Source organism: Pseudomonadota bacterium, assembly GCA_026388255.1.
Lineage (GTDB): Bacteria > Desulfobacterota > Syntrophorhabdia > Syntrophorhabdales > Syntrophorhabdaceae > JAPLKB01.
In genome coordinates, this window is the sequence record JAPLKC010000101.1 from 1 (window position 1) to 41,139 (window position 41,139).

A 41,139-nucleotide genomic window follows, 5' to 3' on the forward strand; every position below is an offset into this window, starting at 1 on the left:
CCGGGCGATCTCGAAAAAATAGAAGAGGGTCTGCGCCAAGTGCTATCGCTGTGATTCGGTACTCTCATTAAAATTATACAAAAGTATATATTTTGTCTAATGTGTTTTATAATCAGAATTCTGCGGTAACCCTCTGTTACATTAGGCCTTTCCATTAAACGTGGGGGCTATATTTATTGAAGTCGAGATTTGCTATTGGTGTGTTTTTGTAGCAGCTTTTACTTGGTAATGCGCAGAAATGACCAGTGTGAAAGCTAAATTTGCAGGTTATTGGAGCCACCTACTTATCGAGCATATGGTCTTTTGACTATGATCGTGAATTACGGAAAGAAATGTACGCTATGTGGGCCACAGCGCAACGAAAACAACAACCCCCCGCAACCCCTAAAAGCGATAATATCCAATCTTTATCTGTCAAATACCCAGAGCTTGTGTATTTCTAATCGGTTTTTATCCAGAAATGACCGGGCATATTATTCAACTTAACAAATTGCCGAATCATAGTTTTCGAAGGTTTGGCGTTAGTGAACGTTCTCCATACGACAGGCCGTTGGCACTCAGGGATACTTCTGATAATATTCTTGTATGTACTTGGTTCCCAAAGTGCCGCATATTTTCGTCGTTTAAAAAAAGCATTGACTATTCTATGAAATTCCCTGTGTCCACCACAATTCATACCTGCTGCTCCAAAATCAGTTTCTAATGGGTAAAGTCTACAAGGCTCAGGGCGCATTGGGTAAATTGAGCATTTTGTTCTATCATCCAAGAAGCTACAATCAATTGACGAATCCGTATACTTCCCGTTGTAAGCTTCCTCGTGCAGTCTTTTAATCTCTTTCACACTTTTGCCAAGATGCATAGCGATGGCCGGTAAATCATTTACGTATATTTGCGGTGCAAAGCCACGGCAACAAGAACCACACTTCTGGCATACGAATGGAACAAGAACATCATAATTTCTCAATTCTACGATTCTATATTTCTGCATTTTTTACACCCAGGCTATAGTGAGGGATGTCCCATCATATCCGGCCATTGTTTGCCAGATCCTGCATCAACGCACTGTGAGTAAATCTTGTGCTGGTATTGTCTCCACATCCTCGACCATTCTCATGTCTTCTGCTGCAATTTTGTAATTAATCACCAAATCAGGGATTTTAGTAGGTTCTTGCACACTTCCACGGATTAACTGTACTGCTGTTACATCATGCACTACACCAGGATGAATCACCCTACCTGATGCACCGTATTTATGAGAAGTTGAACCTAACGATGAAGGCAAAACAGCAAGACCAAACGATCCATTTCCATCAAGACCATAATCAGCAATGTTGTAAGGGAAGTTAAGATTAATTTCGAGAAACGGTGATTTTGCTACTCCTCGTCCCATATTTTCTAACGCTACTATAACCCTAAAATTAAGATCATCCCCTACACGTGCCAGAATCTTTGTCTTAAACACCAATTTAGGTTTTTTCCTTCTTCCAAACATGTCTTCGATATCAAAGTGCTCCATAACATAGAAGCTGTCACCACTCCTCTTGAAATATCTGTTCTCTCCAAGTTTGGCCATATGAGGGCCAGAGTCACTCCATGGAATCAAGGTAACTCCAAATCCCTTATCTCCTGAAGAAGGAATTTTTTTATGAAGCACACCCTCAACTAAAGGATCAGCAGCGTCACCCGTATATGTGTTGAGCTTTGACAAAAGGAGAGATAGGTTTTCAATTTCAATCTTGCCGCACGCAACGTCTACAGCACCTTTTTTCCTTGCATCAACACCCCAAACTATAATACCCCCTTCAGAATTGGCAAAACCAGAAAGTGCAATAGCAAGATTTTTTCGGTCATCTTTTTGAGCAAACTCTTCATTTGTGAGCAACTTAAAATCAAGAAACAAATTCTCTTCTTGTCCTTCTCGTATGTAATTTTCTATTGTATTAAGGTTTATATCATTATATGTTCTGAAGATATCCATAGTTTATTACTCCTGTGATTTATCCATTTTCCTGCAACACTGATTATTTTACAAGGAAAAAAATATACTTACTAAATTACCTAATACCAATCGAAATGTTGCACACTAAAAAAGAATAACAAAAACAACATTCCAGTCAACTATATTTAATTCCTCCTTCAACAAAATATGTTTTTCTGCTAAGCATGACAAACATGATGCGTATAAGTTTATGCGCTGTTGCAAGGACCGCTTTTTTATAAGGTAGACCTTCCTTTCTCCTTTTATAGAAGTAGGTCCTGAAGAGTTCATTATTGATAATAACTTTTGTTGCCATGAGCCAGATAACTCTTCTTAAGTGCCGGTTTCCTCTTTTACTGATCCTGCTTTTCCCTTCATACTTGCCTGATTGATAGGTTGAAGGATCAAGGCCTGAGGCAGCGATCAGCTTCTTGTCATTCTCGAATATCTCTACTCTTCCTCCCATCTCAATGAGGAAGTTTACGGCGGTATTCTCTCCTATCCCCTTCATAGAGCATAGGATCTCCATATCCTGCTTCATCCTTTCGTTTAAGAGGCTCATGAGCAGTTTTGTTACTTCTTTCGTCTGTTCCTGCACATGAATAAGGAGCGAGGTTTCCTGTCTCAAGGCAAGTTCTTTTGCGGGACTTTCTACGCCAACAGATGCTGCGGCTGCTTCCATAATTGTTTTTATGGAAGCATGGGATTTCTGACCACGCGACCTGGTTATCAATATGTCGGCAACATCCGTATAGCCTGCCTTTCTTAAGGCATGGGCGGAAGGATACTCGGCCAACAAACGGAGGGCCGATTTTGTAAAGACTCCGATGATTTGTTCAAGCTCGGGGAATATGACAGAGAGAAGTCTCTTCATATCTGCCTTCAGAGAGGTTACATGATCGGCAAGTTTTTCTCTCCTCCTGGCAAGGTCCTTAAGTTCTGTTGCCAGATAATCGGGTGTCTGTGCAGATAAGGTCTCTTGTTCTCGCATGAGAAACTGGGCAATAGTAAGGGCATCCTTCTTGTCTGTCTTTGTTTTCCTCAGAAACCGTTTTGAGAACCCATTGATAAGAAGAGGATTGATAACAACAACCCTGTAGCCGTTTGCGGTAAGATAAGAAAAAAGAGCAATGTGGTAAGAAGCGGTGGATTCCATGCCCAGAAGAAGTGATTCCTTATCTGTTGGCAAACAAAGGGTAAGTTTCTCAAATCCCTCACGGTCCATTATACAGGCCAGAGAGAATACTTTTTCTCCTTGCTCTCCTACGCCGCAGGCATCAAACTTTTCTTTCGATACATCGATTCCAACAAAGCAATTCATATCACGTACCTCCTGTGGTAATATATGAAAAACAGGGTTGCCTCCGGCCAATCCTCCTGTAATGACAAGGGCTCTTAAAGGCCCAATCAACTTATCATGGCTCCAAGAGGCAGGGAACAGACTGAAAATAAGGGTTCGGCGACCCAGGAAGTTGTAAGTCCCCCTGCTTCTCTTGGGGCAAATCTTACCTGTTTACAAGATACTTATACAATAATTAATGGTAGGAGGGAGTTGTCAGTGTATTAGGCAAAAACCGCGCAGCGCGCATTTCCGGAAGTTATCGAGCGGTTATGGATGTCATCTTCCCCCATTCCGTTTCGGGTACAGCCTTCCCTGCTACCCCTAAGGGCGTGGCCATGGATTGCCTATTTCGGATATCGGATTTATGATATCATTCACAAAAACCCGCATCTTTTAAAACCCGTACCTCGTATCTCGTATCTCGTAAAACCCGTATCTCGTTTTTCCCATTTTATGGTTTTTATCTTTTAACGCTTCACGAACGACGCTTCACGTCAGTTTCCTTTGCGCCTGTCCTCGCTTGCGGGGGCTTCACGCTTCACGGGTTTTTATACTTGTGGCAGCCTTTTCTTGCCGTATGGGATCATAGGCGCTTGCTGTTGAACATAATCACAGAAAACCTGTAACTCATAGAGGAGTTTTTCAACGTCTTCCCGTACATAAGTTCCAAGACCCTTCTCAAAGATTGTTTTTATGGATAAAATTTCTTTAACCTGTTTCTTCACGGGTATGGGCTTTGTGTTGACAGGGTCAGGCTTCACTTTTTTATATGCGGTGAGCATTCTTTCCAGAGCGATATAAGTAACCGGCGTTTTCAAAATGTCGGTAAATATTTTCATACGATCAGGACATTCCATGTTAGCCGCAAAAAGATATCCCTGGGAAAGAGGGAGATTTCCTGACCTGATTTCGGCCTGAATCTCAGGAGGGAGTTTTAAAAGTGATAGCCCGTTAAACAGCGTCCGTATTGACTTTCCGGAGATTTCAAGAATTGCAGCAAATGTTGCTGCAATTTCCTCTGATACCGAGTCAGGTCTCCTCATGATATTCAAAAGCTCGTTCATAACTCCGTCCAAATCATACCCATTGCCTGCCCTCGAGTGATCTTGTCGGGGGTCCGGATTTTTCGCCTGAATATAGGCAAGAATTCCTTTCGCCTGATCTATGGGATTTAAGTCTTCACGCTGCAAGTTTTCCACTAACTGGTACGCCAGGATTTCATCTTTTTGGGTGACTGTATTGATGATACGTGCCGGAATGGATTCTGAGCCCAGCTTTTGTGTTGCCAGATAGCGGCGTTCCCCGCAGAGGAGGAGATATTTACCGTCTTTCGGTGTTACAAGGACAGGCTCCAAGACACCACGGTCTTTAATAGATTCCATAAGCGCTTTGAAAGAATCACTTTCCATATCAATGCCTGACCGAATCTGTTCTTCCACTGTAATGCTTTCTAAAGACAGGTACATGAATTCCGGACTTTCCATTGTTTTCTTTGTTGCCATCGTATCCCCCTATATTTGAATTAGTGAAGCATAAACCCATAACCTATAACCCGTAACATTGTCTTTTGAATGCCCCTTGATGTTGTTCTTTATTGTAACCAATACTATAAATCTGTCAAGTTTATTTTATATCAGGTCGCCCTCATGTTGATCAACGCTACCCTCGCGATTAAACCTTCGCGCACATCTTTGTTGTACCTGCCCTCGCTTGACAGGGGACTGCGTCCCTTGCTGGCGTCCTCCTCGCACTCAGTAAAAGCGATAATTTTTTCTTCAGCAGTGAGATGTACGGGTATTTCAGCGTATAAGGGGTTGCTTTTCTTCCTTAGGTTGCAGCACAGGTGGTAGTAGAGGGGTAAAAGAACCGGTAGGGGATATGATAAAAGATTTGATGCCGCCTTCAATGTTCACTCTTGTCCCTTGCGGATCACGGGGGTTAAACAGATAGCCTTTACCTGTTTTATCTGTAAAAAACAGGGTTTCTGTTATGCCACCCCGGATTAAGGAAACAATCATATGCTTTACAACTTCGTTAGAAGTGAACCGGTACAGTCGAGGATAAAGACTTGAGCCCGTATATCACTTATAATAAATATTCATCCTGAGTTTTCGTTTTATTTCGAAGTAGGACTTTTGATTTCTTTTATCTTACCATTCATGGTGCATTCATAGTACTTTTCAAATGCTTCAGGATTATTGTCTCTTTGTCCCCAAGCTTTAAAATACAAATTATTCTGATTGCGCCATTCAAGAATTTCAAAATAAATCTGATTTTGTCTAATGAATTTGAATTTATTTGAGGAACGGGCAAATACTTCCTGTATGTGTATGGTTCCATTCGGTCGATCAGGGAAGTAGATTGCAATATCCGTGGTATTAATGCCATTCCAATCGGTAATAGCCACTGCATTACCGTCGGGAGCCCAGAAAACATCAGCCTTTTGGTCTAAAGCCTGTAATTCTCTCTTCTCCGCAGTGCGAAGATTTTTCAAAAATAGCCGATGTAACGTGTCTCCTGAAAATGGTTTTTGCAACTCAATTGAATAACGTCCGGTAGGGTCTGTTGAATATTCGGGTCCTGGAAAACTTACCTTGTCAGCCGAAAAAGCACCTGAGGCAAAAAAAACTAATACCACAATAAAAACTGACATTTTTTTCATATCACTATCTCCTCAGTAGGGATTTAAAACTAAGCATCTGCAAGCGGATACCCGGCGGGGCCTCTGAAAGGGCAGTCGCAAGCTTTCCCGCCCTTCTCATAGTCCGATAACCGGGAGTCTGCGAACATATCCACCATTCATTCCCGCTCACAGAGCGACGCATTCCGGCGTTTTTCGTAAACCTTGTACCCGCTTGCAGGTCGCACCCATAGCTTCTTTTCAGCCAATCGAATTTGTTACTGAAAAAAACAAAAGGGGCTGGCTGCTATTACTATTTTATTGCCGTTATCGTTTTCTGCCGGCCTGTAACAGGATTTTACGGCAGCAGCCGGTAAGGCAGCGCACGCTTTGCCCATTCGCTCTCTTTGTAATCTGTGTTCAGTTTTTCATAAGCCTGCTTCAGCGGTTTTGGATCACGAGTATGTTTATAGCCGCAGACGCCTCGCAGAAAGACTGCTTCCGGGGCAGACCCGCTTTTTGCAAATCCGGAAATAATTTTTTCAAGATTGTCGAGCGCTTCAGGAAAACGGTCAAGCTCGTAGCAGGTCTTTGCAACACCAAGCAATACTGATGGAATCAATTCGTCGGAAGGCAAAAAACCGACATTTCTGTGATGTTCTTTTCCATTTTCATCGATAAAGACAAGCGTGGGCGTCCACTTTATGTTGAAATCGGTCGCATAAGGTTCTGAATCGAAGGGTATTCTAAGCGGAATAACATTCTTTGTAATACATTCTACAACATTGGCGTCAGGATACGTAACTGCATCCATTTGTTGACAGCCGATTCAGCCGGGATTAAAAAAGTCGATCAGGACAGGCTTTTTTTCGGCTTTTGCGCTTGTCAATGCCATTGAAAAATCGGTTTCCCATTGGATTGTTTTCGACATAATAACCTCCTTTAAGTTTTTTATATTATAGGCATGATTTCCAGAAATAGGAAGATGCGTTTATTTACCATAGGAGCAGCGATAATTTTTTTAGGATGACGAAGCCAACGATGATAGCGCTTTGATTTGGGATTGGAATTATTTCAGGAACAACGACAGCACTTCGGGCTTATCAAAAAGTCTGAGAAATGCCCAGGCCGGAGGAGAAAGGTCCTTGCGATTCCTGTATCCGATCCCGAATCCCAATGTTGGAGATCCTTCAAGGATACGGACCGGTTTCAATGTGCCTTGCTTAAGCTCCTCCTCTACTGCATCTCTTTCAAAGAAGCTTACCCCGTTATCCTGTTGTACAAACTCCTTGAGAAGGACAAGGCTTGATGATTCCATTGCAACCAAGGGGATCACCTTAAATTTTCGCAGATATTCAAGCACGACTTCTCTCACAGCAGAACCTTCTCGTCTCAGAATTAAAGGGATTTCCGATAGTTGCATCACTGAAATTTCCGAGCCTGGCAGGTGGACACTATTCGGCGAGGCAACGAGAATTACCTCATATTTCCATATGATTTTAACTTTCAGCCTGCTATTATTCGGTTTATATCGGATAACTGCCAGTTCGTTTCGATGATCCTCTATGCTTTTAACCATTTCTGCGTTGGATGCCTGGTCAATGATGATCCTGATACCCGGATAGGTTTTCTTAAAAGCTGCAATCAAGGGCATTAGTCGTTTCAACGGTGTTTCGGGGCACCCTATACGTAATTCTCCCGACTTGCCGGTGGACAAATCCTCGAGAAAACCTTCCAATTCGCGAATCTCTTGAAAAATCCTGCCTGCCCTTTTGAATACAATCTCTCCGGCATGTGTCAATTGAATAGAGTTTCCGTCCCGGACAAGAAGCCTTATGCCTATTGCTTCCTCAAGTTGTTTTACCTGCATGGTAATAGCAGGTGGTGTAACCATCAACTCATGGGCGGCCTTTGTAATACTTTTCAATTTTGCAGCAGTATAAAACGCCCTCAACTGGTTCATATTGAGAATCATGATAGCCCCTCATATTCCTATTCAGTTATCCTTAATTGTTATTAAATCTTTTTTGCTTGAATTGTCAATACCTAAAGACTATAAGTTTTAATGAGGGAAGAGGGCTCTTAAGCAGTCTTTTGATTACCTCAAAAAGAGGAGAGTAAAGATGAAAAAACAACTTCTCATCATCGCCACGCTTGATACAAAAGGCAGGGAAGCCGGTTATGTAAAGGACTGTGTTCTGAAGCTTGGAGTAAACCCTGTTATTATGGATATCGGGGTGGTCGGTGAACCGCAAATCCAACCTGACATAACAAATGCAGAAGTCACTGAAGCAGCAGGATATGATCTTAAAGAACTGATAAAGTTGCATGACCGACCCAGGGGCATAATGGCAATACAAGAGGGTGGCCGCATACTCGCAAACCGGCTGCTGCAGGAAGGAAAGTTGGACGGTGTCATCGGGTTGGGAGGCGGTACAGGCACCTCGGTTACATCCTTCATTATGCGATCCCTGCCCTTCGGTCTTCCAAAGATTATTGTCTCTACTATGGCATCAAGGGACGTAAGAGAATATGTGGGAACCAAAGACATTGTTATGTTTCATTCCGTAGCAGATCTTCTCGGTTTTAATGAGTTCATACGTCTTGTGCTTGATCAGGCATCCCATGCCGTCTGCGGTATGATGAAAGTAGAAAGAAGTATTGAACGGCTGAAACCGATTGTAGGGGTCACAGCATATGGACCTACTTCTCATTGTGCAGTTTTGGCCGAGAGTTTGCTGTATGAAAAAGGGTATCAAATGATGGGATTTCACACAAACGGCTGCGGCGGTATGGCAATGGAGGAGATGATCGCCGAGGGACTCATAGCCGGGGTCATGGAAATTACCCCCCACGAAATTGCCGATGAGATGATGTCAGGTTACTGCAAGGGAATCGGCCCGAGTCGCCTTGAAACGGCTGGAATCATGGGAATCCCCGTAGTGTTTGCCCCTGGTGGCCTTGATAATGTTGCCTTTGGTCCCTCCTGTCCAATGCCGGAAGAGCTTGCGGGGAGAAATATATACGGCCATGATCACAGGATATGTGTACGTCTGGATTCATCGGAGATGCAGAAGCTCGCCTCGACCATTGCAGAAAAACTTAATAAAGCGCCTGAATCAACCTATGTCCTTATACCAACAAAGGGCTGGTCGGAAGGAGACAGAGCAGGTATGCCGCTTTTTGACCTGGCAACCGACCGGATATTTACAGAGAAGCTAAAAAAGCTTTTGAATCCGCAAATCCCGGTCGAAGAGATGGACGTTCACATAAATGAGTTGTCTTTCGCTCAAAGGGCCGTAGATGTCCTGGATGGAATGATAAAAAAAAGAAGATCCTCAACTTAAATACAGGTACATGTCAATGATGGGAGCATCCTTCTGCGTTTCAGCCAAAAAAAGCTTCATCCTCCCCTCCCCCAGCATCACAAAAGATACTGAACAAACGAAGGATGTTCCCATCATTGACACACAGATATTATTGACGCTTAACAGGGAGCGCTTCCCCTGTACCCCCGCCCAACACTTTGTAGAGCGTCACCAGATTGGCGAGCCTCGATAGGCGGATGGCAATGAGTCCCTGCTGCGCACTGTATAACGAACGTTGCGCATCCAAAACCGGCAGATAACTGTCAATTCCCTTTGTATAACGGGCATTGGAAAGGCGATAAGCGTCTGACGAAGCTCGAAAGAGGGATTCTTGCGCTGTTAATTGATCCTCCACGGTTCCACGCTGGGCAAGGGCATCGGCCACTTCCCTGAAGGCCGTCTGAATAACCTTCTCATATTGAGTCAGAACAATCTCTCTTTCAACTTTAATTGCATCTAAAGCCGACCATAGACGGGCATCAAATATCGGCATAGTAATTTGCGGCACGAAGGTCCAAGTACCAGCACCGGCCCTGAACAGTCCGGATAAACCGTTACTTGTCGTTCCGATGTTGGTGGTCAGGGCAATACGGGGAAAGAGGGCTGCTCGAGCCGCTCCTATGTTGGCATAGGCAGCCTTAAGACCATGTTCTGCCTGAAGAATATCGGGTCGGCGCAACAACACTTCGGAGGGCAAACCCGGTGTAATATCTTTAGGCGGTTTAACTGCATCCAACTCGCCGGATAATAGTTCGGAAGGCACAGGTGAACCGACAAGAAGGTCCAGTGCATTTCCATCCAGAGCCACCTGACGGGTGTATCGGGCAATATCCACGCGCGCCGCATCTAAACGGGTTTGTGCCTGGCGCAGATCCAATTCAGAGGATGTACCGACTTCATAGCGACGCAGTAATAGCTTGTAAGTAGCCTGTTGTGCTTCCAAGGTTGATTGAGCAAACTTCAGGTTCTCACGGTCGGCTGCAAGGGTCAGATAAACGTTTGCAACCTCGGCCACCAGCGAGATCTGCGCGCTACGGCCAGCCTGCTCTGTAGCAAGGTATTGTTCCAGAGCACGATCTTTGAGGCTGCGGATGCGGCCGAAAAAGTCCAGCTCCCAGGAGCTGACCCCCAGGTTGACACTGTATTGTTTGAAACTCATGGCTTCACCTGACTCGGTCGAGATGTCAGCCGGCACCCTCTGTTCGGTCCAAACACCTGAAGCATTTATTGCAGGATACAATTCGGCGCGTTGAATCCGGTAAAGCGCCCTTGCCTTTTCAATATTTAATGTTGCTACCCTGAGATCACGGTTGTTGTTAAGCGCAAGCTCGATAACGTTCTGTAACTTTTCATCAACGTAGAATTCACGCCACCCTACATCAACAGCAAGCGGGCCGGTTTTTGCAGCAATAGCCTCCTTGTAGGCAGGCCCTTTCGGCCATTCGGCAGGAACCGGTGATGCAGGGCGTTTATAATCCGGCGCCATAGTTGAACACCCGGCCAGACATATGATTATAAGAATGATTGACAATACATTTCGTCTCATAATTAGTGTCCCTCCGAAGGAGTAATGGGGGCTGCGTGTTGTTCGGGTATCGGGTCCTGTTGCTTACTCTTGAACAGTCGAGATACGACGACAAAGAGCAATGGTATGTAAAAGAGGTCGATAAAAGTGGCGGAGAGCATCCCTCCGGTTACGGCAGTGCCGATGGCCTTCATGGCGCCTGCACCTGCGCCTGTTGCAATAGCAAGAGGCAGTACACCGAAGAAAAAAGCAAGCGAGGTCATAATGACCGGCCGGAATCTCACCCTCACCGCCCCAAGGGTTGCTTCGACCAATCCTTCTCCCCGTGCCATACGCTCCTTTGCAAACTGGATAATAAGGATCGCATTCTTTGTTGTAAGACCAAGGGTAGTGAGAAATCCGATCTGGAAATAGACATCATTGTGGAATCCCCGTGCCCAGGTAAATAAAGTTGCACCGAATACGCCCAGCGGCAGCATGAGCAAATTGGCGAGCGGGATCGGCCAGCTTTCATACAGAGCTGCTACACACAGGAAAATTACGATAATTGAAAATGCATACAGAAGCGGCGCCTGGGTACTTGACATCTTTTCCTGGTACGAAAGCCCGGTCCATTCAAAACCGATTCCCTGGGGCAGTTTCACAGCCATCTCTTCCATGGCCTTCATTGCCTCACCGGAACTTCTCCCTGGTGCAGGTTCTCCTTGAATGTTCAGAGAAGGAAAACCGTTGAAACGCTCGAGCCTGGGAGAACCTGAAGTCCAGTGGGCAGAGGCAAGGGAAGCAAAGGGAACCATCTTGCCCGCGGTATTACGTACATAAAGCTTATCTATGTCCTTGGGCAACATCCGGTAAGGAGTGTCCGCCTGAAGGAAAACGCGCTTGACCCTGCCGCCCTGAATGAAGTTATTGACATAGGAACTTCCGAAGGCCGCTGAGATCGTGTTGTGGATTGAGGTAATGGGAACCCCAAGGGCGCCTGCCTTTTCCCAGTCCACATCAATATAGTATTGGGGTACGTCTTCTATACCGTTGGGTCGGACTTTAGTCAGACGCTTGTCTTGAAATGCCATACCGAGGAGCTGGTTCCGGGCCTCCATCAGTTTATGGTGACCGAGTCCGCCCCGGTCCAGCAACTGGAAGTCAAATCCGGTTGCCATACCCAATTCGATCACCGAAGGCGGCGGAAAAGCAAACACCAGGCTGCTGCGCATTTTAGAAAAGGTCCTCATGGCACGTTCCGCAATGGCCTTTACCCTTAAGTCCGAGCGATTGCGAAGGTTCCAATCCTTGAGCTTGACAAATACCATACCACTGGTCTGTGCCCTCAAAGAAAACCCGGCGCCGGAAACCGTCATACAGGATTCCACCGCTTCTTTTTCGTTCTCCTGGAAATAGCGCTGTACTGCGTTCACGACTTTCTGGGTTTGCTCCAAGGTTGAACCCGTGGGCAGCATTATCTGGGCAAGCAATATCCCCTGGTCCTCATCAGGAACATAGGATGTAGGTGTGCGAAGGAAAAGAATCCCTACGGCCGCCACAATCACGACATAAATTACAGCATAGCGCATTTTTCTTGAGAAAGAACGTTCGACTGTTTTTACATACCGGCCTCTGATCAGGAAAAAGATGCTGTCAAATCTCTTAAAGAAAGGGCGCAGGAAAGAGATAGCATTTTCCGCAGATTGGTGCCCAGCCTTTACCGGCTTCAGGAGGGAAGCGCAAAGAACGGGCGTAAGAATTAAGGCTACAACCACTGACAGAAGCATGGAAGCAATAATGGTGATAGAAAACTGACGATAGATGACCCCGGTAGATCCGCCAAAGAAAGCCATAGGACCAAAAACAGCCGATAGGACAAGACCGATGCCGATCAAAGCGCTTGTGATCTGTTCCATGGACTTTCGTGTTGCTTCCTTAGGCGAAAGGCCTTCCTCGCTCATAATTCGTTCCACATTTTCCACCACCACAATGGCATCGTCCACAAGAAGACCAATGGACAACACCATGGCAAACATGGTCAACATATTGATGGAGAATCCGAATAACCCCAGAACCGCGAAAGTGCCCAGGAGTACTACCGGTACCGCGATGGTCGGGATCAGGGTAGCCCGGATGTTCCCCATGAAAAGCCACATTATCAGGAAAACCAGCAGGATCGCCTCAAAGAGGGTTTTGACTACTTCGTCGATTGCTACCTTGACAAAAGGGGTGGTATCATAGGGATAGACAACCTTCATCCCCGTTGGGAAGTAACGGCTCATCTCTTTCATTTTCGCTTTCACTGCGTCGGCCGTATCAAGAGCATTGGCGCCTGCGGCTTGCCGGATGGCCATGCCGGCGGAAGGTTTACCGTCCATGAAGACCTCAATATCATAGTAGTCGGTTCCCAGTTCCGTTCGTCCTATATCCTTGATCCGCACTGTTGAACCATCAGGATTGATGCGGACAGGAATGGCAGCAAACTCTTCAGGGGTCTTAAGCATGCTCTGGACAATGATAGAAGCGTTCAGTCGCTGGCCTGCCACTGCCGGTGCCCCGCCAAACTGACCGGCAGAGATTTCTACGTTGTAAGACTGAAGCGCTGTGATGACATCCGTGATTGTCAAACTGTAATCGGTAAGTTTGTCGGGGTTCAACCAGACACGCATGGCATACTGGGACCCGAAGTTTTCCACTTCACCCACACCGGGTACCCGTGCAAGAACCTTTTCCAGGTTGGATTGTGCATAGTCTCTCAAGTCGTTGCCGTCCATACTGCCGTCTTCCGAGATCAGGCCCACGATCATCAGGTAGTTCCTGGTGGCTTTGCCGACGGTGACACCCTGGCGCTGGACCACCTCGGGCAGGCTTGCCATTGCAAGCTGGAGTTTGTTTTGCACCTTGGCCCAGGCGAGGTCCGGATCGGTCCCGGGGGCAAATGTCAATTCAACACGGGAGGCCCCAGCCGCATCGCTGGTGGCGGATAGATAGATCATTTTGTCAAGACCGGTCATTTTTTGCTCTATGATCTGAGTCACACTGTTTTCTACGGTCTCAGCGGAAGCCCCGGGATAAGAAGACTGAATATAGATCGATGGGGGTGCAATGGGAGGGTACTGTGATATGGGCAGATTATAAATAGAGAGGGCACCTACAAGCATTATGATTATGGCAATAACCCAGGCAAATACCGGGCGCTCCAGAAAGAATTTCGATAGCATCAAGCCCTCCCTTTAATTCGCTTTTGCCGGCGTTTGGTTTGACTTCCCGGCCTCAGCACCATCCTTTGGGCCGGGATCAAAGGGAACAACCTTTACAGAGACTCCCGGGCGCACTTTTTGTATGCCCTCGACGATAACCCGATCGCCGGGCGCAAGGCCTGAGGGTACATTCCATCTGTCGCCGATAGCACGAGCAACAGTTATTATTCGCTGCTGAACCTTGCCTTCAGCGTCAACAATCAACACGACGGGATTTCCTTTTGGATCGCGGGATACCCCTTGCTGCGGGACAAGAATTGCACGATCAACGACACCTTCCTGGATGAGAGCGCGCACATACATTCCCGGAAGAAGGATATGATTCGGGTTCGGAAAGACCGTCCGGAGGATATATGATCCGGTGCTTGGGTCAACGGTGACATCGGAAAATTTCAGGGTCCCTTCCAACGGATAGGGTTTGCCGTCTTCAAGCAGCAACTTCGCCGGTGCTTGTCCGGGACCGATGCCTTTGATCGTGCCCGCAGCTATGTGACCTTTGAGCTGTAGCAGGTTGACGCTTGATTTTGTCGCGTCAACATAGATCGGATCAAGCTGTTGAATAACAGCAAGAGCAGAAGGCTGGTTTGCCGTCACAAGGGCGCCTACAGTCACGTTGGATTTACCTATACGACCCGATATTGGTGCTTTGACGTTAGTGTAAGCAAGATTGATGCGTGCCGTCTCCACTGCTGCTTTGTTTGCCTCAATCTCAGCCTCCGCTTGTTTTAGGGCAGCAACCGCATCGTCGCATTCCTGTTGGCTGACTGCGTTTATAGCAACCAGTTCATTATAACGCTGTGCCCTGTTCCTGATGGATATGACATTGGCTTCAACCCTGGCAAGGGCTGCCTTGGCACCGGCGTAAGCTGCCTCATAGGTAGCCGGGTCGATCTGGTAGAGTATGTCATCGGCTTTTACGTCGCTCCCTTCAGTAAACAGGCGTTTCTGAATGATGCCGCTTACCTGAGGCCTTACTTCTGCAACAAGAAAAGCAGAGGTTCGTCCAGGATTTTCCGTTATGATCGGAAAACGCTCTGTTTTCATTACCACTACAGCAACTTCCGGGGTGCCGCCCTGCGGCAATCCCTTCGGTTTTCCACAACAGGTCAGCATCAGGCAGAGGATGATAATTCCCATGGTAGCGATGAGTCTGGCTCTGCAAATTACTTGCATACAACACCTCTTTATTGATTGAATTTAAATAATCACTCTCAAAAGTATCAGGGGGATAAGGTTTTAAGTATGTCTATCAGCTTACTAATAACCCATATTTCTCCCTGTTTTTGTCCTCAAACGGTTTATTCCATTTTTTCGTCCGTGAGCCTCAGCAATTCTTCTACAATCTTGGTGCGCTGTTCTTCAGTAAAAGGCGATACGGACAAGATTTCCTGCAACAGGAGGCCGTCTGCTGAGAGGGCGAGTACAGCGGCCCTTTCGAATCTGACTCCCGGAGATACAATTTCAGTATAGACTTTTATAATGGCTTTGCGCACAGGTTCGGCAAGTTTGGGATCATGCGCAAGGGCCGCAAGAAGAGAAGCGCCCACACGGTCGGACTTTTTATCGCGAAGCAATGACGAGAGCATGAAGGCCTTCAGTTCCCGCGGCGGACTGTCGGGAAGCTCACTCCATATTTTTTTTCGCGATACCTCCCGGGACTTAATCAATCGGTTGATCATCGCCTCAAGGAGGGCTACCTTTGTCGGAAAGTGATGTAGAAGTCCACCTTTGCTTATACCTGCCCTGTCAGCTACTGCGCCGAGCGTCATGTGCACTGCGCCTGCCTCCATAACTACAGTCTCGGCAGCGTCAACAATGGCATCGTATGAACTGTGTCGTGGACTCATAACCCACACCCTTTTTGTATTTTAAACTATACCGGCTGGACGGTATAGCTAAAATACTATATGAGATTGTTTTTGTCAAAATGTTTTTTGATAATTATCAGGCTGCGGCGGTTCTGGCCCTTTTTCGTTCAAGGCCGTCAAGGATCATTTTGCGGAGCCTTATTGATTCAGGCGTTATCTCGACAAGTTCGTCATCATTGATATAAGAGATGTACTCCTCGAGGCTCATATTTGTATGGGGGATCAGCATCACAGCATCATCAGAGCCGGCAGCCCTCATATTAGTTAGTTTCTTGCCTTTAGCAGGGTTGACAATAATGTCTGCCTCTCTGGAATGTTCTCCTATAATCTGACCTGCATAGACCTTTTCTCCAGGACCAAGGAAGAGCCTTCCTCTTTCCTGCAGGTTAAAAAGGGCGTATGCCACAGTTGTGCATTGTTCCATGGCAATCAGTACGCCTCTTGTTCTGTTTTTGATCTCTCCTGCATACACATCAAATCCGAGGAAGATATAATTCATCACGCCCATACCACGCGTTTCAGTGAGGAATTCCGAGCGGAACCCAAGGAGTCCCCTGGTGGGTATCTTGTACTTAAGCCTTGCCATCCCATTGTCCTGGTGCATTTCAAGGATGGTACCCTTTCTGCCGCCAAGGTTTTCGATGACTTTCCCCATGTAATTCTCATCTACATCAACTGTCAGTTCTTCATAAGGCTCGAATACTTTCCCGCCCTCTTCTTTAAATATTACCTGGGGTCTCGTGACCTGAAATTCGTATCCCTCCCTTCTCATTTTTTCAATGAGGATGGAGAGGTGGAGTTCTCCCCTGCCTGAAACCTTATAGCCCTGTATATCATCAAGTTCCTCCACAACAAGGGCAACATCGGAGAGGGTTTCCCTGAAAAGTCTGTCCCTTAAATGCCTGGAGGTAACAAATCTGCCTTCTTTTCCATAGAATGGTGAGTCGTTTGGTACAAAACTCATGGATACCGTCGGCGGGTCCACCACAATGCCAACGAGGGGCACAGGGTTTAGCGGATCAGTAAGGGTTTCGCCAATGGCAATGGTTTCCATGCCTGCTACAGCCACTATCTCACCTACGCCTGCTTCTTCTGTCTCAACCATCTGCGTCCCTTTAAAACAGTAGACCTTTCTTATTCTGGCAGGACAGGGAAGTGTGCCCGGTGATGCTACTGCTACCTCTTTATCGATCCGCAACGCCCCTGAGGTGATCTTTCCTATGGCAAGCCTGCCAAGAAATGTGGAATAGCTCAGAGAGCTGACAAGCATCTGGAGTGGACCTTCCGGATCGCCGACAGGCGCCGGAATAGCATTAATGATCATGTCAAAGAGCGGGATCATGGTTACACTTTTTGTATTGTGATCAAGGGTGGCATATCCATCCTTTGCTGAAGTAAAGATGACGGGGAAATCAAGGATATTGTCCGGCGCTTCAAGTTTTACGAACAAATCGAAAACTTCGTCCACTACCCAGTCGCAACGTGCTGCCGGTTTGTCAACTTTGTTCACCACCACAATCACGGGCAAATCTAAAGCAAGTGCCTTTTTCAGTACAAAGTAGGTCTGCGGCATAGGTCCTTCGGCTGCATCTACGAGCAGAAGAACGCCGTCTGCCATTTTCAGGACACGTTCTACCTGGCCTCCGAAATCGGCATGACCCGGGGTGTCTATAATATTGATGAGGTACCCCTTATAGAGGAAAGAACCATTTTTAGAAGCAATGGTAATACCCCTCTCTCGCTCAAGGTCCATTGAGTCCATAAGCCGTTCTTCCACTACCTGGTTGTCGCGGAAAAGTCCGCTCTGTCTGAACAACTGGTCGACAAGCGTGGTCTTGCCGTGGTCAACGTGCGCAATAATCGCAATATTTCTTATCCTGCTCTGTTCCATGCTCCCTCTAAATGTGCTGATTATACAGCGGCGATAGGGTTTGAAATGAAGTAGTAGTATACATCAAAAACGCCGTTAAATCAACAACAGTTTCCTGTTGAGTACCTTCAATAACAAAACGGTCCCGATTTTTAGACAATCAGTAATTGAGTACAACCGCTTGCATCAGGCTTTTTAGCCCCCAAGAAACCGACTGTTTACCTGTCTGTACACTTTTTTATTGACTTTAGTATAGAAGAAAAGAAATAATAATCACTTAATACGTATGAAATATATTTTTAAATGGTTATTAACAAATAAAGAAATGGTTTCCGTAAGCCACTTTTCTGCCACACTTCATATCGATTGTCTTGCAACACGTCAAACACAATTATTCTGCAAGGCTGTATAGGGGGGCATGGCAATCGCTGTGAAACAACCTTCCCGTTGGTCCCCCTGTCATGTATGACCCGATGTGGCAATAGCAGCAAGAAAGTTTTTATTATTTAAGCTACACACATTCAAGGTACAAAATACCTATTTACCTTGACACAATATAAGGAGGATTAAGATGAGTGAATTAGTTAAAAAGTGGGTTGAAGAACAGGCGGCTCTCACCAAACCTGATAAGGTTTATTGGGTCCAGGGCAATAAACAGGAATTGAGTGACCTTGTCAGAACAGGCATAGAAAAAGAGAAAACATATATTCATCATACATTCCGGGAGCTTAACCATAATGTTTTTCCCAACTCATATCATCATATGAGTCACCCTAATGATGTAGCCAGGACAGAACAACTAACCTTTGTTTGTACACCAACGAAAGAAGAAGCAGGTCCGAACAACAACTGGATGGAACCTGCCGAAGCCAAGAAGACCGTTTCTGCAATCTTTGACGGATGTATGAAAGGCAGAACGCTCTATGTTATCCCTTATACGATGGGTCACCCTGATTCTCCTTATGCAAAATCGTGCATACAAATAACCGATTCAATATATGTTGTAGTCAGTATGTGCATCATGACAAGGGTAGGACAAAGAGCAATCGACAGGATCGGCGCTTCAGGAAAGTTTGTAAAGGGCCTTCATTCAATAGCTGACCTTAACCCCGATAGACGATATATAATGCACTTTCCCCAGGAAGACCTTGTTATGAGCGTCGGTTCCGGTTATGGAGGGAACGCCCTTCTGGGCAAGAAATGCTTCTCCTTGAGAATAGCCTCTTATCAAGGCCATCAGGAAGGCTGGCTCGCCGAGCATATGATTGTCATGGGCGTAGAGGATAAAAAAACCGGAGAAACCATGTATGTTCTCGGTTCCTTTCCTTCTGCCTGTGGAAAAACAAACCTTGCCATGATCCAACCCTCCCTGGAAGGCTACAATGTAACTACATTGGGCGACGATATTGCCTGGATCAATGTGGGGCCTGACGGCAGGCTCTATGCAATCAATCCTGAAGCAGGTTTTTTTGGTGTTGCCCCCGGCACTTCTGATAAGACAAATCCTCAGATGATGAATACCTTGAGGGCAAGCAAGTTTTATCCTACCCTTTTTACAAACACCGGTATCGATACTGATACCAATTCACCGTGGTGGGAAGGACTCACAGATGAACCACCGGCAAATCTTATGGACTGGCAGGGCAATCCCTGGGATAAGACTGCCGGAAAGGTTGTTGCCCACCCCAATTCCCGTTTCACTGTGTCGGCGCAAAACTGCCCTACCCTTTCACCTGAATTTGATAACCCGAAAGGCGTGCCCATCTCTGCCATCCTTTTCGGGGGACGACGTTCGGATACCGTTCCTCTTGTATGCGAAAGTTTCAACTGGAATCACGGCGTTTTTAAAGCTTCCTCACTCGGTTCAGAAACCACCACAGCAGCAGCGGGTCAGGTAGGCGTGGTAAGACGCGATCCCATGGCAATGCTCCCATTCTGCGGGTATAATATGGCCGACTATTTTCAGCATTGGATGAATATAGGCGCAAAACTTACTAATCCACCGAAAATATTCTTTGTCAACTGGTTCAAGAAAAATGATCAGGGCAAGTTCATATGGCCGGGATTCGGAGATAATTTCCGTATAATCAAATGGATGCTGGACAGGGCCAAAGGTAGAATTCAGGCAACTGAAACGCCTATCGGTTTTATACCGGAGAAAAAAGACATAGACCTCACCGGTCTTAACATATCCAGGGAGACTCTTGAGAAACTTTTTGAAATAAATAAAGATGACTGGAAGAAAGAGATTGAAGGCATAGAAACATTCTACGGACAGTTTGGCGAAAAGCTCCCCAAGGAACTTACAGAACAATTGGCCCAACTGAAAAAGAGTTTTGCATAAATTAGCGACATACGCCCTCAACGGGGACGATTTGTTATGAAGCAAATCCCGTTTAAAGAATACGAATAACATAACCTCCGGTTCTGCCGGAGGTTATGACAATTTTTTTCGTAATTACATTATATCTTCAATATAGTTTGTCTTTTTATTGATGGGGGTGTATGCAGTCAAAGAGGATGATTTTCTTTTTTGTAGCCTGGATCGGAGGACTCCTCTACTTCGCTCAACGTTGGATATTCGGTCCCCTTATCCCTTCCCTTATGGAAGAGTTTCGCACTGACAGGACCGGTCTTGGCATTATAGGATCAGCTTCTCTCTGGGGCTATATGCTTACCCCTATTATTGCCGGTTTAATATCCGATCGTTTTGGAAGAAAATATACCATCCTTTTTGGTATTTTCGGCTTCTCTACCCTCACAATAATATGCGGATTAGTAAACAGCCAGGGTCATATGCTGCTTGTCCGTTTTTTTACAGGCATGGTTGAACCTTTTTATTTTATTATACTTCTTGCTTTTACGCTCGAGCTCTTTCCCGAACGGCCGGGGTTCTTTTTGACTGCCATATCCTCCGGCTCTTCTTTGGGCTGGTTTGTAGGCCCGGCACTGGCAGGCTGGCTGCTGGATTTCACCGGAAGCTGGCGGGCGCCGTTTATATTAACCGGGGCCGCGGGACTCGTTGTTGCGGTTCTATTGATCCTTGTCTGGCCTCATGAGGGAAATAAGACCCGGGTTGGCGCTTTCTTCGACAAAAGTATCCTCAAACCTGCCAACCTGATTATGCTTTTTCTCCTGAGCCTGACTGCAATGTTCCAGATCTCTGCCGAGTTTGGTTTCACCATGTGGTATCCTGTCTTTCTTAAAACAGAGATAGGGACAAGTGCAACAGTTGCCGGTCTTATTGCCGGTTTATATGGAATAGGACAGTTCATTGGCCGGCCATTTCTGGGATGGGTATCCGATAAACTTGGCTACCGGCGGGTTGGGATAAGCGGCGGAATTCTTATGGGAATATCTCTCATACTTATACTCTGGGTAAGCAGCCCTCTCCTGAGGGGTATCTTCACCTTTCAGATGGGCTTTACCGGCGCTGCTGTTATGGGTGCGCTCTGGACATTTACCGGTCTTGTTTTTCCATCCTTTAAGGGTCTGGCTCTCGGGGTCATCACCACATTCGCTTATGCAACAGCATCTGCCGCACCTATATCAATAGGATACATCGGGGATCATTATTCGGTATTAACAGGGCTTTTATCAATACCCGTGCCGTGCGCCTTCCTTGCAGTCCTTTCATTCCTGGCCACATATCTCCTTATACCCAAAATGAAACGATAGAAAATCTCACGTTTTTCAAACATATTGCTTCAAACAAAAACAAATCATATAATATGATCACCTTGCACGTAATAAATCCTTTAGACACTAACTAAATAAGGAGCTATCATGTTCATCCAGTCTGATTGCATTCCCTGCATTTTGAAGATGTCTCTGGAGATTAGCCGCCTTGCAATCAAAGAAGAACATCTAATGAAAGATTTCATGTATAAAGTTTTGAAGTTAAAGCCTTTACGTGGAGAGAACTGGCATATATTCGCAGGTGAGATAATAAGAGATATCTGGTATTTACTGGAGGAAATTACAGCCGAGGCCGATCCCATGAAAGAAGCAAAGGCTGATCAAAACAAAAAGGCAATGCAAATATATCCTTTCGCAAAACAACTTGTCTCAAACAGTATCGACCCCTTCAGCACAGCCCTTAAGTTCTCAATTGCAGGCAATGCGCTCGACAATTTGGTGGGTGATCATCATGAGGTCATAGAACAGCTAATCCCGGAACTGGAGAAATTCACAATAAACGAGGAGAATATTCTAAATTTCAGAAAGCGTATGCAAAAAGCGAAAAAACTTGTATATTTCATCGACAATTGTGGTGAAATCGTCTTTGACAAACTTTTCCTTGAAGCCATTCGCCAAATGCATAACATTGATATAGTGATTGTAACAAGAACACTCCCTGTCCTCAACGATGCCACATTACAGGACGCCCGCTCTGTGGGACTTGCAGAAATAGCAGAAGTCATAGAAAACGGCACTCAGGAACCACTTGCCGGCACCATGCTTGCAAAAGTCTCGCCCCAGGTAAAATCGCTTGTTGAAAAAGCAGACTTGTTGATTTCTAAAGGAGGGGCGAACTATGATTGCCTCACCGAAGAACCCACAGTAGAAGGTAAAGTTACATACCTCCTTCACGGTAAATGTTATCCCTATTGCTCCGACAACAATGTTTCCTTGGGTTCGCTTATTATACGGAACAGCTAAAAGAAACCTGAACATCAACGTGTCTGTCCGAGTACGTGCTTTATGACTCATACCAGGTACGACCCAGTCTTATACCGTAATGCTTCTGATCAACTTGCGCCTGAATATGCCAACCCTTGTATAGCCGGGTAGCCCCGGCTAAGACATCCTGCACATAGTGCTCTTTTGACTCAACCCGACTGACAGCCACAAACGTTGCGGCAACATAGGCTGGTATACCGTATTTCCAACCATAACGTTTGCGCATAGCTTGCTTTTTTACTTTTCAGCACAAAAAAAAGGATGTTATAATTAATAAATAAGGAGGAAACAATTATGATTCATGTAATTGCTTCAGTACGTGTGAAGGCGGGCAGGATTAACGAGTTTCTTGAAATATTTAAATCCAACGCACCGAAGGTCATAGAAGAGAAGGGATGTATCCAGTATCTGCCTGCAATAGATATAGACTCCGGTTTGCCTCCGCAGATATTCGATGAACATGTTGTCACAATTATAGAAAAGTGGGAGAATCTCGATGCGCTTCGAGATCATCTTGCCACCCCTCATATGCTGGCCTACAAGGAAAAGGTAAAAGACATAGTTGAGAACGTGTCCCTTAAGGTGTTTCAGGAAGCATAATGGGCTCTCTCAAATTTCATCTTGACACTCACAAGCCCTCATGATAATTGAGTTAGGTAAAATAGCCGGACAGGACACGTAAAATAATTTCAGTTTTATATTTCGTGATGGAGATGGTGCATAATCGCCGTAAGAAAAAAAGGAGAATACGATAAATGACTGAGTTAAAGGTAAAAGAGATTAAAACACTGCGCTATAAGAGACCTGTCGTTGAAAAAGGATATGCGAACCAAACCCTCTATGTAAACCTCTCCGATGCGGAAATCTCCACCAAACCCGTAAGCGAGAAGATGAAAGAAATTTTTGTCGGGGGAAAGGGTTTTGATCTCTGGCTCCTATGGAATGCGGTCAAAGGTACGACTAAATGGAACGATCCGGAGAATGCAATTTGCATTGCCTGCGGTCCATTAGGCGGGACGCCTGTATATCCCGGTTCAGGTAAAAGCATTGTCACCTCCATTTCCGCTACCACAGGCTCTGTTATGGATTCTAATGTCGGCGGTTACTTTGGCCCTTACCTGAAATTTTCAGGCTTTGATGCCCTTGAGATACAGGGTAAGACCAATACGCCCACCATCGTTTTCATCGACGGCATCAGCCAACAGATTCAAATTCTTGAGGTAACAGGGCTCCCCGATGAAGCCCATGAAATATCAGAAATTCTAACTAACCACTTCGGGCAGGGAAAACCGAGAAATATCTCCGTGGTATCCACTGGCCCGGGCGCCAAACACAGCCTCATCGGCTGCCTTAACTTCTCATGGTATGATGCTAAAAGGTCAAGGACCAGACTCAAACAGGCAGGGCGTGGAGGTTTAGGAACCGTATTTGCGGATAAAGGTCTAAAGGCCATAGTGACTCGCTGTGATACGGTAACTGTGGCTATGAATAACCCGGCAGATGAGGCAGCATTAAGAGAAGTAGCCAAGCTACACTCCCAGGAAATCGTGGAACAGGACCCTAAACAGAATCAGATGTCCAGTGTCGGCACAGCCCATCTCGTGACCATCATGAACGACTACGATCTTTTGCCAACCAATAACTTCCGGTACGGCCAACATACTGATGCGCCTAAAATGGGTATGGAAGTCTACCGTGGGCTTTTCGACAAGGGTTATGACGGTTGCTGGGTAGGCTGTACCCTTGCCTGTGCCCATGGGATAAAGGACTTTGTGCCCTCTACCGGTCCCTACAAGGGAGGGAAAGTTTTTGTAGATGGACCGGAGTATGAGACAATTGCGGGATGTGGCTCAAACATAGGGGTTTTTGATCCCCTCCATGTCGTTGAGATGAACTTTTACTGTGATACTTACGGCCTTGATTCCATCTCTGTCGGCACCAGCATTGCCTTTGCCATGGAGTGTTTTGAAATGGGCCTCATTAATGAGACACACACGGGCGGGATGAACCTTTCTTTCGGCAACGGTCAAGCAGCTCTTGAACTGGTCCACCAGATGGCGAGAGGAAATGGGTTCGGTATAATAGTGGGCCAGGGAGTACGGAGAATGAAGCATATATTTTCTACAGAATACGGCGCAAACCGGGCTGTCATGGAAGATATCGGCATGGAAGCCAAGGGCCTAGAGTTCTCAGAGTATATGCCCAAGGAGTCCCTCGCGCAACAAGGTGGCTACGGCTTAGCCCTTAAAGGACCTCAGCACGACGAGGCGTGGCTCATCTTTCTGGACATGGTTCACAATTTTATGCCTACATTCGAGCAAAAGGCAGAGGCCCTTCATTGGTTCCCCATGTTCCGTACCTGGTTCGGACTCTGTGGCCTATGTAAGCTCCCCTGGAATGATGTAGTGCCGGCAGACAATAAACAAACAAAAGAACCTGCCAAGGTGATGCAGCATGTAGGCTGGTATACCAGATACTTCAACGCAGTAACAGGAAGGAAGTTGGATCCTGAAGACTTAATCACAATGAGCGAGAGGGTCTATAACTTCCAGAAAATCTTCAACCTGAAGATGGGCTTCGGCAGGCGCGAGCATGACGCAATCCCCTATCGGGCAATGGGGCCGGTGACGGTGGAGGAATATGAATCGAGACAGGAGCGTTACGATGGTCAATTGAAAGACATATATCAAATTGACATTGATGGAAAAAAGACAGTAGATAAGGTAAAGATACTACGCAAACTGCGTGAGCAAAGGTACGAAGAACTTAAAGATGCAGTCTACAAACGGAGAGGCTGGACAAAAGACGGTATTCCTACCCTTGAAACAGCAAGAAAGCTTGGGATTGACTTCCCGGAGGTCATAGACGTGTTAAAGGCTAACGGGGTGGTTTAGATGGTACGGGTATCCGATAGAGAATTCCCCTGGCATGAAGACATGACTATTACCGATCTCCTTAAAGAATTGGGTGATCCCTATCCCTATACAGTGGCACGCATTAATAACAAGACCGTGCCCGGACACGACTTTTCAAGGGCCAGGATACCTGATAATTCGGAGGTTTTTCTGATCCCCCTGATTGCAGGGGGATAACTGTTTATCTGATATACATTTAAAACTTTAAGGATTGAAAAATGCATGAATGGGCACTTGCAGAATCAGTTATCTGTACTATTTCAGATGAAATAAATAAAAATAAACTCAACCGAATATCACGTGTTATGATTAAAATAGGCGAGTTGCAGCAGATAGATATTGATATATTCAGATTTGCCCTTGAAAATGTGCTTGAATCATATGAGTTAGCTGTAGATAAAGCGTGTATTGCTCTTGAGACAGAACCAGGCACTCTGAAATGTAATGTCTGCGAAAACGAATGGAGCTTTGAAGAAAATATCAAAAGAATGCAGGAAGATGAGTCAGAGGCTATTCACTTTATCCCGGAGATTGCCCACGCTTACATGAGGTGTCCTGCCTGTGGAAGTCCCGACTTCAAAATCAGAAAAGGCCGCGGTGTATGGATAGAGAGCATTGAAGGGGAAATATGATAGACCCGCGGCTGCATGTTATCGGTAAAAGGCTTGATGGTATAAAAAGGATAATTGCCGTTTCTGGCGGCAAGGGAGGGATAGGTAAGAGTACCGTCGCTTCTGTCCTGGCATTGTGTATGGCAAAAAACGGTTACAAGACCGGCCTCTTAGACCTTGATCTGAGTGGCCCCTCTACACATGTTATACTTGGAATAGAAGGTGCATATCCGGAAGAAGACAAAGGGCTCATTCCTCCTGAAGTAAAGGGCATCAAATATATGTCCATTATTTTTTTTGCAGGCAATAATCCGTCTCCGTTGAGAGGCAACGATATATCAAATATTATTATTGAATTACTCACAATCACAATTTGGGGTCAATTGGATGTGCTGATCCTTGATATGCCCCCGGGAATCAGCGATTCCATACTCGATGTCATCAGGCTGATTAAGAAAATGGAGTTTCTTGTCGTTACCATACCTTCAAAGGTTGCAATCGGAGTTATGAAAAAAGAACTGAAAATGCTCATGGAGCTAAATATACCTGTCATGGGCGTTCTTGAAAACATGAGGACAAAGGAGTCTTCTATGCTCTCGGACGAGATAAAGGATCTTAACGTCCCTTTATTAGGCTCAATAAACCTTGATCAAACCGTTGAAGATGCAACGGGCGATGTGGATAAATTGATGGAAACCGCTTTCTTCAAGCAGTTGGATATATTATTTATTAAACGGATTAAAGATATATGGTAGAAGCAGGAGAGAAGTTACAAATAGCCCCGAACCCGTCAAGGTCCGGGGCTATTTGTTTTTTTATGTAGGAGATATTGTGGAAAGTTCTTTTTTGAAAGAATAAAAATACACTGCTCCGATAAAGATAAACCCGCCTACAATGTTTCCGATGGTAACAGGAATAAGATTCCATTGAATAAACTGACCCCAGGTAACATTTGCACCCAGCATTATTCCCACAGGGATAAAATACATATTCGCTACACTGTGCTCAAATCCAGTTGAAACAAATGCCATGATCGGAAACCATATTCCGAAAAATTTACCAACCATATTTTTTGATGAAAGGGCAAGTAAAATGGCAGTATTAACCAACAGGTTACATGCTATGCCTTTCATAAATGCTGACCAATAACCGATTGCCCCTGCTGCTATATAAGGCAGCGTCTTTGCCTCTGCTATACCGATGGCATTTTGTCCGAAGACCGTCAATTCAGGTCCTCCTCCCTTGCTGAATGGGCCAACTGCCATCAGGTATGCCCAGAAAAGTGAGCCGACAAAATTCCCGATATAGACCCAGAACCAGGCGTTAAGAACCTTGCTCCATGTGCTTTTCTTCTGAAAAACAGCCATAGGAATAAGCATGGTATCGCCGGTAAACAGAGACATGCCTGTGATCACAATCGCAATCAAACCTACCGGGAAGACTGACCCTGCAATGAGGGATTTGAAACCCGGTCCCATCGTTTTTTCCAATCCTGTTCCGCATACTGTGCAAAGCGCTGCTCCGACAGCAATAAAAAGGCCTGCCATAAAACTCCTTACCAACCAATTTGGTATACCGAGATTGCCTTTGTATCTCCCGGCATCTCCAGCCAACTGAACAATTTCTACAGGTTTATTCGCCATTCATTCCTCCTTTTTTATAATTAAATTATATGTATATCTACCTGTAAAACCTCGCCAACGTCTTGTCACACTCAGGACAACCGTACCTTGGATTGCAGTGTTTTAAAAACTCATCCCTGAAATATTTCAATATCGTTGTTATAGGCAATACAGGGGATTGCCCAAGGGCACAGAGTGAAGCCTTCTTCATCAATGCAGCCTTTTCGATCATTGTGTCAATATCCTGCTCAACAGCAGTTCTTGTGGCGAACTTTCTTGCAAGATAGTGCAACTGCGATGTACCTACACGGCAAGGCACGCACTGACCACAGGATTCGTGCTCAAAAAAGCTGAGTACGTTCAATAGAAAATCAACTGCGCAGGTATCCTCATCACATACAAGCACAACCCCTGATCCAAGCGTTACACCCGCACTTATTGTCTGATCTATATCAAGGGGAAGATTAAGCAGGTCTTCTCCGAGAATACCGCCCGCCGATCCGCCCACCTGGGCAAACTTAAAACGTTTCCCGTCTTTAATACCCTTCCCGTATACATCAATGATTTCATGAAGGGTCGCACCCATTGACAGTTCTACAAGGCCGACTCTATTCATCTTACCTGAAAGACAATACAATTTTGTTCCTGAACACTTTTCGGTGCCGACCGCTTTATACCAATCAGCGCCTCTTTTAATTATCATAGGCACAGATGCGTATGTTTCAACATTATTTACGTTTGACGGCATACCGGAAAAACCGGCGCCTGCTGGAAATGGAGGCCGGAATCTCGGATAACCGCGTTTTCCTTCCATAGAATTCATAAGCGATGATTCCTCGCCGCAGACATAAGCACCGCCGCCCTCTTTAATAAATATATCGAAGCTGAATGTCGAACCTGCAATAGGCCTCCCGAGAAAACCTTTTTCCCGCGCCTGGTCTATTGCACGTTGAAGTCTTTCAATAGCGCGCCTGAATTCACCTCTCACATATATATATCCGATAGATGAGCCTGTTGCATAACCGCATAACAGCATCCCCTCGATAAGCATATGAGGATTCCCTTCCATAAGAATACGGTCTTTGTATGTACCGGGTTCTCCCTCATCTGCATTACATATTACGTACTTCTGCATATCCCCTTTCGGCATAAATGACCACTTGACACCGGCAGGGAATCCTGCTCCGCCCCTTCCCCTCAATCCTGAAATCTTCACAATGTTTATCACGTCGTCAGGAGAATATTCTTTGAGCGCCTTTTTGGTTGCTCGATATCCACCCTTATCAATATAACTGTCAATACTGAATGGATCAATCTTGCTGATCATTCTCAGGAGCCGCCTTGTCTGCCTGTCATCTTCAATGATACATGACGTTGCTTCAACCTCAGGTCCGCATGATTCGATAAAGGACGGCTTTTTCTCTCTATAAGCATTAAAAATCTGCTCCATCCTCCCCTCGGTAAGATTACCGTGAATATCATAATTTATCATCATGGCGGGGGCTACAGAACAAACTCCGAGGCATTCACATTTCTCAAGATAGAACATTCCGTCAGACGTTGCCTCACCGGGTTTGATGCCCAGATATTTTTCAATATAATCAAAAATGCTCCTGGCTCCCATTACATGACATGGGCCGGACTTGCAAACCCTCACAATAAAAGGCGCTCTGGGGTTCGTTTTGAACATACCGTAAAAACCCACAAAACCAGCCACAGCGCTTTTCGGGATATTCATCAAATCTGCAACCTCTTTCAATACGGTTACATCAAGCTGATTTTTGCCTGATAAATTCTCGAGGTCCCGCAATATATACATGAGATGCTCTCTTGCATTCCCTCTGCTATCTATTACATTTTTAATTTCTGCTGTTGTTATCATTCTCATCACCGCCTTTACATGTATATTTTTTCGACCTTGCATGCACATACCTTATATTCAGGTATCTTACATGTCGGATCAAGGGCGTCTATGGTCAATTTATTCACACATGCTTCATAAAAGTGAAAGGGAATGAAAACAGTGCCCGGTTTTACTTTCTCAGTTACCTTTGCCTTTATCCTGATACTGCCGCGCCTTGAAGAGACTGATATAACTTCGGCGTCACTAATATTATAGTTTTCCGCATCGTTCGGGTTTATCTCAACAAACCCTTCCGGCACAATTTCATCAAGTATTCTTGAGTTCCTTGTCATTGTACCTGTATGAAAATGTTCAAGTATACGACCTGTAGTTAATATAACGGGATATTCGGGGTCAGTTTCTTCGGCAGGCGGTGTATAATCGATGGCGCTAAAAAGGCCCAGTCCACGTGAAAACGTATCTCTATGGAGAAACTGTGTACCGGGGTGTTCCGTATTCGGACAGGGCCATTGTATAAGCTCCTTTTCAATCCTTTCATAGGTGATTCCGGCATACGAGGGTGTTACTTTTCTGATCTCCTCAAAAATGTCTTCAGGTTTTGTATAGTTCCATTTTGCTCCCATCCGGTTTGCCAATTGCGTTGTAATCCACCAGTCATCCTTTGCATCACCTGGCGGCGGCAGCACTCTGTGCATAGGCTGAACCCTTCTTTCTGTGTTGCTTGCAGTACCCTCCTTTTCAATAAAAGCGCAGGCCGGTAATACCACATCAGCGTACTGAGCAGTCTCAGTAAGAAAAATATCCTGGACAACAAAGAATTCAAGTGATTCAATAGCTTCTATCACATGGTGCTGGTTCGGGTCAGACATAACAGGATTTTCACCCATGAGGTAAACAGCCTTCAGTTTACCTTCTATAGCCGCATTGAACATCTCCACGATTGTCAAGCCCGGTTTAACAGATAAGCCTGTCACACCCCAGAAATTTTCAAACTTCGTCTTATTATCTTCATTGGCAACAGGTTGATATGCAGGGTATACGGCATTAAGCGCCCCCATATCGCATGCGCCCTGAACATTGTTCTGTCCTCGCAACGGATTAACTCCGCCGCCAGGAACACCCATGTTGCCAAGAAGCATCTGGAGGTTTGCCGTAGACTTTACACCGTTGACCCCTGAGACAAATTGTGTAATTCCCATTGAGTAATAAAGTGCCATGGGTTTTAAATCCGCCATGAGATGTGCCGCTTTGACAATGTCTTCAGGGTTATCAATTCCACAAATTTCAGCAACATATTCAGGTGTATATTTTTCAAGAACATTTGCCATGGCATCAAAGCCTTCGCAACGTTTCTCCACATATTCTTTATTAAAAATTCCTTCCTTAATCAACACATGCATAAAACCGTTAAGAATAGCTATATTTGTACCGGGCTTGATTTGAAAATAATAATCAGCATACCGGGAAAGCTCAATCCTGCGCGGATCGGCTACAATCAGTTTTTTACCTCGACTGATTACTTCCTTTTTTATCATAGACCCGAGAACAGGATGATTATCCGTTGTATTGGAACCTATTACCAGAAAACCTTCGGAAAGTGGTATTTCACGTATAGAGTTGGTCATTGCGCCTGAACCGAATACTGCCGCCAGACCGGCGACGGTTGAACTGTGTCAGAGTCGGGCACAGTGGTCTACGTTGTTCGTACCTATTACCGCCCTCATAAATTTTTGCATGAGATAGTTCTCTTCGTTTGTACATTTAGCTGAAGACAGGGCCGCAATGGAGTCCGGGCTGTTTTTTTCTTTTATCTCAGTAAATTTGTCTGCAATCAGGTCAAGAGCCTCATCCCAGCTTGCTTCCTCAAAAATACCGTCCTTTTTTATAAGTGGTTTGGTAAGCCGCTTGGGACTCTGGACAAAGTCAAATCCGAATCTACCCTTTACACACAAATGTCCTTTGTTCGGCCCGTCTTCGTGCCCCATGGCTTTCACGAGCAGGCCTTCTTTGTTTTTATAAAAATCTATCTTACAGCCTACACCGCAATAGATGCAGATGCTTGACTCTTTTGTAAGCTCCCATGCATGGCCTCTGCCAAGCACTGTCTGGAAGGAAAGAGCCCCTGTAGGGCACAACTGGACACATGTTCCGCACTTCACGCACTCTGAGTCACCGATTCTTTCAAAAAGACCGGATGTCAGATGGGCATGACTCCCTCTGTCGGTAAAATCCCATACATTGGAAAGCTGGATTTCTGCACATGCTTTTACACATCTTCCGCATAAAACACACCTGTTTTCATTTCTTTTCAGGCCTTCACTTGTTTCACAGTCAACTTCCCTTGTGCGCTGCGGATATTCGTAGACAGTCTGCCGTATATCATATTTATAAACAAGCGCCTGAAGCTCGCACTCACCGTTTGCATCACAATAAAGGCAGTTGTGGTCTCCTTCTGCAAGAAGTAATTCAAGTATACCCTTTCTTATTTGTATGATCTCCTCATCTTCAGTAACAATCTTCATGCCTTCCATGGCAGGTTCTGTACAGGCTGTTTTAAGCATCATATCGTTAACTTTAACTATGCATATTCGACATGCGCCGGTTTTACTTACTCTCGGATGATAACAGAGAGAGGGGATATTTACTCCGTTTTTGAATGCTGCTTCAAGGATTGTCTGCCCCTTTATACCGGTTACCTCACGTCCGTTGAATGATAATTTTATTTCATCCATACAAGCACTCCTTTTTGCTTTTTATTGATCACATCAAATTCAACAAAAAAATAAACGATTAAGCTCTTTACAAGAAAACATCATTATATTCAGGTATTTTTTGATGTCAACTTTTTGCCATATATGACTAAAAATGTCAAATGAATTATTTCACATTCACAATGGTGAACGTTTGGTAAATTGTCATAGATAATTTACTTTACAATATTAAATTCTATTAAATTTTTAATTTTAATGTTGGCATACTATATGTTCATTATAGTGAATTATCATACATATTGACACCATATAAAAAATAAAATAAAATCTTTTCTGCCAAACATATAACTATTATGAGAATCCCAACCTACTCTTATTTTTATTATGAGTACAGTATTTCAGAGATATATCTTGTTTTGACTTCAGAAAATAATGACCCATTCCAGATTAAGCAATCAACACTATTAAGGAGGTAAATAACCATGTGGCAATTGAGAAATGATGAAGAAGCACGGGTTGAAGCCGCAGTAAAGCAGGTTCTCCCCCCTTGTCAGGTCAAATGTCCTATTAAAGAGGCCATACAGAGGACAAATGTGATGATCTCGCTTCTGCCTGATGATCCTGAAAAGGCCCGCGAGGGTGTAATTCAGATCGGGGACTATTTGTATGAGAGAAACCCTTTATTCACCGTCTGCGGATACATCTGCGGCATCTGCGAACGGGAGTGCAATTACAAAACAAAGGGTGGATCTATTAAAAGGAGACTGTTGAAGAGATTCCTTTCCGATTATTACACCCCCTATCTCCCTGAAAAACCGTCGGTAAATATTGACAGCAAAAAAGCTAAGGTTGCCATCGTTGGAGGCGGTCCCGGAGGATTACTCTGTGCCTGGGAATTAAGCAAGAAAGGCTACAATGTAACAATCTTCGACAATAATCCCAAATTGGGCGGTGCAGTCAGGTACATCCCGAAATATCGTCTCCCCGAAGATGTCCTTGATTCTGCAGTGAATAACTTAGTGCGGATCGGCGGGATAAAAGTTGAAACAATTAAAGTAAACGGAGGCGACCCGATTGCCGGATTGAAAGAAAAGGGGTTCTCCGCTTTTTTCGTTGCCACAGGCACACCTTATCCGCGCGCCCTTACCCTCGGCATAAAGCCTGTGGATTGGCATGGACTGGAAAATGTGGAATACGGTCTCACCTTTCTTGATCAGGCAGGAAAAAATGAACTCCCTCTGGATTACTATAAAGATAAGAGGGTTATTGTAATAGGCGGAGGAAATGTCGCATTTGACGCTGCAAGAACAGCATACAGAATGGGTGGCAAGGTAACAATGGTATGCCTTGAGACCTGGGATAAGAAACACAAAGACGGTATCCCCGCAGACACCGAAGAGTTAGAAGGCGCCCACCAGGAAGGCATCCGGATAGTATACTCAAGGGGCGTCAGGAAAGTTATAGGCGAAAACAATAAATTTACAAAGGTCGATTGTCCGAAATGTACAAGCGTTTTCGATGAAAAAGGTTTTAATCCCAAATTTGATACATCCGATTGTATTGAAATTGAAGGTGATGTACTTTTGATTACCATAGGACAAGCATGGGACAGATCATTCCTTCAGGCCTCCGGGCTCTTTGATGAAAACGGCAGACTTGCCGTTGACCCTGTAACCCACCAGAGCTTGCTGAAAAAAGAAGTGTTTCTCGGTGGCGATGTCAGAAGAGTAGGCTTCATGGTGGATGCCATGGCCGAAGGCAGGCAGGCGGCAGATTCTATCGATAAATACTTAAGAGGACTCGGGTTACAACGCTGGATAGTAAGATATGAAGGGAGCAACGCCCCCCTGCGGGAAGTCTATAAACCTGAACCAACAGCAAAATGGACCTCTCCGGATAAACGGATGAATTTTGATGTCTTTGAAAAGGGATTCACCATTGATGAGGCAATCAAAGAGGCGCGCAGATGTCTTGAATGCGGCCCCTGCATCTCATGCAAGGCCTGCGTATCGGCAGGCATACAGCCGGAACTGCCTGCCGTAAAGATAGAAGAAAACCTTTGCAGCGGTTGCGGTATCTGTGTGGCGGCATGCAACTACAACACGGCTCATCTGACGGAAACAGAACAACTTTTTGACGGCAGGGTAATCGGCACAAAGAGGATCTCCTATACCGACCCCGTTCTTTGCAAGGCCTGTGGCATGTGTGTGGCTGCATGTCCGTCCGGGGCAAGGAGCCTTGTGCCCGATTTTTCCATTGAAAAACAGAATGCCGATTATGATCCCGGTATTGTCTGTTTTTACTGTAAGTTCGGTTGGGGATACACCTTTGACCAGGAAAAGTTGGATAAGATAAAGAAAATGATACCCGTTGTTTGCATCGGAAAGGTAGATGCAACCGATATACTCAAAGCGTTTAGCAAGGGCGCTGATGGTGTCCTGCTCCTCGGATGCGCTGATGGCGATTGTCATTTCCAGGACGGGAATCAGGAGGCAAGAAAGAGAATATATTTACTGCACTCAATACTGGAATCTTTCGGGATAGAAAAGGAAAGGCTGGAGGTGGTTACCGGCATTGATCCGCAGGCAGAGAAAGTATTGGGTATTATAAATGGTCTTGCTGATAGAATAAAAGGTCTTGGACCTAAAACAAGCGTAGGAGGATAAAAATGGCAGATAAACCTAAATTAGCGATATGCTGGTTCGGCGGATGCGGAGGATGTGATGAGGCTATCGTTGACCTGAATGAAGATATCCTCAAGGTGACAAACGCCTTTGATCTGGTCCTCTGGCCTGTAGCACTCGATTTTAAATACCACCACATTGAAGCAATGGAAGACAAAGAAATTACACTCAGCATAATAAATGGCTCCGTGAGAAATTCAGAACATGAGGAAATTGCCCATCTTTTGAGGAAAAAATCCCAGCTTGTGCTTGCCTTTGGCGCATGTGCATGTTTTGGAGGCACGCCCGGCATGGCAAATATGAGAAGTAAGGAAGATATTTTCCAGTGGGTTTATGAAGATGCACCGACAATCGTGAACCCGAAACACAACGTTCCACAAACTGTTTCAAATACAACCGGTTACGAATTGACGCTCCCGGAATTCTACGGACAGGTTTACCCGTTGAACCAGATAATAGATGTTGATTATTATCTGCCCGGATGTCCTCCACCGCCTAACCTGATATACAATGCGATAAGCGCTGCAATAGCAGGGGATCTGCCGCCAAAGGGCTCTACTCTTGCGCCTGAAAGGGCATTATGTGATGTTTGCGACAGGAATAAAACAAAACCGGAGCGTCTTGCCATATCCAATATTAAGAGGATACATGAAATTGAGGCTGATCCTGAAAAATGCTTTCTTGCACAGGGCGTGGTATGTACAGGACCTGCAACACGGTCAGGGTGCGGAGAAACATGCATAAAGACAAATATACCTTGCAGAGGTTGTTTCGGACCTGTTGAGGGCATCGCAGATATGGGCGCAAAATATCTCTCGGCCTTTGCTTCGATAATTGAGGCAGATACTGAGGAAAACAGAAAAAAGCTGATTGAAAGCCTGGATGATCCTGCCGGCTATTTCTATCGTTTCACAACCGCATCTTCTCTCCTGAAAAAGAGAAGAGATGCATCAAAGAAATAATGAGGTGTAAAAATGGCTAATAAGATAACGATAAATCCGGTAACAAGATTAGAAGGACACGGTAAGATAGACATTTTTCTTAATGACAACGGGGATGTTGCAGATGCATATTTCCAGGTAACAGAGTTGAGGGGCTTTGAAAGGTTCTGTATCGGCAGACCTGCCGAGGAAATGCCGAGGATAGTGCCCAACATTTGTGGCGTCTGCCCGACTCCTCATAATATGGCATCCACAAAAGCCCTTGATTATATGTATGGCGTTGCCCCCACCCCTACAGCAAAGCTTGTGAGGAAATTGCAGTATAATGCAAATTTTATTGAAGACCATTACATTCATTTCTTTTTCCTTGCCGGCCCTGATTTTGTAGTAGGACCGGACGCTAATCCCGCAGAGCGGAATATCCTGGGGGTCATTAATAAGGTTGGCCTGGATATAGGAAAAAAGGTCATAGAGATTAGAAAAAAGACGCGGGAAATTATAAAACTCATTGCCAGCAAACCTGCCCATCCTGAAGGTGGATTACCGGGTGGAGTTCCAAGGGGCATTACAGAGGAAGAGAGAAAAATAATACGGAGAACCGCAGACCAGTCCGTTGAATTTGCCCGGTTTGCCATGCAGCTTTTTAAAGATACTGTACTTAAGAACAAGAGTTATCTCGACCTCGTCTTAAGCGATGCCTATAATCTGAAGACATCCTATATGGCGCTTGTAGATGAGACCAAGAAGGTCAACTTTTATGAAGGGAAGCTAAGAGTAATAGATCCATCAGGAAATGAAACAGCCTTTTTTCATCCTAACGACTATGTGGATTATATAGGTGAATGGGTAGAGCCATGGACATATATAAGACTGACGCATCTTAAAAAGATCGGATGGAAGGGGCTTATCGAAGGCGCTGATACATCGCTTTACCGTGTCGGTCCCCTTGCGCGTTACAATGTTTGCGAAGGCATGGCAACACCCCTTGCCCAGAAAGAATATGAAAAAATGGTAGAAACACTGGGTAAACCTTCTCATCACACGCTGGCATATCACTGGATGAGATTGATTGAGGCCTTGCAGGCGGCTGAGGATTTGCAGAATATTGCAGACGACCCACTGCTTACCGGCAAAAATATCCGTAATATGAACTTTCAATATACCGGAAAAGGCGTCGGTTGTGTTGAGGCATGCAGAGGCGTATTGATCCACGACTATGAAGCTGACGACAAGGGATTGATAAAGAAAGTAAATCTTATCGTTGCCACCCAGCACAATGCAGCCCCGATTTCTCTGTCTGTAAAAAAAGCTGCCCAGGCCTTTATAAAGGGCGGCGAGGTAAAGGAAGGGATGCTTAATATGGCTGAGATGGCATTTAGGGCATACGATCCATGTCTTGGATGCGCAACACATACCCTGCCGGGTAAGATGCCTTTGGTGATTGATATCCGGGATCATGAGGGTAACATTATCAAGACAATTTCAAGATAGCATATTTAATCAACCTTTATCGCCGGGCGCTTCACTCCGGCGATAAAGGTTGCCACGCTTATTTTTTTATATTTCGGGGTATGATTAAGTCCAATGAAAAAAAAGACGCTCATAATAGGATTAGGTAATACTATCCTCAGTGACGATGGCGCGGGTATACTGACGGCGCGGGAGATTGCAAAGAAATGCCATTTACTGCCGGACATAGAAGTAGTTGAAGCAAGCATAGGCGGCATCGGACTCCTTGATCTCATGGCAGGATACGAAAAGGTTATTATAGTTGATTCAATAAAAACCGCTGAGGGGCGGGCAGGTGAGATTTATAAGATTGACATTGAAGATCTGGGGGATATGTCATACCCTTGCGGCCCCCATTTCCTTGATGTAAGGACAGCCGTGGAACTGGGCAATAAATTCGGCTATGAAATGCCGGAAAATATCGAAATATATGCAATTGAAATAAAAGAAAACACAACCTTCAGCGAGACCTTGACGCCTGAAGTGGAAAAGGCAATCCCGCAACTCGCACGTCAAATAATTACAGATCACGGGTTAATGAAATAACCATCCTTTCAGATGTACACCATGTCCCGAAACGCTCTCTATCTGAGGTCATTCCCGACCTTTAATCAAATTTTAGTACGTCGGGAAGTGTGACGACGAGGTAATGAAGTTATATGATTGATGAATGATGCCTTGCGGGGATACTTAAAAGCACTGTCACAGTAGTTTTTAAGATGTCCCAGTGCCATGAGCCCCATCGTCAGCAGAATGTGAAGACAACTGTAAAACCCGTTTGGTAGTGTGAGATACTTCCCGATCCCGCTAAGGAGACCATTGGCGCATAACGCGGGCATCAGGATGAGGACTTGAACGAAAAAATGAACTGGAGCCTTTTTCCCGCCTGTTTTTTCCTTCTGTGCGGTTTAATCCAGACAGCGGAGAGACAATTGCTTTCTGAATCTCGGGATGAAGTTTTAAAAGCTAAAACCCGTTAAACAGCGTCCTTACTGACTTTCAGAAAATTTCGGCAGTTGTAGACATTGTGTCTACAATTTCCTCGGATAGGTCACTATGAGAGTAATGGGTTTAATGGGCACCGTTGCCGGACCTGCAAAGGCCTTGAAATTTTCTATGGTGTATTCTGTTATCATCTGATGCTCCTGTTGTGAGCCATGGTTTTGTCAAAATCTATATTTTGCCGCCCGCTTGCGCTTGACAAATGCGGACGAGAGCGGACGAATACCGATGAACAGTCTTTTTGATAGCCGGCGACATTGCCGCCTATCAAATATTCAGCCCTAACAGGCGAATATACTAAATTTTCACTCTGCCCGAAGGGCATGGAGTATATCGGGTGCCAGGTCGGCAGCCGATATAAAATATTGTCCGGCTTTTGTCTGCGTGCGTCTGCGGCTGAATAAAAAAAGGTTTTCATGTATTTTTGCATTACCTGAGTCATGCTAATATATAAAGCAACAACCGTGCCAGAGCAAAAAGTCAGTCGTGATTCGTAACTCGTAATTGGTAATTGGCGTTTTTCAACTCAAAGCTTAACACTGTTTGTCCCTTTCTCCTTTTACCTTGTTCAACGTTCCCGTCTTTACACCATGCGCTATGTGCTCTGCAATTATTTAATCCACATTTTGCAATTCTAAATTCTAAATTCTAAATTCGCAATTATTAATTATTGATACCCCCCCCCTTCGATATTTTCTTAAACTATGGTTTAACCAATTCCAACTCAGGTTGAAACGAGTAATAGCATTATGACAGCCTGCGTCTCAAAATATCGTAAAAACTTTCACGTTTTCCTATCATCACAATGTAAACAATTTTATCTTTATAGGACATCTTTTAAAACTTCTTCTCTTGTCAGGGTTCTTACCTTTTTTGTTTTTATTTCCTTGACCCTCTTTGCAATCTCTCTTCCTTCTCCAGATAATAACAGCAATAATGTTTCTGTATCTTCTTTGTCTAATTTTTTTATTGAGCTTGCTATATCTTCCACATTTAATTCAACTGCTACCGTTACACTCATATATTCCTCCACTTAAATTTTCTTAACTGCCTCATGACTGCCTCATAGTTAATGGACATGCTGACCGAGGCAAATCTCCACCAGATTAATGGTAATGGGGTCTAACTTTGTCATGTTCAATCACTCCTCGCTCTACTATTATATGACAAGATTAACTGTTTTTCATATATGTTTTAGGCTATCTCTTTTCAATGCGCAGTCCCTCAATCTTTTCAAAGTCCCGTAAGTTGGAGGTCATCACAGAGAAATCGAGAGAGATGGCAGTGGCTGCAATTATCAGATCATGAGCGCCGACTGTTAAGCCTTTTTTTGCCAGAGATGCCCAAATCCTGGCGTAAATACGTACAGCAGACAGATCAAAAGGGTAGACGGGAAAAAGTTCGATTACCTTTTCCACAAAGGCCTGCCGCTTGACCATCCTCCCTTCAGAATCAGCGCGTTCCACACCATGGAGCAATTCTGCTACCGTTACAACGCTTATTCCAAAAGGCTCTTCTTCCCGTCCGGATATGATGTCCGTTATATTGTTTTTGTTACGCTCAAGGGCAATTATTTCGCTGCTGTCAAAAATTATTCCCACAACGTTTTCTCCGGTAGAGATGGCTGGGTGCGAATAATTTCCCCAATGTCACGGGCAAAAATCTCATTATCATCGTTGAGGCTTGGCAGTTTTTTTAGAATATCGTTCAATTCTTTCAGCGACCTCCCGTGGGGCAACGACTCAACCGGGATAATAGCGGCCGCAGGTTTCCCCCCTCTTATTATCGTAAAACTGTCGTGCCGGTATATGACGGCATTCATAAGCTCTGAAAATCTTCTGACAGCTTCTGTTGCACTGATTGGTATGGCCATAAGCGTTCCTCCATAATAACATGTAAAATACGATAATCATATTTTACAATATTGTTCCAAAAACAACAATCAATTTGTCGGATCATCAAGCAGCATTTCGTTGGTCTCGACGGTTAAAGCGGGTCGGAGAGATCGGTTTGATTTTAAGCCTGATTTGTTATACATTTAGTCGGATCAACATTGACAATACACCTTTAATTGTCGGTAAAAAATACAGAATCACGGGGTGAAAGGATTAAAACGAATATCAAATCCAAAATCCATACGGTTAAATCCAGCCAAAGGCAGGGCAATCCTGGATTCGGGATCAACAATATTTCCCGTTGCCATATTGTCATAAAAGGCACTGTCCAGGGGGTAGGTTTTCGTCCCTTTGTCTACCGGCTTGCCGGAACATACAAGGTCAAAGGGAGTGTTCTTAACTCAAGCCGGGGCGTGATTATTGAAGCAGAAGGCGAGGAAGGTAAAATTGAATCCTTCATTAATGCGATAAAAGGGCACCCCCCTGCCCTTTCTAAAATCAATAGTTTTGAGGTAACAAGGTTGCCACCTGCCGGGTTTACATCATTTCAAATACTGAAAAGCAGCCCGGATAAGTCAAATGAAGCCCTTATTCCACCGGACGTAGGGACATGCAAATCATGCGCTGAGGAGATACTCAACCCTCTGGATCGCCATTATCAATACCCGTTCACCAATTGCACAAATTGCGGTCCAAGGTTCACCATAATAGAAGAAGTTCCCTATGACCGTCCCGGAACTTCCATGAAAACATTCAACATGTGCAATGACTGTGCAAATGAATACAATAACCCACTCAACAGGCGGTTCCACGCCCAGCCTGTTGCATGTCCTGCATGCGGCCCAAGCATACGCAAAGCGGACAACAAAGGCAAAACGGCTGCCGATAA

Annotated in this window: 33 protein-coding genes and 1 pseudogene; 14 read left to right on the plus strand and 20 right to left on the minus strand. The window is 45.0% G+C overall.

All coding sequences use genetic code 11. From position 1 onward, the window contains the following. Window positions 1-1,054 precede the first annotated feature (1,054 nt). The 7 genes from NT178_15400 to NT178_15430 form a co-directional block, all read right to left on the minus strand. Entirely contained in the window at window positions 1,055-1,978 is a 924-nt protein-coding gene (locus NT178_15400) for an ATP-binding protein (protein ID MCX5813913.1), read from the minus strand. Window positions 1,979-2,114: 136 nt separating this feature from the next. Then, window positions 2,115-3,299 (minus strand): IS110 family transposase, encoded by a 1,185-nt coding sequence (locus NT178_15405; GenBank protein MCX5813914.1) that lies wholly within the window; start codon window positions 3,297-3,299, stop codon window positions 2,115-2,117. 569 nt (window positions 3,300-3,868) lie between these two features. Beyond that, on the minus strand, window positions 3,869-4,822 hold the full coding sequence (locus NT178_15410; protein ID MCX5813915.1) for a ParB/RepB/Spo0J family partition protein: 954 nt from the start codon (window positions 4,820-4,822) through the stop codon (window positions 3,869-3,871). A 297-nt stretch (window positions 4,823-5,119) separates the two neighbouring features. Beyond that, window positions 5,120-5,338, minus strand: a complete 219-nt coding sequence (locus NT178_15415) for a hypothetical protein (GenBank protein MCX5813916.1) — start codon at window positions 5,336-5,338, stop codon at window positions 5,120-5,122. A 98-nt stretch (window positions 5,339-5,436) separates the two neighbouring features. Next, window positions 5,437-5,982, minus strand: coding sequence for a hypothetical protein (locus tag NT178_15420; GenBank protein MCX5813917.1), 546 nt, complete (start codon window positions 5,980-5,982; stop codon window positions 5,437-5,439). A 316-nt stretch (window positions 5,983-6,298) separates the two neighbouring features. Next, a complete protein-coding gene (locus tag NT178_15425) occupies window positions 6,299-6,754 on the minus strand; it encodes a hypothetical protein (GenBank protein ID MCX5813918.1) in 456 nt (151 codons plus the stop codon). A 255-nt stretch (window positions 6,755-7,009) separates the two neighbouring features. Further along, window positions 7,010-7,915, minus strand: coding sequence for a LysR family transcriptional regulator (locus NT178_15430; GenBank protein ID MCX5813919.1), 906 nt, complete (start codon window positions 7,913-7,915; stop codon window positions 7,010-7,012). Between the two features lie 148 nt (window positions 7,916-8,063). Here NT178_15430 and NT178_15435 point away from each other — a divergent pair, with 148 nt between their 5' ends. Then, window positions 8,064-9,287 carry a Tm-1-like ATP-binding domain-containing protein gene (locus NT178_15435; GenBank protein MCX5813920.1) on the plus strand — a complete coding sequence of 408 codons (1,224 nt, stop codon included), beginning with the start codon at window positions 8,064-8,066 and terminating at the stop codon, window positions 9,285-9,287. 130 nt (window positions 9,288-9,417) lie between these two features. On the opposite strand, the gene NT178_15440 is transcribed toward NT178_15435, so the two are convergent. From NT178_15440 to typA, 5 genes are all read right to left on the minus strand, one after another. Next, a complete protein-coding gene (locus NT178_15440; GenBank protein ID MCX5813921.1) occupies window positions 9,418-10,854 on the minus strand; it encodes an efflux transporter outer membrane subunit in 1,437 nt (478 codons plus the stop codon). Window positions 10,855-10,856: 2 nt separating this feature from the next. Continuing rightward, window positions 10,857-14,036 carry an efflux RND transporter permease subunit gene (locus tag NT178_15445; protein MCX5813922.1) on the minus strand — a complete coding sequence of 1,060 codons (3,180 nt, stop codon included), beginning with the start codon at window positions 14,034-14,036 and terminating at the stop codon, window positions 10,857-10,859. Between the two features lie 12 nt (window positions 14,037-14,048). Next, window positions 14,049-15,248 carry an efflux RND transporter periplasmic adaptor subunit gene (locus NT178_15450; protein ID MCX5813923.1) on the minus strand — a complete coding sequence of 400 codons (1,200 nt, stop codon included), beginning with the start codon at window positions 15,246-15,248 and terminating at the stop codon, window positions 14,049-14,051. A 125-nt stretch (window positions 15,249-15,373) separates the two neighbouring features. Next, window positions 15,374-15,922, minus strand: a complete 549-nt coding sequence (locus tag NT178_15455) for a TetR/AcrR family transcriptional regulator (GenBank protein ID MCX5813924.1) — start codon at window positions 15,920-15,922, stop codon at window positions 15,374-15,376. Window positions 15,923-16,019: 97 nt separating this feature from the next. Beyond that, window positions 16,020-17,834, minus strand: a complete 1,815-nt coding sequence (typA, locus tag NT178_15460) for a translational GTPase TypA (protein ID MCX5813925.1) — start codon at window positions 17,832-17,834, stop codon at window positions 16,020-16,022. 550 nt (window positions 17,835-18,384) lie between these two features. On the opposite strand from typA, the gene NT178_15465 reads away from it, so the two are divergent. From NT178_15465 to NT178_15475, 3 genes are all read left to right on the plus strand, one after another. Beyond that, the gene (locus tag NT178_15465; GenBank protein MCX5813926.1) at window positions 18,385-20,157 is read left to right on the plus strand and encodes a phosphoenolpyruvate carboxykinase (GTP); all 1,773 of its coding nucleotides are present in this window, start codon (window positions 18,385-18,387) and stop codon (window positions 20,155-20,157) included. A 161-nt stretch (window positions 20,158-20,318) separates the two neighbouring features. Further along, on the plus strand, window positions 20,319-21,491 hold the full coding sequence (locus tag NT178_15470) for an MFS transporter (GenBank protein ID MCX5813927.1): 1,173 nt from the start codon (window positions 20,319-20,321) through the stop codon (window positions 21,489-21,491). 108 nt (window positions 21,492-21,599) lie between these two features. Then, window positions 21,600-22,475, plus strand: coding sequence for an ARMT1-like domain-containing protein (locus tag NT178_15475; protein MCX5813928.1), 876 nt, complete (start codon window positions 21,600-21,602; stop codon window positions 22,473-22,475). A 130-nt stretch (window positions 22,476-22,605) separates the two neighbouring features. Here NT178_15475 and NT178_15480 read toward each other — a convergent pair. Continuing rightward, a pseudogene (locus NT178_15480) lies at window positions 22,606-22,722 on the minus strand (phosphatase PAP2 family protein). Window positions 22,723-22,790: 68 nt separating this feature from the next. Between NT178_15480 and NT178_15485 the strand changes: the two are divergent. The 5 genes from NT178_15485 (at window position 22,791) to NT178_15505 (ending at window position 26,777) form a co-directional block, all read left to right on the plus strand. Continuing rightward, the gene (locus tag NT178_15485; protein MCX5813929.1) at window positions 22,791-23,096 is read left to right on the plus strand and encodes a putative quinol monooxygenase; all 306 of its coding nucleotides are present in this window, start codon (window positions 22,791-22,793) and stop codon (window positions 23,094-23,096) included. Window positions 23,097-23,251: 155 nt separating this feature from the next. Further along, a complete protein-coding gene (locus tag NT178_15490; GenBank protein ID MCX5813930.1) occupies window positions 23,252-25,390 on the plus strand; it encodes an aldehyde:ferredoxin oxidoreductase in 2,139 nt (712 codons plus the stop codon). Then, window positions 25,391-25,588, plus strand: a complete 198-nt coding sequence (locus NT178_15495; GenBank protein ID MCX5813931.1) for a MoaD/ThiS family protein — start codon at window positions 25,391-25,393, stop codon at window positions 25,586-25,588. It begins immediately after the preceding gene. Between the two features lie 41 nt (window positions 25,589-25,629). Next, the gene (gene hypA, locus NT178_15500; protein ID MCX5813932.1) at window positions 25,630-26,043 is read left to right on the plus strand and encodes a hydrogenase nickel incorporation protein HypA; all 414 of its coding nucleotides are present in this window, start codon (window positions 25,630-25,632) and stop codon (window positions 26,041-26,043) included. Continuing rightward, a complete protein-coding gene (locus tag NT178_15505) occupies window positions 26,040-26,777 on the plus strand; it encodes a P-loop NTPase (protein MCX5813933.1) in 738 nt (245 codons plus the stop codon). The genes hypA and NT178_15505 overlap by 4 nt, the downstream gene beginning before the upstream one ends. Window positions 26,778-26,837: 60 nt before the next feature. Here the strand turns inward: NT178_15505 and NT178_15510 are convergent, their stop codons facing one another. From NT178_15510 to fdhF, 3 genes are read right to left on the minus strand one after another with little or no spacing between them, the layout of a single operon-like run. Next, window positions 26,838-27,665 carry a formate/nitrite transporter family protein gene (locus NT178_15510; GenBank protein MCX5813934.1) on the minus strand — a complete coding sequence of 276 codons (828 nt, stop codon included), beginning with the start codon at window positions 27,663-27,665 and terminating at the stop codon, window positions 26,838-26,840. Between the two features lie 37 nt (window positions 27,666-27,702). Beyond that, window positions 27,703-29,526 (minus strand): NADH-quinone oxidoreductase subunit NuoF, encoded by a 1,824-nt coding sequence (nuoF, locus tag NT178_15515; GenBank protein ID MCX5813935.1) that lies wholly within the window; start codon window positions 29,524-29,526, stop codon window positions 27,703-27,705. Window positions 29,527-29,540: 14 nt separating this feature from the next. Next, the gene (fdhF, locus tag NT178_15520; protein ID MCX5813936.1) at window positions 29,541-32,240 is read right to left on the minus strand and encodes a formate dehydrogenase subunit alpha; all 2,700 of its coding nucleotides are present in this window, start codon (window positions 32,238-32,240) and stop codon (window positions 29,541-29,543) included. A 461-nt stretch (window positions 32,241-32,701) separates the two neighbouring features. On the opposite strand from fdhF, the gene NT178_15525 reads away from it, so the two are divergent. From NT178_15525 to NT178_15540, 4 genes are all read left to right on the plus strand, one after another. Then, complete coding sequence (locus NT178_15525; protein MCX5813937.1) at window positions 32,702-34,885, plus strand: hydrogenase iron-sulfur subunit; 2,184 nt, start codon at window positions 32,702-32,704, stop codon at window positions 34,883-34,885. Window positions 34,886-34,887: 2 nt separating this feature from the next. After that, window positions 34,888-35,865 carry an oxidoreductase gene (locus NT178_15530; protein ID MCX5813938.1) on the plus strand — a complete coding sequence of 326 codons (978 nt, stop codon included), beginning with the start codon at window positions 34,888-34,890 and terminating at the stop codon, window positions 35,863-35,865. A 12-nt stretch (window positions 35,866-35,877) separates the two neighbouring features. Further along, window positions 35,878-37,335 (plus strand): Ni/Fe hydrogenase subunit alpha, encoded by a 1,458-nt coding sequence (locus NT178_15535; GenBank protein ID MCX5813939.1) that lies wholly within the window; start codon window positions 35,878-35,880, stop codon window positions 37,333-37,335. Between the two features lie 93 nt (window positions 37,336-37,428). Continuing rightward, entirely contained in the window at window positions 37,429-37,899 is a 471-nt protein-coding gene (locus tag NT178_15540) for a hydrogenase maturation protease (protein ID MCX5813940.1), read from the plus strand. Window positions 37,900-38,485: 586 nt separating this feature from the next. Here the strand turns inward: NT178_15540 and NT178_15545 are convergent. From NT178_15545 to NT178_15560, 4 genes are all read right to left on the minus strand, one after another. Further along, entirely contained in the window at window positions 38,486-38,773 is a 288-nt protein-coding gene (locus NT178_15545; protein ID MCX5813941.1) for a hypothetical protein, read from the minus strand. Between the two features lie 405 nt (window positions 38,774-39,178). After that, window positions 39,179-39,376, minus strand: coding sequence for a hypothetical protein (locus tag NT178_15550; GenBank protein ID MCX5813942.1), 198 nt, complete (start codon window positions 39,374-39,376; stop codon window positions 39,179-39,181). A 178-nt stretch (window positions 39,377-39,554) separates the two neighbouring features. Next, a complete protein-coding gene (locus NT178_15555; protein ID MCX5813943.1) occupies window positions 39,555-39,956 on the minus strand; it encodes a type II toxin-antitoxin system VapC family toxin in 402 nt (133 codons plus the stop codon). After that, window positions 39,947-40,228 carry a type II toxin-antitoxin system Phd/YefM family antitoxin gene (locus NT178_15560; GenBank protein MCX5813944.1) on the minus strand — a complete coding sequence of 94 codons (282 nt, stop codon included), beginning with the start codon at window positions 40,226-40,228 and terminating at the stop codon, window positions 39,947-39,949. The genes NT178_15555 and NT178_15560 overlap by 10 nt, the downstream gene beginning before the upstream one ends. Before the next feature lie 198 nt (window positions 40,229-40,426). Between NT178_15560 and NT178_15565 the strand changes: the two genes are divergently transcribed. Next, window positions 40,427-41,139 (plus strand): acylphosphatase (locus tag NT178_15565; protein ID MCX5813945.1); only part of this gene is annotated, 713 nt, incomplete at its 3' end.

What these genes read in the sequence shown, in the direction of transcription:
- NT178_15400 (MCX5813913.1), bottom strand. Translation starts at nt 1,978, where the DNA reads ATGGATATCTTCAGAACATATAATGATATAAACCTTAATACAATAGAA.
- NT178_15405 (MCX5813914.1), bottom strand. Translation starts at nt 3,299, where the DNA reads ATGAATTGCTTTGTTGGAATCGATGTATCGAAAGAAAAGTTTGATGCC.
- NT178_15410 (MCX5813915.1), bottom strand. Translation starts at nt 4,822, where the DNA reads ATGGCAACAAAGAAAACAATGGAAAGTCCGGAATTCATGTACCTGTCT.
- NT178_15415 (MCX5813916.1), bottom strand. Translation starts at nt 5,338, where the DNA reads ATGATTGTTTCCTTAATCCGGGGTGGCATAACAGAAACCCTGTTTTTT.
- NT178_15420 (MCX5813917.1), bottom strand. Translation starts at nt 5,982, where the DNA reads ATGAAAAAAATGTCAGTTTTTATTGTGGTATTAGTTTTTTTTGCCTCA.
- NT178_15425 (MCX5813918.1), bottom strand. Translation starts at nt 6,754, where the DNA reads ATGGATGCAGTTACGTATCCTGACGCCAATGTTGTAGAATGTATTACA.
- NT178_15430 (MCX5813919.1), bottom strand. Translation starts at nt 7,915, where the DNA reads ATGATTCTCAATATGAACCAGTTGAGGGCGTTTTATACTGCTGCAAAA.
- NT178_15435 (MCX5813920.1), top strand. Translation starts at nt 8,064, where the DNA reads ATGAAAAAACAACTTCTCATCATCGCCACGCTTGATACAAAAGGCAGG.
- NT178_15440 (MCX5813921.1), bottom strand. Translation starts at nt 10,854, where the DNA reads ATGAGACGAAATGTATTGTCAATCATTCTTATAATCATATGTCTGGCC.
- NT178_15445 (MCX5813922.1), bottom strand. Translation starts at nt 14,036, where the DNA reads ATGCTATCGAAATTCTTTCTGGAGCGCCCGGTATTTGCCTGGGTTATT.
- NT178_15450 (MCX5813923.1), bottom strand. Translation starts at nt 15,248, where the DNA reads ATGCAAGTAATTTGCAGAGCCAGACTCATCGCTACCATGGGAATTATC.
- NT178_15455 (MCX5813924.1), bottom strand. Translation starts at nt 15,922, where the DNA reads ATGAGTCCACGACACAGTTCATACGATGCCATTGTTGACGCTGCCGAG.
- typA (MCX5813925.1), bottom strand. Translation starts at nt 17,834, where the DNA reads ATGGAACAGAGCAGGATAAGAAATATTGCGATTATTGCGCACGTTGAC.
- NT178_15465 (MCX5813926.1), top strand. Translation starts at nt 18,385, where the DNA reads ATGAGTGAATTAGTTAAAAAGTGGGTTGAAGAACAGGCGGCTCTCACC.
- NT178_15470 (MCX5813927.1), top strand. Translation starts at nt 20,319, where the DNA reads ATGCAGTCAAAGAGGATGATTTTCTTTTTTGTAGCCTGGATCGGAGGA.
- NT178_15475 (MCX5813928.1), top strand. Translation starts at nt 21,600, where the DNA reads ATGTTCATCCAGTCTGATTGCATTCCCTGCATTTTGAAGATGTCTCTG.
- NT178_15485 (MCX5813929.1), top strand. Translation starts at nt 22,791, where the DNA reads ATGATTCATGTAATTGCTTCAGTACGTGTGAAGGCGGGCAGGATTAAC.
- NT178_15490 (MCX5813930.1), top strand. Translation starts at nt 23,252, where the DNA reads ATGACTGAGTTAAAGGTAAAAGAGATTAAAACACTGCGCTATAAGAGA.
- NT178_15495 (MCX5813931.1), top strand. Translation starts at nt 25,391, where the DNA reads ATGGTACGGGTATCCGATAGAGAATTCCCCTGGCATGAAGACATGACT.
- hypA (MCX5813932.1), top strand. Translation starts at nt 25,630, where the DNA reads ATGCATGAATGGGCACTTGCAGAATCAGTTATCTGTACTATTTCAGAT.
- NT178_15505 (MCX5813933.1), top strand. Translation starts at nt 26,040, where the DNA reads ATGATAGACCCGCGGCTGCATGTTATCGGTAAAAGGCTTGATGGTATA.
- NT178_15510 (MCX5813934.1), bottom strand. Translation starts at nt 27,665, where the DNA reads ATGGCGAATAAACCTGTAGAAATTGTTCAGTTGGCTGGAGATGCCGGG.
- nuoF (MCX5813935.1), bottom strand. Translation starts at nt 29,526, where the DNA reads ATGATAACAACAGCAGAAATTAAAAATGTAATAGATAGCAGAGGGAAT.
- NT178_15525 (MCX5813937.1), top strand. Translation starts at nt 32,702, where the DNA reads ATGTGGCAATTGAGAAATGATGAAGAAGCACGGGTTGAAGCCGCAGTA.
- NT178_15530 (MCX5813938.1), top strand. Translation starts at nt 34,888, where the DNA reads ATGGCAGATAAACCTAAATTAGCGATATGCTGGTTCGGCGGATGCGGA.
- NT178_15535 (MCX5813939.1), top strand. Translation starts at nt 35,878, where the DNA reads ATGGCTAATAAGATAACGATAAATCCGGTAACAAGATTAGAAGGACAC.
- NT178_15540 (MCX5813940.1), top strand. Translation starts at nt 37,429, where the DNA reads ATGAAAAAAAAGACGCTCATAATAGGATTAGGTAATACTATCCTCAGT.
- NT178_15545 (MCX5813941.1), bottom strand. Translation starts at nt 38,773, where the DNA reads ATGAAAACCTTTTTTTATTCAGCCGCAGACGCACGCAGACAAAAGCCG.
- NT178_15550 (MCX5813942.1), bottom strand. Translation starts at nt 39,376, where the DNA reads ATGAGTGTAACGGTAGCAGTTGAATTAAATGTGGAAGATATAGCAAGC.
- NT178_15560 (MCX5813944.1), bottom strand. Translation starts at nt 40,228, where the DNA reads ATGGCCATACCAATCAGTGCAACAGAAGCTGTCAGAAGATTTTCAGAG.